This window comes from Magnetovibrio sp., assembly GCF_036568125.1.
Classification (GTDB): Bacteria; Pseudomonadota; Alphaproteobacteria; order Rhodospirillales; family Magnetovibrionaceae; genus Magnetovibrio.
Map to the genome: position 1 here is coordinate 1 of NZ_DATCTF010000013.1, position 56,524 is coordinate 56,524.

53 protein-coding genes, 3 tRNA genes and 1 pseudogene (1 of these 57 cut by a window edge) are annotated in these 56,524 nt (G+C 57.7%); 36 read left to right on the top strand and 21 right to left on the bottom strand.

The window, feature by feature from the left end; genetic code table 11:
• Positions 1–136: 136 nt before the first annotated feature.
• A tRNA-Ser gene (locus tag VIN96_RS10610) sits at positions 137–226 on the top strand.
• A gap of 150 nt (positions 227–376) precedes the next feature.
• On the opposite strand, the gene VIN96_RS10615 is transcribed toward VIN96_RS10610, so the two are convergent.
• Together VIN96_RS10615 and VIN96_RS10620 are read right to left on the bottom strand one after the other, a co-directional pair.
• Positions 377–2,851, bottom strand: a complete 2,475-nt coding sequence (locus VIN96_RS10615; protein ID WP_331896068.1) for a PAS domain S-box protein — start codon at positions 2,849–2,851, stop codon at positions 377–379.
• 174 nt (positions 2,852–3,025) lie between these two features.
• Positions 3,026–4,213, bottom strand: coding sequence for an ABC transporter substrate-binding protein (locus VIN96_RS10620; protein WP_331896070.1), 1,188 nt, complete (start codon positions 4,211–4,213; stop codon positions 3,026–3,028).
• 231 nt (positions 4,214–4,444) lie between these two features.
• On the opposite strand from VIN96_RS10620, the gene VIN96_RS10625 reads away from it, so the two are divergent.
• From VIN96_RS10625 to phnE (VIN96_RS10645), 5 genes are all read left to right on the top strand, one after another.
• Positions 4,445–5,251 carry an HAD-IIB family hydrolase gene (locus VIN96_RS10625; RefSeq protein WP_331896072.1) on the top strand — a complete coding sequence of 269 codons (807 nt, stop codon included), beginning with the start codon at positions 4,445–4,447 and terminating at the stop codon, positions 5,249–5,251.
• 125 nt (positions 5,252–5,376) lie between these two features.
• Positions 5,377–6,387: a phosphate/phosphite/phosphonate ABC transporter substrate-binding protein gene (gene phnD / locus VIN96_RS10630; protein WP_331896074.1), complete on the top strand. Its 1,011-nt coding sequence runs from the start codon at positions 5,377–5,379 to the stop codon at positions 6,385–6,387.
• Positions 6,388–6,485: 98 nt separating this feature from the next.
• Positions 6,486–7,310 carry a phosphonate ABC transporter ATP-binding protein gene (gene phnC, locus VIN96_RS10635; RefSeq protein WP_331896076.1) on the top strand — a complete coding sequence of 275 codons (825 nt, stop codon included), beginning with the start codon at positions 6,486–6,488 and terminating at the stop codon, positions 7,308–7,310.
• Between the two features lie 32 nt (positions 7,311–7,342).
• Positions 7,343–8,173, top strand: a complete 831-nt coding sequence (gene phnE / locus VIN96_RS10640) for a phosphonate ABC transporter, permease protein PhnE (protein ID WP_331896077.1) — start codon at positions 7,343–7,345, stop codon at positions 8,171–8,173.
• Positions 8,170–8,982, top strand: coding sequence for a phosphonate ABC transporter, permease protein PhnE (gene phnE / locus VIN96_RS10645; protein WP_331896079.1), 813 nt, complete (start codon positions 8,170–8,172; stop codon positions 8,980–8,982). Before phnE (VIN96_RS10640) ends, phnE (VIN96_RS10645) begins: the two co-directional genes overlap by 4 nt.
• Here the strand turns inward: phnE (VIN96_RS10645) and VIN96_RS10650 are convergent.
• On the bottom strand, positions 8,979–9,614 hold the full coding sequence (locus tag VIN96_RS10650) for an HAD family hydrolase (RefSeq protein ID WP_331896081.1): 636 nt from the start codon (positions 9,612–9,614) through the stop codon (positions 8,979–8,981). The two genes, phnE (VIN96_RS10645) and VIN96_RS10650, sit on opposite strands and share 4 nt — an antisense overlap.
• Positions 9,615–9,835: 221 nt before the next feature.
• On the opposite strand from VIN96_RS10650, the gene VIN96_RS10655 reads away from it, so the two are divergent.
• A complete protein-coding gene (locus VIN96_RS10655) occupies positions 9,836–11,815 on the top strand; it encodes a DEAD/DEAH box helicase (RefSeq protein WP_331896083.1) in 1,980 nt (659 codons plus the stop codon).
• A 54-nt stretch (positions 11,816–11,869) separates the two neighbouring features.
• Here the strand turns inward: VIN96_RS10655 and VIN96_RS10660 are convergent, their stop codons facing one another.
• Positions 11,870–12,520: a TetR/AcrR family transcriptional regulator gene (locus VIN96_RS10660; protein WP_331896085.1), complete on the bottom strand. Its 651-nt coding sequence runs from the start codon at positions 12,518–12,520 to the stop codon at positions 11,870–11,872.
• A gap of 337 nt (positions 12,521–12,857) precedes the next feature.
• Between VIN96_RS10660 and VIN96_RS10665 the strand changes: the two genes are divergently transcribed.
• Both VIN96_RS10665 and VIN96_RS10670 read left to right on the top strand, forming a co-directional pair.
• Positions 12,858–14,264, top strand: coding sequence for a leucyl aminopeptidase family protein (locus VIN96_RS10665; protein WP_331896087.1), 1,407 nt, complete (start codon positions 12,858–12,860; stop codon positions 14,262–14,264).
• Positions 14,265–14,371: 107 nt separating this feature from the next.
• The gene (locus VIN96_RS10670) at positions 14,372–14,728 is read left to right on the top strand and encodes a MarR family transcriptional regulator (RefSeq protein ID WP_331896089.1); all 357 of its coding nucleotides are present in this window, start codon (positions 14,372–14,374) and stop codon (positions 14,726–14,728) included.
• Positions 14,729–14,737: 9 nt separating this feature from the next.
• Here the strand turns inward: VIN96_RS10670 and VIN96_RS10675 are convergent, their stop codons facing one another.
• The 3 genes from VIN96_RS10675 to VIN96_RS10685 are packed head-to-tail and all read right to left on the bottom strand — an operon-like array spanning position 14,738 to position 16,689.
• On the bottom strand, positions 14,738–14,974 hold the full coding sequence (locus VIN96_RS10675; RefSeq protein ID WP_331896090.1) for a GDCCVxC domain-containing (seleno)protein: 237 nt from the start codon (positions 14,972–14,974) through the stop codon (positions 14,738–14,740).
• Positions 14,974–16,005, bottom strand: a complete 1,032-nt coding sequence (locus VIN96_RS10680) for a complex I NDUFA9 subunit family protein (protein WP_331896092.1) — start codon at positions 16,003–16,005, stop codon at positions 14,974–14,976. Before VIN96_RS10680 ends, VIN96_RS10675 begins: the two co-directional genes overlap by 1 nt.
• A 60-nt stretch (positions 16,006–16,065) precedes the next feature.
• Entirely contained in the window at positions 16,066–16,689 is a 624-nt protein-coding gene (locus VIN96_RS10685; protein ID WP_331896094.1) for a class I SAM-dependent methyltransferase, read from the bottom strand.
• Between the two features lie 150 nt (positions 16,690–16,839).
• Here VIN96_RS10685 and VIN96_RS10690 point away from each other — a divergent pair.
• The 9 genes from VIN96_RS10690 (at position 16,840) to ptsN (ending at position 24,323) form a co-directional block, all read left to right on the top strand.
• A tRNA-Leu gene (locus tag VIN96_RS10690) sits at positions 16,840–16,926 on the top strand.
• A gap of 102 nt (positions 16,927–17,028) precedes the next feature.
• Entirely contained in the window at positions 17,029–17,652 is a 624-nt protein-coding gene (locus VIN96_RS10695; RefSeq protein ID WP_331896095.1) for a ribonuclease D, read from the top strand.
• A 139-nt stretch (positions 17,653–17,791) separates the two neighbouring features.
• Positions 17,792–18,790 (top strand): KpsF/GutQ family sugar-phosphate isomerase, encoded by a 999-nt coding sequence (locus tag VIN96_RS10700; RefSeq protein ID WP_414675607.1) that lies wholly within the window; start codon positions 17,792–17,794, stop codon positions 18,788–18,790.
• The gene (gene lptC, locus VIN96_RS10705) at positions 18,790–19,626 is read left to right on the top strand and encodes an LPS export ABC transporter periplasmic protein LptC (RefSeq protein ID WP_331896096.1); all 837 of its coding nucleotides are present in this window, start codon (positions 18,790–18,792) and stop codon (positions 19,624–19,626) included. Before VIN96_RS10700 ends, lptC begins: the two co-directional genes overlap by 1 nt.
• Positions 19,623–20,495: an LptA/OstA family protein gene (locus VIN96_RS10710; protein ID WP_331896098.1), complete on the top strand. Its 873-nt coding sequence runs from the start codon at positions 19,623–19,625 to the stop codon at positions 20,493–20,495. Before lptC ends, VIN96_RS10710 begins: the two co-directional genes overlap by 4 nt.
• Before the next feature lie 45 nt (positions 20,496–20,540).
• Positions 20,541–21,344, top strand: a complete 804-nt coding sequence (gene lptB / locus VIN96_RS10715) for an LPS export ABC transporter ATP-binding protein (RefSeq protein WP_331896100.1) — start codon at positions 20,541–20,543, stop codon at positions 21,342–21,344.
• Positions 21,345–21,401: 57 nt separating this feature from the next.
• Positions 21,402–22,964: an RNA polymerase factor sigma-54 gene (rpoN, locus tag VIN96_RS10720; protein ID WP_331896102.1), complete on the top strand. Its 1,563-nt coding sequence runs from the start codon at positions 21,402–21,404 to the stop codon at positions 22,962–22,964.
• 273 nt (positions 22,965–23,237) lie between these two features.
• Positions 23,238–23,819 carry a ribosome hibernation-promoting factor, HPF/YfiA family gene (hpf, locus tag VIN96_RS10725; protein ID WP_331896104.1) on the top strand — a complete coding sequence of 194 codons (582 nt, stop codon included), beginning with the start codon at positions 23,238–23,240 and terminating at the stop codon, positions 23,817–23,819.
• A 39-nt stretch (positions 23,820–23,858) separates the two neighbouring features.
• Positions 23,859–24,323 (top strand): PTS IIA-like nitrogen regulatory protein PtsN, encoded by a 465-nt coding sequence (ptsN, locus tag VIN96_RS10730; RefSeq protein ID WP_331896105.1) that lies wholly within the window; start codon positions 23,859–23,861, stop codon positions 24,321–24,323.
• A 120-nt stretch (positions 24,324–24,443) separates the two neighbouring features.
• Here ptsN and VIN96_RS10735 read toward each other — a convergent pair whose 3' ends face one another.
• From VIN96_RS10735 to VIN96_RS10750, 4 genes are all read right to left on the bottom strand, one after another.
• The gene (locus VIN96_RS10735; RefSeq protein WP_331896107.1) at positions 24,444–24,788 is read right to left on the bottom strand and encodes a carboxymuconolactone decarboxylase family protein; all 345 of its coding nucleotides are present in this window, start codon (positions 24,786–24,788) and stop codon (positions 24,444–24,446) included.
• A gap of 84 nt (positions 24,789–24,872) precedes the next feature.
• Positions 24,873–25,121 carry a DUF1150 family protein gene (locus VIN96_RS10740; protein WP_331896108.1) on the bottom strand — a complete coding sequence of 83 codons (249 nt, stop codon included), beginning with the start codon at positions 25,119–25,121 and terminating at the stop codon, positions 24,873–24,875.
• 85 nt (positions 25,122–25,206) lie between these two features.
• Positions 25,207–25,668, bottom strand: coding sequence for an Hsp20 family protein (locus tag VIN96_RS10745; RefSeq protein WP_331896109.1), 462 nt, complete (start codon positions 25,666–25,668; stop codon positions 25,207–25,209).
• 130 nt (positions 25,669–25,798) lie between these two features.
• Complete coding sequence (locus VIN96_RS10750) at positions 25,799–28,327, bottom strand: PAS domain S-box protein (protein ID WP_331896110.1); 2,529 nt, start codon at positions 28,325–28,327, stop codon at positions 25,799–25,801.
• A gap of 210 nt (positions 28,328–28,537) precedes the next feature.
• Here VIN96_RS10750 and VIN96_RS10755 point away from each other — a divergent pair, with 210 nt between their 5' ends.
• Together VIN96_RS10755 and VIN96_RS10760 are read left to right on the top strand one after the other, a co-directional pair.
• The gene (locus tag VIN96_RS10755) at positions 28,538–29,326 is read left to right on the top strand and encodes a transporter substrate-binding domain-containing protein (protein ID WP_331896112.1); all 789 of its coding nucleotides are present in this window, start codon (positions 28,538–28,540) and stop codon (positions 29,324–29,326) included.
• A gap of 15 nt (positions 29,327–29,341) precedes the next feature.
• On the top strand, positions 29,342–31,741 hold the full coding sequence (locus VIN96_RS10760; protein ID WP_331896114.1) for a PAS domain S-box protein: 2,400 nt from the start codon (positions 29,342–29,344) through the stop codon (positions 31,739–31,741).
• Positions 31,742–31,860: 119 nt separating this feature from the next.
• On the opposite strand, the gene VIN96_RS10765 is transcribed toward VIN96_RS10760, so the two are convergent.
• A complete protein-coding gene (locus VIN96_RS10765; protein ID WP_331896116.1) occupies positions 31,861–32,349 on the bottom strand; it encodes a sulfurtransferase TusA family protein in 489 nt (162 codons plus the stop codon).
• A 548-nt stretch (positions 32,350–32,897) separates the two neighbouring features.
• On the opposite strand from VIN96_RS10765, the gene VIN96_RS10770 reads away from it, so the two are divergent.
• From VIN96_RS10770 to VIN96_RS10805, 8 genes are all read left to right on the top strand, one after another.
• Entirely contained in the window at positions 32,898–33,317 is a 420-nt protein-coding gene (locus VIN96_RS10770; RefSeq protein WP_331896118.1) for a DUF2946 domain-containing protein, read from the top strand.
• Between the two features lie 122 nt (positions 33,318–33,439).
• Positions 33,440–35,557 carry a TonB-dependent receptor gene (locus VIN96_RS10775; protein ID WP_331896119.1) on the top strand — a complete coding sequence of 706 codons (2,118 nt, stop codon included), beginning with the start codon at positions 33,440–33,442 and terminating at the stop codon, positions 35,555–35,557.
• A gap of 13 nt (positions 35,558–35,570) precedes the next feature.
• Positions 35,571–36,434 carry a hypothetical protein gene (locus tag VIN96_RS10780; protein ID WP_331896121.1) on the top strand — a complete coding sequence of 288 codons (864 nt, stop codon included), beginning with the start codon at positions 35,571–35,573 and terminating at the stop codon, positions 36,432–36,434.
• Positions 36,435–36,438: 4 nt separating this feature from the next.
• Entirely contained in the window at positions 36,439–37,482 is a 1,044-nt protein-coding gene (locus VIN96_RS10785; protein ID WP_331896123.1) for a 4Fe-4S binding protein, read from the top strand.
• Between the two features lie 5 nt (positions 37,483–37,487).
• Positions 37,488–38,150: a sulfite exporter TauE/SafE family protein gene (locus tag VIN96_RS10790; RefSeq protein WP_331896125.1), complete on the top strand. Its 663-nt coding sequence runs from the start codon at positions 37,488–37,490 to the stop codon at positions 38,148–38,150.
• A 10-nt stretch (positions 38,151–38,160) separates the two neighbouring features.
• Complete coding sequence (locus VIN96_RS10795; RefSeq protein WP_331896127.1) at positions 38,161–38,931, top strand: energy transducer TonB; 771 nt, start codon at positions 38,161–38,163, stop codon at positions 38,929–38,931.
• A gap of 13 nt (positions 38,932–38,944) precedes the next feature.
• Positions 38,945–39,535 carry a MotA/TolQ/ExbB proton channel family protein gene (locus tag VIN96_RS10800; RefSeq protein WP_331896129.1) on the top strand — a complete coding sequence of 197 codons (591 nt, stop codon included), beginning with the start codon at positions 38,945–38,947 and terminating at the stop codon, positions 39,533–39,535.
• A 1-nt stretch (position 39,536) separates the two neighbouring features.
• The gene (locus VIN96_RS10805) at positions 39,537–39,947 is read left to right on the top strand and encodes a biopolymer transporter ExbD (RefSeq protein WP_331896130.1); all 411 of its coding nucleotides are present in this window, start codon (positions 39,537–39,539) and stop codon (positions 39,945–39,947) included.
• Here VIN96_RS10805 and VIN96_RS10810 read toward each other — a convergent pair.
• The gene (locus VIN96_RS10810; protein WP_331896131.1) at positions 39,944–41,344 is read right to left on the bottom strand and encodes a radical SAM protein; all 1,401 of its coding nucleotides are present in this window, start codon (positions 41,342–41,344) and stop codon (positions 39,944–39,946) included. The two genes, VIN96_RS10805 and VIN96_RS10810, sit on opposite strands and share 4 nt — an antisense overlap.
• Between VIN96_RS10810 and VIN96_RS10815 the strand changes: the two genes are divergently transcribed.
• From VIN96_RS10815 to VIN96_RS10825, 3 genes are all read left to right on the top strand, one after another.
• A complete protein-coding gene (locus VIN96_RS10815; RefSeq protein ID WP_331896132.1) occupies positions 41,332–42,549 on the top strand; it encodes a glycosyltransferase family 9 protein in 1,218 nt (405 codons plus the stop codon). The two genes, VIN96_RS10810 and VIN96_RS10815, sit on opposite strands and share 13 nt — an antisense overlap.
• 162 nt (positions 42,550–42,711) lie before the next feature.
• A complete protein-coding gene (locus tag VIN96_RS10820; RefSeq protein WP_331896133.1) occupies positions 42,712–43,821 on the top strand; it encodes a peptidase C39 family protein in 1,110 nt (369 codons plus the stop codon).
• Positions 43,822–45,300, top strand: a complete 1,479-nt coding sequence (locus tag VIN96_RS10825) for a RimK family protein (RefSeq protein ID WP_331896134.1) — start codon at positions 43,822–43,824, stop codon at positions 45,298–45,300.
• A gap of 110 nt (positions 45,301–45,410) precedes the next feature.
• On the opposite strand, the gene VIN96_RS10830 is transcribed toward VIN96_RS10825, so the two are convergent.
• From VIN96_RS10830 to VIN96_RS10850, 5 genes are all read right to left on the bottom strand, one after another.
• Positions 45,411–45,920 (bottom strand): hypothetical protein, encoded by a 510-nt coding sequence (locus tag VIN96_RS10830; protein ID WP_331896135.1) that lies wholly within the window; start codon positions 45,918–45,920, stop codon positions 45,411–45,413.
• Between the two features lie 20 nt (positions 45,921–45,940).
• On the bottom strand, positions 45,941–46,294 hold the full coding sequence (locus tag VIN96_RS10835; protein WP_331896136.1) for a hypothetical protein: 354 nt from the start codon (positions 46,292–46,294) through the stop codon (positions 45,941–45,943).
• Positions 46,295–46,421: 127 nt separating this feature from the next.
• Positions 46,422–48,305 (bottom strand): adenylyl-sulfate reductase subunit alpha, encoded by a 1,884-nt coding sequence (aprA, locus tag VIN96_RS10840; protein WP_331896137.1) that lies wholly within the window; start codon positions 48,303–48,305, stop codon positions 46,422–46,424.
• Positions 48,305–48,787, bottom strand: a complete 483-nt coding sequence (gene aprB / locus VIN96_RS10845; protein WP_331896139.1) for an adenylyl-sulfate reductase subunit beta — start codon at positions 48,785–48,787, stop codon at positions 48,305–48,307. Before aprB ends, aprA begins: the two co-directional genes overlap by 1 nt.
• 42 nt (positions 48,788–48,829) lie before the next feature.
• Positions 48,830–49,675, bottom strand: a complete 846-nt coding sequence (locus VIN96_RS10850; RefSeq protein WP_331896141.1) for a hypothetical protein — start codon at positions 49,673–49,675, stop codon at positions 48,830–48,832.
• Positions 49,676–50,298: 623 nt separating this feature from the next.
• Between VIN96_RS10850 and VIN96_RS10855 the strand changes: the two genes are divergently transcribed.
• Positions 50,299–50,457: a hypothetical protein gene (locus tag VIN96_RS10855; RefSeq protein WP_331896142.1), complete on the top strand. Its 159-nt coding sequence runs from the start codon at positions 50,299–50,301 to the stop codon at positions 50,455–50,457.
• A 142-nt stretch (positions 50,458–50,599) separates the two neighbouring features.
• On the opposite strand, the gene VIN96_RS10860 is transcribed toward VIN96_RS10855, so the two are convergent.
• The 3 genes from VIN96_RS10860 to VIN96_RS10870 form a co-directional block, all read right to left on the bottom strand.
• Positions 50,600–51,154, bottom strand: coding sequence for a hypothetical protein (locus VIN96_RS10860; protein ID WP_331896144.1), 555 nt, complete (start codon positions 51,152–51,154; stop codon positions 50,600–50,602).
• A 366-nt stretch (positions 51,155–51,520) separates the two neighbouring features.
• Positions 51,521–51,596, bottom strand: a tRNA-Ala gene (locus VIN96_RS10865).
• A 164-nt stretch (positions 51,597–51,760) separates the two neighbouring features.
• A complete protein-coding gene (locus tag VIN96_RS10870; RefSeq protein WP_331896146.1) occupies positions 51,761–52,117 on the bottom strand; it encodes an FYDLN acid domain-containing protein in 357 nt (118 codons plus the stop codon).
• Between the two features lie 138 nt (positions 52,118–52,255).
• Here VIN96_RS10870 and aroA point away from each other — a divergent pair, with 138 nt between their 5' ends.
• From aroA to sppA, 4 genes and pseudogenes are all read left to right on the top strand, one after another.
• Positions 52,256–53,596: a 3-phosphoshikimate 1-carboxyvinyltransferase gene (gene aroA / locus VIN96_RS10875; RefSeq protein WP_331896148.1), complete on the top strand. Its 1,341-nt coding sequence runs from the start codon at positions 52,256–52,258 to the stop codon at positions 53,594–53,596.
• Between the two features lie 2 nt (positions 53,597–53,598).
• On the top strand, positions 53,599–54,258 hold the full coding sequence (gene cmk, locus VIN96_RS10880; protein WP_331896150.1) for a (d)CMP kinase: 660 nt from the start codon (positions 53,599–53,601) through the stop codon (positions 54,256–54,258).
• Positions 54,259–54,342: 84 nt separating this feature from the next.
• Positions 54,343–56,070 (top strand): annotated as a pseudogene (gene rpsA, locus VIN96_RS10885) (30S ribosomal protein S1); the annotation flags it as partial.
• A 126-nt stretch (positions 56,071–56,196) separates the two neighbouring features.
• Positions 56,197–56,524, top strand: the beginning of a protein-coding gene (sppA, locus tag VIN96_RS10890; protein WP_331896152.1) for a signal peptide peptidase SppA. The gene runs 620 nt beyond the window's last position; the window shows 328 of its 948 coding nt (coding positions 1–328); its start codon is at positions 56,197–56,199; its stop codon lies off the right edge, out of view.

Below are 56,524 nucleotides of genomic sequence, written 5' to 3' on the forward strand. Positions count from 1 at the left end.
GGCCAACCCTTGGTCGCAAGCGGGACCAAATCGCCGTAAGTGATCGCGAGAGATTAAGGGGTCTTACACAATTCGTTACACGATTTGGGTTTGCCGGCTCAGCAACTAGCCTGTAAACTACTGATTCTAAAGACACGGAGAGATGTCCGAGTGGTTGAAGGAGCACGCTTGGAAAGCGTGTATGCGGGCAACCGTATCGAGGGTTCGAATCCCTCTCTCTCCGCCATAATGCTGAAAGGCCCCGGGTGGCTGGGGCTTTTCTTTATCTAAAAACGGGCTGCACCTTACCAGGGGTGCAGCCCGTTTTTGTTAGAATGTCCCGCTTTGGCGTAGGTCTGACCTAAAATGTTGGTCATCTCACCAGGGATGCATGGTGTTACACGGCTGACCGCAACGCGGCGGTGAGCGCCTTGAGAACATCGGGGATGTTGAGTGGTTTGGTTAGATAGTTGTCGAATCCGGCATCCAACGCGAATTGAATATCTTTTTCCATGGCGTTGGCGCTGATGGCGATGATGGGAATCTGCTTCGTCAAGGGATTGCGGCGCAAGGACCGCATGGCGTCGATGCCGTTCATGCCGGGAAGGTGAATATCCATCAAGATGACATCCGGGTGGTCTGATTCCGCCAGCGCGATCCCAAGTTCCGCAGTGTGTGCCGAGATCAATTCATAGCGATCATAATTGTCGAGGATCATTTCCATGAGCTGAAGATTGGCGGGATTGTCTTCCACGTAGAGAATCTTCCGGCTCGGCTCGCCGTCGTCTTGTTCTCCTGGCGCCACACCGATGTCGTATGCTTGTTTGAGGCGCTGAAGGTTTTCCTCGGTAGAGGCCAGGGGAAGTTCGAACCAGAACAACGAGCCCTTTCCCACGGTCGAGGTGAAGCCGATTGTGCCGCCCATCAAGTGGACAAGCTCTTGGGTAATGGTCAGGCCGATGCCGGTGCCTTCGATATCGCTGCTTTCTGCCCCCAGACGGTTGAAAGGCGCGAACACCTCGTCGTGAAGGTCTTCGTCGATGCCCAGGCCGGTGTCTTCGACTTCAAATCGACAAAGCTCTCCTACGGCGTGGCAACGCAGATATATGGCCCCGCTTTCTCGATTGTATTTGGCGGCGTTGGATAGCAGGTTGAGAAGAATCTGCTGCAGCCGGGTATGATCGGCATAGACGAACATGGTTTGCGGGTCGGGAATGTCATACTCAAGGTGAATGTTGCGTTTATCGGCCATCGACTGGGCCATGGTCAGCGCGTCTATGAGTTGCCCGGCGACATCGATGGCTTCGATCGATACCGTCAAGTTGCCGCTTTCGATTTTGGCCAAGTTGAGAACCTGATCGATCAGCTCCAACAGGTGGTATCCGCCTTTGAGGATCTGTCCTACGGCGTTTTGCTGGGCCTGGGTGAGCGGGTTGGCCGTTTCCATCTCCAGCAGTTGTCCAAAACCGAGAATGGCGTTGAGTGGTGTGCGCAGTTCATGGCTCATGGATGACAGGAACTGCGATTTAGCCAAATTCGCTTGTTCGGCCTCGATGCGGGCTGCGTTCAGGCGGTCCTCGAAGTGCTTGCGTTCCGAAATGTCGCGCATGATGCCGATGAATTTATGCTCGCCATCCAGTTCCATAGGCGAGACGTTCAGTTCCAACGGGAAGGTCCTGCCGCTCTTGCGAAGTCCAAGTAGGTCGCGGGAACGATTGATGATGCGCGGCGCATGCAGATCGGAATGTTTGAGATAACTGTCGTGTGCTGCTCGTTCGTTCTCGGGCATGAGAATTGAGATGTTGTGACCAATGGCCTCGGCGGCGGTATAGCCGAAAATCTGTTCGGCGGACGGGTTGAAGGTTTCAATAATGCCTTTGTTCGACAGAGTGATGATGCCTTCGGCGCTGTTGTTGATGATGCTTTGAAAACGCCGCTCGCGTTGTTCGATTTCACGTTGGGATTCGTCAGCCAATTGGCGATACGCTTGTTGCAGTTCGTCAACCAGCGTGGTGAAGGCTTCGGCTAGGTCGTCCACCTCATCTTGTCCATCCGAAGTGAAGGAAACGTCGAACATTTTGAGTTGCGAAATTTTCACGGCCTCTTCGCGAAGTCGGGAAAGCTTGCGGGTTTGCCAGCGCGACATCAAAAAACTACCAAGCAAGGCGACGATGAAAACGGCCGCGCTTGTGCCAGCAACGTTGGTCAACAGCTCATCCAAGGGGGTTTGAACAAAAGCCTGCTTTGCGACAAGTTTGATGCTTAAAGAGACGCCATCGACGTTTTGGGGCATGGATAGCGTCAGTTGTGCGCTTGGGCCGTCGGCTGCGATCGTTTTGACCGGAGTGGCAGCAACTTCCTCGGTCTTTAAGCTCAGGGCGGATAACCACGGTTCTTCGTCAAAGGTGCGATGGATGAATTCAAAGTTCAGCCAGTCTTGCAAGTTGACTTGAAAAACCAACGCACCTTCGGCCATGCCCGTGTTGCGATAGATGATCGGCTGGGCAAGCAGCAGGTAGGGAACCTCGTCGATCAGTTCGACGCGACCTTTTCCCTGGGCGGTGTCGACGACGCCCGCGATCCAGGACGAAGGGAGCAGCAACTTGGAAGCTGGGCGATTGGATGCCAGGGGCTCGCCTTGGAAGTTGGTCATGACCACGGTGACCTTGAAACCTTCCAAAGAGGAAATGCCCCCGAGGAAATCGCGCAGGTAGACCGTTCGCCCAATGTCATCTGCGAGCGCGTTGGCGATCAGTGCATTGGACGACATTTCGCGCAAATTCGCCGCCAGGGACGAAATACGCGCTTCGAAGTCATGGCGCAATGTGCGGGCTTGGCCATCCAACGCTTGGTGGGCCACTTTCAGAGACATATCGCGCAGAGCATTGTAGGAAAAAAACGACGTGATCAGAATGACCGCTAGCGACAGGGCTGCCGTCGAAAGCATAATGCTTGCGGCGAAGCCATGCCGCCAGCTTCGCCGGACGGTGCGCTCTACGCTATTCGCCCCCATAGGCTCAGTCATTCGCGTCATATCTCATTCCTGTTAACGCGTAGCGGGAACGAGCGTGCCGTCTTCGAGGTATTTGGCGAAAAAAACCAAATCAGGGCTTAAGGCGTCGTGGTTGGTGTCGCTGAAGGGGCGTTCGTAGTTGCGCACCAATCCATCATGTGCGCCAAGGTTTTCCAATGCATGGCGAATGGCTGCACGGTCGGTGGTGCCGGCCGCATCGACGGCTTTTGCCAAGATGTGCATCATATCGTAAGCGTGTCCGACGCCGACGGGTGATTCGAGTTTTTCGACGTCCTTCACACCGGCCATGTCGGCGACGGTTTTCTCAAACACTTTGCGCGCGTTGGGCATCGCGGTGGCGAAGCTGAAGGTTTGCACGATGGTGAAATCAAGATCCAGCAAGGCGGGACCGCTGGTTTCAACCATGTTGCCGCCGGTGACCCCCCAGTGTGAAATGATCGGCACGCGGGCGACGTTCGGCTGTGCGCCAAGCTGACGCACCAGCACGGATCCTTCGAGGTCGTTGGCAACCAGCAAAATGGCCTGTGCGCCGCTATCGATCAGGGCTTGGTAATGCTGAAGCATGTCCTGTTCGCCCCAGTTGTACCAAACGGTGCCGACCAAGGTGGTTTCAGGGTGGACCTCCAACTCTTTGCCAAGGGCCTTTTGGTTGCTGCGTCCCCAGCCGGTATTGGGCAGCAACAGACCGATTTTGTCGCCACCCTTCGCGTGGGCCTGAACCCGCATCGCAGGCATGGCCCATGAATCTTTGAGCGACAAACGAAACGAATAATTGGGGGTATAGGTGTGATTGGTGATGCCATCAGCAGCCGCCCAGACATCGAGCAATGGAAGCTTCAATTCATGTGTCCGCTCCAATTGCTGCAAGAGAACGGGACTGAAACGACCACCGAACATGGCAATCAGATCTTGCGTTGCGGCAAAATCCTCAAGATTGGCGATGCCGCGTGCGGGCACGGAACGGTTATCTTTAACCAACAATTCGATCGGGCGTCCGTTTAAGACACCGCCTGCAGCGTTGATTTCGTGGATGGCAGCCTTCAGACCCAATTCGATGGCTTGTGCGGAGGTCGAATTTTTGACCCCATAGGCCCCGTCAAAACCAACGTAAACCGGGCGGGTGTCCTGCGCGTGGGCCGACAGGACAGAAAAGAAAGCGGAGACTATGGCGATAAAAAATGTTTGCAGCGAATATTTCATAAAAAAACCTCGGTCAAATGGACGCGATTGCAGCAAATAGCGGGGTCACGCGAGAAGGTATCATAAATGATAATATGATCTGAACCGCTATTAAATGATACGTACTGACTACAGTTGTGTTCAATTATTCGTTGGTTCATTGTGCCCCGATCACACAGAATCCCGTTTGCCTTTGATAGTTGGAACGCAATTGCGTAGGCTGTCAGCAGTGTGGCTGTCGAGGAGGGTGGAGTGAAATCTCTTGATCAATTTTCCATCGTGGATCGGCAGCGCGTCCGTTGCGTACTCACCGATATCGATGACACTCTGACCACCGACGGACGGCTCACCGCCGAAGCATATGGCGCGCTGGAAGCTCTGCAAAAGCAAGGGCTGTTGGTGATCGCCGTGACGGGTCGGCCGGCGGGATGGTGCGATCACATTGCGCGCATGTGGCCGGTCGATGCGGTGGTGGGTGAGAACGGCGCGTTCTATTTTCGGTACGATGCGAAACAGCACAAACTGGTGAAACGGTTTCTGCTCTCCGGTGAAGAACGTGCGGCTAACCGTCGGCGTTTGGAATTGCTCCAAACGCAGATCCTTTCCGAGGTTCCGGGGGCGGCGCTGGCGTCCGACCAACTGTACCGCGAAGCCGATCTCGCCATTGATTTTTGCGAGGACGTGGCGCCGTTGCCGTGGTCCGAGGTCGAGCGGATCGTCGGCCTGTTCACCGCCGCCGGGGCCACGGCCAAAATCAGTTCGATTCATGTTAACGGCTGGTTTGGAACCTACGACAAGCTGACCATGACGCGGATCATGATGGACGAATGTTTCGGCCTTGATTTGGATCGCGACAAAGCGTCGTTCGTGTTCGTCGGGGACTCGCCCAACGATGCGCCGATGTTTGCGTTCTTTCCCCATGCGGTGGGCGTGGCTAACCTTGTCCAGTTTGAAGATCGGCTCGAGGCTCACCCCACCTATGTGACCGATGCACCATGCGGTGCGGGTTTCGCCGCGTTAGCCAACGCCTTGATCGCGGCCCATATCATAGGCACATAAGTACGATTATTATTCGCCGGTTCAACAACTTGCGCATGCATGTTACAATGGTAACCTGATACAGGGGGACGGGCTAACGGATATCAAAAAATCCGCGTAGCCCCAAGCATAGGGAGCTATTCACTATGACCACTATCTTGTTACGCAGGACCTTTTTGTCGGCAATGACGGTGCTTTGCGCGGGCGCGTTTTTGGCCGGGCTGAGCAGCCCCGTCGCCGCCGCGGAATGCAAAAACCGTGGCGATCTGGACATCCGTTATTGCGACGAAAACGGCGATCTGGTCGCCGACACGCCAACCGATCCGGCCGAATGGCTCGATCCCAGCACGTTGGTGTTCTCTTACACTCCGGTGGAAGATCCATCGGTGTATGAAAATGTATTTACCGAATTCATGGATTACCTTGCCAAAAAAACCGGCAAGCGCGTTTCCTGGTACGGCGCGGAATCCTATGCCGCCCAGGTTGAGGCCATGCGTTCGGGACGCTTGCACGTCGCCGGTATTTCAACCGGGCCAACGGTATATGGCGTGAACCTGGCGGGATATGTGCCGTTCACCATCATGGGTGAAAAGGGCAACGTGTTCGGCTACAAACTGCAACTGATCACCAAGGCCGATTCCGACATCAAGACCGTCGCGGATATGAAAGGGCGCAAGATCGCCCACGTGACGCCGACGTCGAATTCCGGCAACCAAGCGCCACGCGCTTTCTTCAAGGAAATGGGTGTGACGCCTGACGTGGACTATGAGGTGATCTATTCGGGCAAACACGACAACTCGGTTATGGGCGTGGTCAACGGTGATTACGACGCTGCGCCGATCGCGTCGAGCGTGATGGACCGGATGATCATGAAGGGCATGCTCAAACGCGAAGACATTCGGGTGATTTGGGAATCGCAATACTTTCCGACCACCTCGTATGGGTATGTCTATAACTTGAAACCGGATCTGGCGGCCAAAATTGTCGATGCGTTCCTGTCCTTCGATTGGGCGGGTACCGCACTGGCGAATGAATTCAAGCCGCGTGACCGGTTCATTCCCATCACCTTCAAAGAACATTGGGCGCCGATCCGTCTGATTCAAAAAGACAACGGCGTCGTCTACTCGCAAGAAGCCTTGGAGGCTTTGAAGAAATAACCAATACCATACCAAACTCTTGTGAGGTTAACTGAATACCCGCCGCTCCGTACTGTACTTCCCCCAGGAGCGGCGGTTCATTCCCGTAGGATCTCTCCATGCTGACCATCACCAATCTGACCAAGACCTACCCCACCGGCACCGCCGCATTGAAAAGTGTGAACTTCACAATTTCAGAACCGCAAGTGGTGGCGATCATCGGCCCGTCCGGTTCGGGCAAAAGTACGTTGATTCGTTGTATCAACCGTTTGATCGAGCCGAGTTCCGGCGCGGTCGTACTCGAAGATGAAAACATCACGGTTCTGGGACGCCGCGATCTGCGCAAGGCGCGTCGTCGCATGGGCATGATCTTTCAAGAATACAATTTGGTCGAACGTTTAACGGTGATGGAGAACGTGCTTTCGGGGCGACTGGGTTATGTCAGTTTTTGGCAGGCGTTTCGCCGCAAATTTCCGCCCGAAGACGTCGCCAAGGCGTTTCAATTGCTCGACCGTGTCGGCCTGGAAGGTTACCACAACACCCGCGCGGATGCGCTTTCTGGCGGTGAGCGTCAGCGCGTCGGCATTGCGCGTGCGTTGATGCAAAACCCGGCCTTGTTGTTGGTCGACGAACCGACCGCGAGTCTCGATCCCAAGACCTCGCGCCAGGTTATGCGTCTGCTGGTGGAACTGTCGAAAGAATTCGGCACGTTGACGCTGGTGAACATCCACGATGTGGCGCTGGCGCAAATGTTTGCCGACCGCATCATCGGTCTGCGCCAAGGCGAGGTGGTGTTCGACGGCACCGCCGATCAAGTGACGGAACAAACATTGACCGACATTTACGGTGAAGAAGATTGGAGCGCCACCATCCGCAAAGTCCCCGAAGGCGAAGATGACGACGAGGGCGACGATGATGTCGGCAAGGCCAAGGCGGCCAGTTGAGGCGTCGTTTCTAAAAGACGAGGTGAGCAACGATGAGTGTCAGCAATTTAGCTTCCAATCCGCAAAACGGTGCGCCTGCACCGCGTGAATGGCAGACCATCAAGCTGATCGAAAATCCGCTGTATCGTTACGGCCTGATCGTCGCCGCGATCGCCTATTTGATTTTTGCGGTCACCACGCTGGAGGTGGATTGGAGCCGTATTTACACGGGCCTTCCTCGCGCCGGCGACATATTCGTGCGCATGGTGCCGCCCGATTTCTCACGCTGGAACCTGTTGGTGCGCGGCGTTTTGGAAAGTGTGCAAATCGCGCTTGCGGCGAGCTTTTTCGGTATGATCTTTGCGGTGCCTTTGGGGCTGTGCGGTGCGCGCAATTTGGTGCCCCAGCCGGTTTATCTGGTGGCGCGCACATTGATCGTTTTGACGCGTTCTTTCCACGAAATCATCATTGCGATCTTTTTTGTCAAAATTTTCGGCTTCGGTCCGTTGGCCGGCGTTTTGACACTGATCGTGGCGTCGACAAACTTCATTGCAAAGATGCTCGCCGAAGATATTGAGAACATGCCCGCGGGGCAGCTCGAAGCCGTACGCGCGACCGGGGCCAGTTTTCCGAAGCTGTTGATATACTGCATCTCGCCGCAAGCGTTGCCACGGTATCTTGGTGTTTCCATCTACCGTCTCGATGCCAATATCCGTCACTCCACCGTGGTCGGCATCGTCGGCGCGGGGGGCATCGGACAGGTTCTCGCGGCCACCTTTACCCGCTACGACTATGATTTTAGTCTCGCCATTTTGATATGTATCGTGGCGTTGGTGTTCATCGGTGAGTTTTTCTCCAACTGGGTACGGGGGCGGTTGAGATGACCGACGTCAAACACGCCAAGAAATACCCCGAGATCTGGCGACGGTTCTCGCCGCGCGAAACGCTCATCCGTTACGTCTGGTACGTGTCCATCGTCGGCATCGCTGTGTGGTCCGTATCGGATCTCAACATTCCGTGGTTTTATTTTCTCGACGCCCACGTTCAAGCAGGCGATCTGCTGACACGCATGTGGCCGCCGGCTTGGGGGTATTTCGATCAGTTGCTCGGCGCGTTGCTGGAAACGGTGCATATCGCGACGCTGGGTACGGTGGTCACGGTGGTGATTTCTTTCCCCATCGCTTTTTTAGCCGCACGCAACACCACCCTAAACGCCGTCACGTGGTTGATCGGGCGCTTGATCTTGGTGACGTCACGTTCCGTGAACACGGTGATCTGGGGCTTGCTGTTCGTCGCCATTTTTGGTCCAGGGGCGCTGGCGGGCATTTGGGCCATTGCAATGCGTTCCATCGGTTTTACCGGAAAACTGATCGCCGAAGCCATCGAGGAAATCGACCAAGGCCCCGTTGAAGCGATCGAATCCACCGGTGCGTCGCGCCTCCAGGTTCTGTGGTTCGGAATCTTGCCCCAGGTTTTGCCGGTCATTTACGGAACGGTGGTGTATCGCTGGGACATCAACATCCGCGAGTCCACCGTGCTTGGTTTTGTCGGTGCGGGCGGCATCGGGATTTTGCTCTATTCGTCTGTCAATCAGTTCCTGTGGCGGGAAGTGTCGGTGATCTTGATTTCGGTGTTCATCGTGGTGGTGATCAGCGAATTCATTTCCGCATCCGTGCGGGAACGCATCACCTAAACGAACGTCAAGCCGCGTAAGTCTGGAACCGTGTGCGTGCCTTGGGGGAAGGGACTGGGGCGGTTAGTGGCGACGCGACCGATAAATGCGATCCCCGTTTCGTGGGCAGCGGTCCAGTCGGCCATGGCGTCGCCGATAAACACACAGTCATTTGGGTTCAATCCATGCGTCGCGGCGAGCGCGCGTACGATGTCGGTTTTGGATGTCGGCGAACCGTGCACACTGGTGAGCCAACCCATCATGGCGCGGCGTTGAGCGATGCGTTTGATTTCGTCGTCAGGCGTGCCGGACACCACGAACAGCTTGCAGATTTTATGATGAGATTGCAGCAGCTCCAGCGCGCCGAGCACCCACGGCGCGTCCACCACCGCGTCCTCGACCAGTTGGGCATAGCGGAGCGTTAAGGCGTCGAGCTCATCTTGGTTTAACCGTTTACCGAGAAAGTGCTCATGGCAATGGCGTAACTTGACGACCCGCGAGATGCCGTCGTGCGCGCCGTGGTAGGCCATGATATGCGCCAGCACATCGGCAGGCTGATCGGCGTAAATCGCTTTGAACGCCTTGGATTTGATCTCGACCGATTCAACCAAGACGCCATCGAAATCGAGAAAAAGGGCCTGTACGTGTTTCACGGTTGTGGCTTTCGTTGTGCTTTGGAGGGTGTATTTTGATACACTGACGCGCAGTTATAAAGGTTGGGGGTGAGAAATATCGGTTTACGCCAGCCCTTGGGCTCTATAGAACACAGCCAAGTTGAATTGTTCCGCCGCGCACGAGGTCGCGGCGACGTGCCGCCGCCTCAGCGAAAGAGACGCAATACGGCGCACGAAACCCGCGTTCCGAAAGAAAAAAAATGATAGATTTCGAAGGCGTCATTCCGGCGCTTGGCCAGGCGTTGAATAAGCGCGGCTACACCGAATTGACCCAAGTGCAAAAGGCGGTTCTGGCTCCCGAACTGAAAGACGCCGACGCATTGGTGTCGGCGCAGACCGGCTCGGGTAAGACCGTGGCGTTCGGTTTGGCGATGGCCCCAACGCTGCTGGGCGACGAAGAACGCTTCGACCGCGCCGACAAGCCGTTGGCTTTGGCAGTGGCGCCGACACGCGAATTGGCGCTGCAGGTGATGCGCGAACTGGAATGGCTGTACGCCGAAACCGGTGCCAAGGTGGTTTCGTGCGTCGGTGGCATGGACATGCGCACCGAGCGGCGCAACCTGCAAAACGGCGCGCACATCGTGGTCGGCACGCCCGGGCGCTTGCGCGATCATATCGAACGCGGCTCGTTCGACACTTCCAACCTCAAGGGCGTGGTGCTGGACGAAGCGGACGAAATGCTCGATCTCGGCTTTCGCGATGATTTGGAATACATCCTCGATGCCGCACCGGCGGATCGGCGCACGTTGTTGTTTTCGGCCACCGTGTCGCGTCCCATCGCCACATTGGCCAAGCGCTTTCAGCGCGATGCGGTGCGTGTCACCACCACGGCGGAACGCGAACAGCACCTCGACATCGAATACCGCGCCTTGACGATTGCGCCCAACGATCGGGAAAACGCCATCATCAACGTGTTGCGCTATTACGAAGCCAAAAGCGCCATCGTTTTCTGCGCCACCCGCGCCACCGTCAACCACATGACCAGCCGCTTCAACAACCGCGGCTTTTCGGTGGTCGCATTGTCGGGCGAACTGAGCCAAAACGAACGTACCCATGCCTTGCAGGCCATGCGCGACGGCCGCGCACGGGTGTGCATCGCCACCGACGTGGCAGCGCGCGGCATCGATTTGCCGAACCTGGAACTGGTCATTCACGCCGATATCCCCAAAAGCCGCGAACCGCTGTTGCACCGTAGCGGACGCACCGGCCGCGCCGGGCGCAAGGGCACCAGCGTGTTGATCGTGCCGCACAACTGGCGCAAGCGCACCGAACGTTTGTTGAGCAGCGCCAACATCGAGGCCGAATGGGCCGCACCGCCATCGTTGGATGAAATCGCCCAGCGCGACCATCAGCGCATTCTCGACGCCCCGGCGCTGTCGGAGCCTTTGAGCGACGACGAAAAGGCCTTCGCCCAAGAACTGCTCTCCAAGCACGGCGCGGAGCAAATCGCGGCGGCGTATTTGCGTCTGCATCGTTCCGACCAACCGGCGCCTGAGGAACTGATCGACGCCGGACCGCAAGAACGCGAAAAGCCGCAGCGCGATGACTTCAAGAACGGCGTATGGTTCTCGTTGTCGGTGGGCCGCAAGCACAATGCCGAACCGCGCTGGTTGTTACCGATGCTGTGTCGTGCCGGTCACATCACCAAGCGCGACATCGGGGCGATTAAAATTCATCAAAACGAAACCCATATCGAGCTCGCGCCCGAAAGCGTCGACAAATTTCTCGAAGCCATCGGCCCCAGCCGTAAGGTGGAAAAAACCATCACCGTGGATCGCCTCAAAGGCGTGCCGGATGCGCCGAAGGATGAGCCCAAAGGCAACTTTAAAGACGGCCCGCCCGCCAATCCCTATGCAAAAAAGCGCCCGTTCAAGGGCAAGTCTCATGGTGCGAAAAAACCTTACGGCGATAAGCCGAGTTTTGAGCAGGACCGCGCCCCGGCGAAACGCAAGACCTTGACCATCGATGCGAAACCGGACGGGAAAGCCGATTCCAAGCCGTGGGAAAAGGCGGCAAAAAAGCCGAAAAAAACCTACAAACCGAAATTTGCCAAGGGCGATGACAAGTCGGGCTCGAAAACGGGGTCCAAGTCCGATGCAAAGCCGCGCACAAGCGGGTTCGGCGCTCACAAGGCCGGCTCCAGCCCTTTGAAGCGCAAAAAGACCTACAGAAAGGACTAAGCGCCTCAAAGGCGGTAAGTTCGTTCATTTTGAGGGCCCGTGCCGCTTGTTTCGTCAGGCGTGCGGGCCTTCGATGCATTCGCCGAGCAGATGCAGCAACGCGTCGCTGGTCATTTTCATGATGTGATCGTGCACCGGACCTTTGTAGGCGATTTCCTGATTGGCCAGAGCCATATCCCATTCCAGTAGGATGGACGCCATCGCGGTGGCCCGTTCAGACGGGCAGGACGGTGCGAAGTGGAGAATGTATCCCGCAATCTTGGCGGTGGCCCAGTTGAGATAGTCCTGATCCAACTTGCGCAGGTCCGCGAACACGCCCATGGCCTGCATCAGCCTGGATTCCAGCTTGGCGGAATAACCGACGTCCTCAAGTGCGACGAGAAAATTCATGAAAAAATCCCGCCAGTCGGTGGTGCCGTCCAGGGCTTGGTCCGCCTCGGAAAAAACCACCTTGGCCGCCGCGATCCAGCTTTCGTACAAGCTGTAGACGATGGCATGCTTGTTGGGAAAAAACTGATACAGGGTCGAGATGTTAACCCCGGCCCGCTTGGCAATATGCCGGGTGGTGAGCTTTTCGATGCCATGTTCGGACAGCAAATCTGCAGCCGACTGCAAAATTCGTTCAAGCGCGTCGCGAGAACGGTCTTGATGCGGGGCGCGGCGTTGTTGCAGATGCTCTGGCGGAATGGGCTGGGCCCTGGACATGTCGCCAATCCTGTTCGTTGCGGTTGAACTCTATTGCTACCTTATTCTGCGATGATGAAGCAAATGGTCCGAGGTGCAATCGTCAGCTTGCAAAACATAAACTTTTGTTTTATTTTTTGTCGCATGTGAACTCACATATGACTTTAATTGGGTGACGACTGTGCAAGCCGTTTCGGCGGTTTGGCCTTCTACCCTCGCAGGCGTTACCCGAATTCAACCGGATCCCGTTCTCGGGGTCCGGTTTTTTCTGCCATAGGCCGGGACAAGCCCCTGGCGATGCGAACGGGCACGGAGTAAATTCAGGGTCACTCGCGTTACCTTGGTCAGGAATATTGTTATGCCCAATTGTCTCATCGATCCGATCGACTCAGCTGTGCCCGTCGAAACCATCCGCGAAGAGGCGTATGATGGTTGGCTTGCGGGTCAATCCGATGCCGTGCGCCGTTGGCTGACGGCTTGCGGGTTTAAGGGGCAGGGCGGTCAAGTGGCATTGCTGCCGGGCGAGCAAGGTCCGCGCGGGGCGATATACGTGATCGGCGGCAACGAAGATCGCGGTGGGCTGTGGTCTTGGTCCGGTCTTTGGGATGGCTTGAAGAGCGGTGTGTACCGCATCGTTACTGAACTCAGCGCTGCGGACGCTTTTGACGCGGCGATGGGTTTTGCGTTGGCTGCGTATAGCTTTGATCGCTACAGAAAAGTCGAAAACACCGAACAGGACGACGCGGACACGCTGTTACTGGTGTGGCCGGAAGGCTGCGATCAAGCCGCCGTGCGTGGGGCATATGGCGCGACCGTTTTGGTGCGCGATTTAATCAACACCCCGGCGTCCGACCTCGGCCCGACGGAGCTGTCGGCGGCGGCCAAGGAACTGGCGGATGCTTCTGGTGCGTCGTTTCGCGAAATCGTCGGCGTGGATTTGATCCGCGAAGATTTCCCCGCCGTTTACGCGGTCGGACGTGGCGCGGAAGAAAGCCGTGCGCCGCGCTTGCTTGAATTCACCTGGGGCCGCGCCGACGCCCCAACCGTGACGTTGGTTGGCAAAGGCGTGACCTTCGACACCGGCGGTTTGGACATCAAGTCGACAACCGGCATGAAGCTGATGAAAAAAGACATGGGCGGCGCTGCGCATGCGTTGGGCTTGGCGTCGATGATCATGGCGGCGAAGCTGGATGTGCGGCTGCGGGTCATCATCGCGGCGGTGGAAAACAGCGTGTCCGGCACCGCCATGCGCCCCTTGGACGTCATCGGCACACGCAAGGGCCTCAGCGTCGAAATCGGCAACACCGATGCCGAAGGGCGGGTGATCCTGGCCGATGCCTTGGCGTTGGCCAGCGAAGACCGCCCCGATATCGTGTTCGATTTCGCGACCTTGACGGGCGCGGCGCGGGTCGCGTTGGGGACGGAACTTCCGGCGCTGTTTTGCAATGACGATACTCTGGCCGCAGAAATACTCGATGCGGGCACACAAACCGCCGACCCGCTGTGGCGCCTACCGCTGCATGGGCCTTACAAAAAACAGACCAAAAGCAAGATCGCGGATTTGCGCAACGATACGGACAGCTCGTATGGCGGCGCGATCATGGCGGCATTATTCTTGGAACATTTCGTCGGCGAAGGCGTATCGTGGGCACATGTGGATTTGATGGGATGGAACGTATCGGCGCAATCGGGCAAGCCCGAAGGCGGTGAAGCCATGTCGATGCGTGCCCTGTTCGAGGTGTTGGCCCGCCGATACGGCAGTTGAACGAGCATTGTGACTTGCCCCGATCATCGGCGTCGGCTACAAATAGACCGCTATCGTAACGAATCGATTCGCACACTCGTTTCGCGCAAAAGGGGAAACACGCCATCATGTCCATCGAACTTTCCGAACTGGATGCTTTGGATTTGTGGCGTCGCGCCATCGTCAGCAGCGTACGTTTGGATGCACCGGACCTGACGGCGCGTCAAATGGCCTTGTTGTTGACCGTTTACCTGACCCCGCCGCCGCACACCGTGCGTGGCTTGGCCGATACGCTCAAGGTTTCAAAACCTGCCATCACTCGCGCCATCGACCGCCTCGGCGATATGGAGTTGGTGCGCCGCAAGGTCGATGAAGAGGACCGTCGGTCTGTGTTGATCCAGCGCACCGTGCGCGGTTCGGTGTTTTTGCGCGAATACGGCGAACTGATTGTCGCTGCGGCGCGCGGCATCGCCAACAAAGCGTAAAGCGACGCTTTATTTATCTCCACAACAAGAGGCATTGGCCTGTATGGGCGGGCACGGCGTGTCCGCGTACGAGCAAAAGACGCAGCAATCGCCCGGTTTGGGCTTCAGCACCGCGCCGCAACCCTTGCAGTCGTAAAAATACTGACACGCGTCCGTGGGCATGGTTTCGGTTTCGACGTGGCCGCAGTGTGGGCACGTGATGGTCGATGTGAGCTTGATGTTCCTGGCGTCACGCGGATCAGCCATCACACCTCACGCATGCGCACGCGCCGACCCGACGGCGGCTGGTAGCTGCTCAGATACGTGGGCAGAACCGATTCGATGCCCTGCGGCGTGATTCCCAAATCCTTGATGGTGGGATTTTCGCCACTGAGCACGTTGTCGGTCTTGAGCAACCGCACCTGATCGCGGGTCAGCGGTTTGCCGGGCACGAATTCCATGAAAAACGCGGTGATGTACGCCAGCGGAATCGGATAGGGCACGATCAAGCGTTTGCGCCCGGTGACTTTGAGCATCAGTTCCATCAAGCGGCGGAAGGTGTAGACCCGCGGCCCGGTCAGCTCGTAGACCTTGCCGTGGGCGTCGGCGCTATCGAGGCTCTTGATCACGGCGTCGGCGACGTCGCCGACATAGATGGGCTGAAAACGGGTGCCGCCGAAATCGCAGAATTCGAACGTGGGAAAGCGCCACTGGGTGTCTTGACCGGCTTCCATTTTGAATTTAGGCATGATCGGACAGCCGATGATCGGCACCACCGGGCTCCACCGCGCGATCGCGGCGAACATGTTCATGAAACCGTCTTCGGGCCCGAGGATGATCGACGGGCGCAAGATCACCGCTTCTGGAAAAGCGCTTAAAACGGCGCTTTCGCCTGCGGCCTTGGTCTGGGCGTAGGTGGAATTGGAATCCGCATCCGCGCCCAACGCTGAGATCTGCACCAAGGATTTGACGCCTGCGGCCTTTGCGGCCTTTGCGACATTGCCCGCGCCCTCGACATGGGCACGTTGAAAGGTGTTGCGGCCGATCGACGCCAGCAGGCCGACGCAGTTGACCACCGCGTCCGCCCCCTCGACGGCGCGCGCGACTTCGGCGGCGTTGGCGATGTTGGCTTTGACGGCGACGATCTGGCCTGGATTGCCCAAGGGTTTGAGGAAAATTGCCGATTCGGGATCGCGGCAAGCGACGCGCACACGATCGCCACGGTTCGCCAGGCGTTGCACGATGTGTCTGCCGACAAAACCGTTTCCGCCGAATACGGTGACCAGACGAGTAGCCATAAATCCCTCCTCAAAACAAATGATGCGTTTGTTGCGTCCCTGGCGACGATATTCGACTCTCTAGCCGCGCCGGGCAAGTCCCTTGTAGTGATACGTCAGCAGTTTCGGCCCATCTAGATAACCTTGTTCAAGCCGTTCAAGCGCGAATCCGGCGGCTGCGATGAGTTGGTCGGGGCGACGATTGAGATGGCAGCCCCCCGCGCAGCAAGACCACGCCGGTGTCAGGCGGTCCTGCCACCGCGCCAAACGGTCCTCGGGTGCGCGGCCGTGTTCGACGAACAAAAGCCGTCCGCCGGGTTTGAGAACCCTATACATAGCTTGCAATGCTTTTATTGGATCAGGAATGGTGCACAGCGTCCAGGTTGTGACCACGGTGTCGATGCTGGAGGGCTCAAGCGGGATATCTTCGCCTTTGAGGGCCAGGAACTCGACCTCAAATGAAGTGTTGGCGGCTTTCGGCTGCGCCTTACGGCGCAGCTTTTCGCTGGGCTCTAAGGCAAAAAGTTTACACACCTCGGGGCCGTAAAAAGGCATGTTGAGACCCGAGCCCGCGCCAATTTCCAACACAACGCCGGAGGCTTGGGGGATCAGTTGCTGACGCTCGCGACTGGCCATCGGCGCGCGCATGGCGACGTCGATCAGATGCGGCAAAACGTGGCGGTCATAGTGGTCTCGAAGGGACATGCCCGTACCATACGCCAGCAGCGTTTTTCGATCCAGAGAACTTGAATCGCAAGAAAAACAGGGTAGCCACCGTTATCTGGTTGACATCTATCGCACAGAGCTTTAGTTGATGCGCCGGACGGCAAAGGCCGCAAGGTCGGTAACTCGTCAGCCCAGGTGGCGGAATTGGTAGACGCGCAGGTTTCAGGTACCTGTGGCCGCAAGGTCGTGGAAGTTCGAGTCTTCTCCTGGGCACCATCCTCTCAATGCTTTAAAGTCGTCTGACGAGTAAAGCACGATGGGGGGCCGGTTCGTGTGACGAGTGCGCGGCTCACCGTAAACGGACGGAAAGAGCACGCGATGACGGATCCCAAAATTCATCTCTATAAAAACGACTTGCCCGATGGGTTGGTCTTCAAGGACGCCATTGCGGTCGATAGCGAGGCCATGGGCCTCAATCCGCTGCGTGACCGTCTGTGCGTGGTGCAGCTGTCGGGCGGTGACGGGGTGTGTCATCTGGTGCAGATCGCCCAAGGTCAGAGCGAAGCGCCGAACCTCAAGCGGTTGATGGAAGATGAGAGCATCGTCAAGATTTTCCATTTCGCGCGTTTTGACGTGATGATCCTCAAGCACGCGTTGGGCATCCGCACCAATCCGGTTTTTTGCACCAAGATCGCGTCCAAGCTGGCGCGCACCTATACCGACCGTCACGGCTACAAGGAAGTGTGCCGCGAATTGGCCGGGGTGGAAATTTCCAAAGAGCAGCAATCGTCCGATTGGGGCCAAGATACCTTGAGCGATGACCAGTTGCTCTACGCCGCGACGGACGTGTTGTATCTGCATACCGTGCGCGAAAAGCTGATGACTATGCTGGCCCGCGAAGGCCGCACCGAACTGGCGCAAAGCTGTTTCGATTTCTTGCACACCCGCACCGACCTGGATCTCGCGGGCTGGTCTGAAAACGATATTTTCGCTCATAAGTGAGGGCTGAACGGCGCGCCTTGATCCGATCCGGCGCGCGGCCCATATTTTCGTTGAATTTAAGGGGCTCGAAAGACTTTTAGCGTATGCTTTGGATCGGTCCTCAACGGCCTTTGATCTAAGCGATGGAGCACCGCCGGAGATGGCGCAAAGCAACACTCAGACCATGAACCAGAACCAGACCATGACGCATTCAGATTTGGACTCCGCGCGCCGCGTGCTCAACACCGAAGCCACCGCGCTCGAGGAACTGGCGCTCAGCCTCGACGGACCCTTTGTCGAAGCCCTGGACCTCATCGACAAGGCCAGCGGTCGCGTGGTCGTCACCGGCATGGGCAAAAGCGGTCATGTCGCCAACAAAATCGTCGCGACTCTGGCTTCGACCGGTCAACCGGCATTTTTCGTCCATCCCGGCGAAGCCAGTCACGGCGATCTGGGCATGGTACAGCGCGATGACGTGGTGATCGCCCTGTCCAATTCCGGCGAAACTTCGGAACTGTCCGACATCATTGCCTTTACCCGCCGTTACCGTATCGGCTTGATCGCCATGACCCGTGGCGCGAATTCCACCTTGGCCGATGCCGCCGACGTGGCGCTGGTGCTGCCCGACAGCCCCGAGGCTTGTCCGATGGGGCTCGCGCCGACCACTTCGACCACCATGATGTTGGCGTTGGGCGACGCCTTGGCGGTGTGCCTGTTGGAACGCAAGGGCTTTTCGGCCCAAGACTTCCGGAATTTTCATCCTGGCGGCAAATTGGGCCAGCGTCTGCTAAAGGTCGCCGACTTGATGCACAGCGGCGAGCAACTGCCGCTGGTCGGCCAGGATACGCCAATGTCGGATGCTCTGATCGTGATGTCGCAAAAAAGTTTCGGCGTGGTCGGCGTGGTCGATCAGGACGGTGTGCTTGGCGGGGTCATCACCGACGGCGATTTGCGTCGCCATATGAGCAAGGATCTCATCGACCAGCGCGCCGGCGACGTCATGACCAAAGGCTGCATTTCGGTCAAACCGTCGCAGATCGCCAGCGAAGCCTTGGCGATCATGAACGAGCGTAAAATCACCTCGCTGTTTTGTGTCGATGGCACCAAGCCGGTCGGTATTCTACACATTCACGATTGCCTCCGGGCCGGCGTGGCGTGATGAGCGGCGGGTTCGGCCCCACTCACCCGGAGTCCGGCGAGATCACCGACGCCGAGCTCAACGCCAGCCCGCTCGCAGCTAATCTGGTCGGCGGCGACGAAGGTCGTGGCCTGGAGGGCTATCGCCGTCCGCGCGTCCGTTCGGGCGGCGGCTATTCGCGGTTTGTGTCGTGGATGAAGGTATTGCTGCCGTTTTTGGCGTTGGGCTTGATCGCGCTGATCGTCATCTGGCCGCGGTTGAAAACCGAAGACACCTTTCGCATCGGCTTTTCTTCAGTGCGTCTGTCGGGAAGCGCCCTGCCCGGGGTCGACAACGCGCGCTACATGGGCACCGACGAAAACCGCCAGCCCTACAGCATCACCGCCGATTTGGCGCGCATCAGCGCCAAGGTCGAGGGTCTTATCAGTCTCGAAATGCCCAAGGCAGATTTGACCTTGGAAGACGGAACGTGGTTGGTTCTCACCGCCGATAACGGCGAATTTCTTCAGGGCGAACAGCAGCTCGACCTGGAAGGCAACGTCAACTTGTTTCACGATACCGGCTATGAAATATCCACCGGCCAGTTGGTGGTGGATTTGAGAAGCAACGTTGCCGAAAGCAAAATGCCGGTCGCGGGCCATGGTCCGTTTGGCGAATTGACGTCGGCGGGGCTGAAGCTGATCGACAAGGGCCGGATCATCTATTTTACCGGCCCGGCGACCTTGGTTCTGTACCCGTCGCCAGGCGATCAGGACCGGCCACCGGCCACGGGCCAAGCTACGAGCCAAGCTACGGGCCAAGCTACGGGCCAAACCACCGGCCATACGAACGGGAACAACACCGGAGCACCGCAATGATGCGCACTGCAAATTTGGTTTCTTTGCTTTTGGCTGTGGTGTGCGCCGCCGCCGTTTCCGCTGCGAGCGGGGCGTGGGCGCAAGGCCTGGATTTGCGCGGCGGCGAAGACGGCCTGCCGATTGCCATCAACGCCAGTGGCGGCATCGAGTGGAACCAAGAGGAAAAGGTTTTCATCGCGTCCGGCCCGGCTAAGGCCACCCAGGGTGATATGGTGCTCGATGCCGACGAATTGCGGGCTTACTATCGTGACGGCGCCACCGGGGGCAGCGAGATTTTTCGTCTCGATGCCATCGGCAACGTGCGCATCACCTCGCCGGGACGCGTGGCAACGGGCGGACGGGCCGTTTATGACGTCGACAAATCCGTGGTGGTGCTGAAAGAAGGCAATCCGGTGAAGTTGATTTCCGGGGCCGACATCATCATCGCAAAAGGTCAGTTGGAGTTTTGGGACAAGCGTTCGTTGGCGGTGGCGCGCGGCGGCGCGCAGGCGGCGCGGGTCGACAAGCGCATCCGCGCCGATGTCTTGACCGCGCATTTTTCCAAAGGCGAGGGCGGAAAAACGCAGGTTGAACTGATCGAAGCGTTCGACAACGTCCGTATTGACACGGCCAACGAACAGGTCTTTTCTGATCGTGCTGCATATAATGTGCCAACTGGGCTTGCCCGGCTCACAGGTTCGGTTAAGATTGAACGCGGCGGCAATCAATTGAATGGTTGCAGCGCGGACATCGACCTCAACACCGGCATCAGCCGCTTGAACAGCTGTGAAGGTGCGGGGGTCAGTGGCACCACGGCGGGCGCGCAAACGCCCAGCGCCTCGACACCGGGCCGCGTACATGGCGTTTTGACGCCGAAGGACCGAAAATAACCGCCGCGTCAACGGAACGCGGACGAAAGGACGACAGAGCAAACCATGGACGAGACCGGCAACTCCAGCGCCAACCGCCCCACACAGCCCGCCTTCAAGGTGGTGGCGGACGCCGATACGGCGCCGGCACGCGGTCTGGTGGCGCAGACGTTGGGCAAACGCTACAAGAAACGCCCCGTGGTTTCCGATGTTTCCATGACCATTCAACGCGGCGAAGCGGTCGGACTGCTGGGCCCCAATGGCGCGGGCAAGACAACCTGCTTTTACATGATCACCGGCTTGGTACAGCCCGATTACGGCCGTATCGTCTTGGACGGTGACGATATCACCGGTCTGCCCATGTACCGCCGCGCACGCCTCGGCATTGGCTATTTGCCCCAGGAAGCGTCGATTTTTCGCGGTTTGAGCGTCGAAGAAAACATTCGCGCGGTGTTGGAGGTGGTCGAACCCGACCGCCATATCCGCGAGGCCTCGCTCGACGCCTTGTTGGCTGAATTTTCGATCACCCACCTGCGCCGCACGCCGTCTCTGGCGCTGTCGGGCGGTGAGCGGCGCCGAGTCGAAATCGCCCGCTGTCTGGCGTCCAACCCGCACTTCATCTTGCTCGACGAGCCGTTTGCAGGCATTGACCCCATCGCCGTCGGCGATATCCGCGATCTCGTCCGCCACCTCAAAGATCGCGGCATTGGCGTTTTGATCACCGACCACAATGTGCGCGAAACGCTCGATGTGATCGATCGGGCATACATCATCCACAACGGTATGATGTTGATGGAGGGCACGCCATCGGACATCGTCGGCAACGAAGATGTGCGGCGTGTGTATCTCGGTGACCGCTTCAGCCTGTAAAGAGCGCATGGGGAGACGTTCACAAGCGCCGTTGCGGCGCGCGTCGGAGCATGACCCATGGTTCTGACCCCCAGGCTCGATCTTAGACAATCCCAATCCCTGGTGATGACGCCGCAATTGCAGCAGGCGATCAAACTGTTGCAGTTGACCAACATCGAGCTCAGCGCGTTCGTCGAGCAGGAATTGGAGCAAAACCCGCTGCTGGAAAGAATCGACCCGGGCGCGCCCGACGCCGGCGAGGTGCGTGGCGAGGGGGTCGACGAAATCGCCAGCGACGCGCTGCCGCAAACCGAATTGGAGACCGCACAAAGCGCGGATACGGCGGACATTCTCTCGCGCAGTGCCGAAACCGGCGAGAATATCGACGGCGGCCAATCCATGGACGTCGAGGTCGATAACGATTGGTCCAGCGACACACCGGGCCCCGAAACGGTGACGGATCGCGGCTTAGATCAGGGCGGCCTCTCTGGCACATCGTCTGGCGCGTCTACGTACGGCGACGACCTGCCGGGTATTGAGCAGACCCTCGCCCAAGAAGAATCCATGCGCGAGCATCTGCTCGCCGAATTGGGCATGTTGGTTGAAAATCCGATGGAACGCCTGATCGGCGCGCATCTGATCGACATGCTCGATGAAGCGGGCTACGTCCAAGGCAGCCTGGAAAAGCTGGCCGAACAGTTGGGATGTGATGAGGCCGATATCGAAGCCGTGCTGTTCAAATTGCAAGGTGTCGAGCCTGCGGGCTTGTTCGCACGCGACTTGGCGGAATGTCTGGCCTTGCAGTTGAAGGAAAAAGGCCGTCTCGATCCGGCCATCCAGGCGTTGCTCGACAATCTCGAACTGCTGGCAAAGCGCGACCTCAAAGGGCTGATGAAGGTCTGCGGCGTAGATGAGGAAGACATTCAGGACATGGTTGCGGAAATTCGCGCCCTCGATCCGCGTCCCGGCCGCGCCTTCAATCACGACGTCGCCCAGACGGTGGTGCCTGATGTTTTGATGCATGCCGGCCCGGATGGCGGCTGGCTGGTGGAGCTGAATTCCGAAACCTTGCCGCGCGTTCTGGTCAACAACACCTATTACGCCGAGATCAATCAGAGCGCCAAAAGCGACCAGGACAAGCGCTATATCCACGATTGTCTGCAAACCGCCAATTGGCTTGTCAAATCGTTGCACCAGCGCGCCACTACGATCTTGAAAGTCGCTAGCGAAATTGTGCGCCAGCAAGACGGTTTTTTCCGTCACGGGGTGTCGGCGCTAAAACCCTTGGTGTTGCGCGATATCGCCGATGTGATCGAAATGCATGAAAGCACGGTGTCGCGGGTGACATCGAACAAGTACATCGCGACGCCCCGGGGCATCTTTGAGTTGAAGTACTTCTTTACATCATCGGTAGGTGGAAACAGCGGTGGGGACGGTCATTCGTCGGAATCCGTGCGTCAGAGAATTAAGGATTTGGTCGACGCCGAAGACCCCAAAAAGGTCCTTTCCGACGACAAGATCGTCACCATCTTGAAAGCCGAAGGCATTGAAGTCGCACGCAGAACCGTTGCCAAGTACCGTGACTCTCTGGGTATCTCGTCGTCGGTGCAGCGGCGTCGGGAAAAGACCTCGCGCCTATGAGGCGAAAAGACCCAATTTTATGGGGATGACGGGGATTGACTTCGCCCCTTGACTTCCCCCGGCGAGAGAACTAATTTCCGCACCTCTTCGGGTGCTCAGCGATTTGGTGCACCCAGGCTGATATCGGCCGTGCCCTCGGGTTGCAATATGAAGAGACCACACGTGTGGTTCCGGGGGAAGCAAAGGATAAACCGACTTAATTGGTTGCGGGTGCGCGGGTTTCATAGCGCGGGCCGGCACCCCTGAAAAGAACGCTTAAGGATCTGCTTTTCAATGGACATCACCGTCAAGGGGAAACAGATGGACGTGGGCGATGCGCTCCGTACCCATACTGAAGACACCCTTTCTTCCGCCGTTAGCAAATATTTCGACCGCGCGCTTGACGCGACCGTGGTTTTTTCCAAGGTGCAAAACGGCTTTCATGCCGACATCATCGTGCACGCGGGTCGTGGCATCACGGTACAGGGCCAAGGCGAAGCGGTTGACGCTTACCCGGCACTGGACACCGCGCTGGAACGCATTGCCAAGCAACTGCGCCGTTACCACCGCAAGCTGGTGAATCACCACGCCAACGCCAATGCGGAAGTGACCCAGGCGCAATACTCCATTCTCGGCCAGACCGAGGAAGAGGAGGTTCATGAAGAGCATCACCCGGCCATCGTCGCAGAAATGCCGCACGAAATTGCCACGATGAGCGTGAGCGAAGCCGTGATGCGTCTCGACCTCGGCAACTTGCCGGTGGTGATGTTCAAAAATGGCGGCCATGGCGGTCTGAACGTTGTTTACCGTCGCCAAGACGGCAACGTGGGTTGGATCGATCCGCAAACCACCGCATCGAGCGACAGCGCAAGCTAACAGCAGATACGGACGCAAGAGAGCTTTAAGGAAACGACCATGGAAATCAGTGACTTGATTACGGTCGAAGGTGTGGTGGCAAATCTTCGCGTCACCAGCAAAAAGCAGGCGTTGCAAGAACTGTCCAAGCGCGCCGCGACCGTTACCGGTCAGCACGAACGAGCCATCTTCGACGTATTGATGGAACGTGAACGCCTGGGTACCACTGGGGTCGGAAATGGCATCGCCATTCCCCATGGTAAATTGGCGCCTTTGGATCAGCTTTACGGGTTGTTTGCGCGGTTGGAAACACCGATCGATTTCCATTCCATCGACGAACAGCCGGTGGACTTGGTGTTCTTGCTGCTGGCCCCGGAAACGGCCGGTGCGGATCATCTCAAAGCTCTGGCGCGGGTGTCGCGTCTGCTGCGTGACAGCGCGGTATGCGAAAAATTGCGCGGTACGGACGACGCGGAAGCGTTGTACGTATTGCTGACGGAATCGAGCGCTTCACAAGCGGCATAAGCTAGGACGACTTGATTTCAAGATTTTCGGGGGAGGTTTCCGCTTCGGCGGAAACTCCAAGAAAACTCAGGCATGTGCTTTTGCACATGCCTTTTTTTCACATCTGAGCGACGGGTGACGTTAGACGTCGGGGAACACGTCTGCCATAACGTCGAGGGCGAAGCGCGCGTGCGCGGTGGCGGGGCCTCCGCCCATTTCGATGCCGACTTCGATGGCTTCCAAGACCTGTTGCTCGGTCGCGCCGGCCTTGGCAGCTTGTTCGATGTGCCATTGCATGCACGATTCGCAATCAATCACCACCGATATGCCGATGGCGATCAGTTCCTTGCTCATTTTTGACAGCGCCCCGTCGCTGAACGCGGCGGATTCCATGTCGAGAAAGGCTTTGTAGACCTTGGAGTTAAGCGCCAGCATCTTGGCGTGGGCTTGTTTACGTTTGGCGCTCATGTCGCGAAGTATGGACATCGTGGCAATTCCCAAATCCATGTTGATGTGGATGCGGGCTCAGAGTGCGCGCAAAACGGCGCGTGGAGTGTCAGCGGTGCGCCGTCAGTGGACGCTCAGCGCTTCCAGTTCGTTCTGGCGGATGGTGACGAACGCTTCATCGCGGTTATCGACCGTGGTGAGTTCCGTTCCGTCGGCCGCGAAAATGCCATAGACGGCATCGCCGTCCACTTCGACGGGTTTGACATACGCCACATCTTCCATCCCCCAAGCGGCGAGATCGAATTGGGTCACCCAGTTTTGCTCAGGTTCGATGCCGATGGCGGCGTAGGCGTGGGTCGGATAGCGGTTCATTGGTCCATGCTCCGTGTTGCCCTTATGCATCAAGTAGACGCTGTTTTCCCTAACACTCGGTTAAGAGCATGTGGGAAGCGGCGATTTATTGTGAATCGACGTTGATGGTCTTGGCCGTGTCGCCGGGTTGGTTCGCGCTGGCGTTGATTTTGATCGTGCGCACTTCGGGTTCGTGGACGGGGCGTTCGAGATCGACGTGCAACAGCCCGTTGTCGAGGTTGGCGCCGAGGATCTCGATGCCTTCGGCGAGCACAAAGGTGCGTTGGAATTGCCGTTTGCCGATGCCACGGTGGAGGTAAACGCGATCCTTGTCGTCTTCGCTCGGACGACCGCGTACCACCAACTGGGTGTCTTCGACGGTGACGCTCAGATCGTCCATGGAAAAGCCGGCGACAGCGAGGCTGATGCGCAGCTTGTATTCACCGGTTTGTTCGATGTTGTAGGGCGGATAGCCTTCGTTCGAGGCCTTGGCGGCGCGGTCGAGCATTTGCTCGAGATGGTCGAAGCCCAACAAAAACGGGCTGTTGAAGGCGATGTTGCGGGACATGACGGCGTCCTCCTCTGTGAGCGAGTCCGAAGCTTGATGGCACGTGTAGGCCCCCCTGAGGGGCACCCCGTCTTCGGCCCAAATGGCGCCGTCGACGTTAACGATAATGTGGGCGCATGGAACCGACCTGTCAACGGCTCGAATTGTGAACGCTTTTGCCGCTCAAGGGACGGGATAAGGTGCGTTCCGGGGGGAAGATACAGGTGACCGCAGTACCATTTTCAAGTGCGCTTTCCAGCTCCAACCGCCCGCCGTGAAGCTCCATCAACGAGCGTGAGAGATTTAGTCCTAAGCCGCTGCCTTCATGAGGCCGGGTGGTGATGTCGCTGATTTGGCCAAACGGTTCAAGGGCCTGGGGCATGGCGCGGTGATCCATGCCGATACCGGTGTCGGAAACGATGAAAACCAGACCGCCCGCGCCGTTGACCAGTCCCTCAATTTTGATCGCGCCGTTTTCGACGTTGAATTTGATGGCGTTGGACAACAGGTTGATGACGATTTGCTTGAGCCGCAACGGATCGGCGTCGAGCAGTGGCAGATCAGCGGGCAGGTCTTCTTCGATGGTGATGTTTTTGGACAATGCCTGGGTGTCCATCAAGGTGCGGCAGGCGGCGACGATGTCATGGAGATCAACCGCTTCGGTGACCAAGTCGAGATGTCCGGCCTCGATTTTCGACACATCCAATATGTCGGTGATGATGTCCAACAGGTGCTTGCCGGACGTCCCGATGTCATCGATGTAGCTTGCGTACTTGTCATTCTTGATGGGGCCGAAGGCCTCGATCTTGATCATATCGGCAAAACCGATGATGGCGTTGAGCGGCGTGCGCAGTTCGTGGCTCATATTGGCAAGGAATTGGGACTTGGCATAGTTGGCGTACTCGGCTTCTTCTTTGGCGTGAACCAGCTCGCGCTCGATCTGAATGCGTTGGGTGATGTCGCGGATCACACCGATGAAGCCCAAAATCTCACCCTGTTTGTCGTGGACCGGAGTGCCGAGCGTTTCGCCGGAAAATACGGTCCCATCCTTACGTCGATAGTTGACCACATAAGGCTTGTTTTCGTTTTGCGCGCCTTGATGAAAGCGCAACCGGCCCTGGCGAATGAATTCTTCTTCGCTGGCGTAAAGAACGTTTGTTTTTTTGCCGACCAGTTCGTTTTCACGATAGCCGAATATTTCGTGAAGACCGGGATTGGTGGCGACGATTTGGCGGTTCACATTGGTGTAGACCACGGCGTCCGGGATACCACGGAAAATGGCTTCGAACATGGAGCGCTGGCGCTCGACCTCACGTTCGGACTGGCGTCGTTCGGTGATGTCGTTGGCCGTCCACAACACCAAGGTTTTGGGGCCCATGACGATTGGTTCGCTGGAAATGATGCATTCGACAATGGTGCCGTCTTTGGCTTTCAGGCGGGCTTCAAAATTATGAATCCGGCCATGAACGTTCAACTCATCAAGAATGTGTTCGCGGTCGTGAAGATCGGCCCAAATATCCAGTTCGAACGCGGTGTGACCAATCACTTCGTCACGTTTGAATTTCAAGGCTGTTAGCCAGGCATTGTTGACGTCTACGTGCTCACCGGTGTCGGGGTGCGACAGTGCAATTAGGTTAGGGCTGGACTGAAACGCCTTGGTGAACAGTTCGCGCGATTGGTTGAGACGCTCTTCTTGGCGCTTGCGTTCGGTGATGTCTTCCTTAACGGCGACGAAGTTGCAAATTTCGCCGTTTTCATCGCGAATGGGCGAAATCGAGGCTCGCTCCCAATAGGTGCCGCCGTCTTTGTGGGTGTTGAGGAATTCGCCGTGCCAGTCCTCGCCGGATGAAATGGTGCGCCACAGGGTGCGGTACTCTTCTTGCGAAGTATGTCCCGACTTCAGTATGCGCGGGTTTTGACCGACAACTTCGTCTAAGCGATAGCCGGTGACACTGAGAAATTTTGGATTAACGTACTCGATGATGCCGCTCGTATCAGTGATCATGATCGATGCAGGACTTTGATCAATGCCGCGGGCCAATTTGTTGAGGCTCAGTTGTGCCGCGCTACGTTGGATGTCTAAGCGATGAAGGATCAGCAAGGCAAACCCGCCGACGACGACAAAACCTACGTTCATGACGATCGAGATCGTGCGCAAAAAGCGGTTGTTCGATTGGGTAAGGGCGTGCAGATCGTCTTTGATGGCGGCGGCAACCTCAAAGGCCTGGCTGATGATCGTTTCAAAGGCCGCATCCAGGGTGTTGATGGTGGCGGAGTCGTTTCGGGCCATTTGGCGGGCCTCGCCGATGGTTCTGAGCTGCAGCAAAATCGCTTCGAGCCGATCAAGATTGTTCGTCACCGACGGCTGGGGTCCGTAACGCGAAAGACCGGAAGGCTGAGCGGCAATCCGCATTCTGGCAATACTGTGCTGGGCGTCGTGATAATGACCCCATACATCGTCCAGCGTGACATTCGGATCACCCCGCACGTATTCCTCGAACCACAAATGAAAGCGGGTCAATTGAAGCGTGATGCTGACGCTGGCGTCCATCAACGGCAATAAGGTGTTGAGGGTTTTTTGACCGATATGCGAAAGCGTGACATTGGTCGCGACCGCCAAGGCAACGCTCGCGATGATGAAACCGTACCTAATCCCCGAACGGCGCCAACGCGCAATCATAACGGCCTTTCAAATCTTTAAATGCACCGAGTCCATACGGCGGCACCGGGCGTTTGCTTATAATATAAATGGTAACGCATTGATCGCACAAAGAGGAGTTGAAACGCCTCTCAAGCGCAGATTGTTTGCCATTTGTTATAATCATACCAGAGTGCGATACTGTCTGGGCATTCGAAGATTTGGGCGCGGTACAATCTTGGGGAAGGAAGTATGTTCGCAAAATTGATGGACGCGCGCACCACATGGCTGCTGTTTGCCTTTTTCGGGCTTGCCATTGCGCCGAACGTCGCGCGCGCCGCTAGCCAAAACGATGGCGTCGAGCCGGACGTCTATATCCTAAACACCAGCACCGGCGCCCCTTATGCAACGGCTGATCACATGGGGTTTCAAGACCTGATCGTCGACGAGGCGTTTCGTCGCATCGGCCTTAAGGGCCGGGTGGAAAGTTATGAAGCATCCGCGCGCGCGCTGATCAATGCTAATGAGGGCATCGATCACGGCGTCGCCATGCGCATCCAGGGGTTGGAGAAAAAGTACCCCAACTTGGTCCGCGTGCCGGAGCGTCTGGTTGAAAACGATTTCGTCGCCTATTCGTCTGGCCTGGAGTTGAGCACGGACAGTTGGGACAGCCTCAAACCTTATGTGGTCGCCTACATCAATGGTTGGGTGGTGTTTGAACGCAACTTGGCTGAGGATCAAAACAAAACCGCAGTCAGAGACCCGCGTCAAATGTTTGAAATGCTCGCCAAGGGCCGCGTCGACCTGGTGCTGTATGAGCGCTGGCAGGGCTTGCAGCGGGCCCAAGAAACGGCCCTTGCGGTGAAGGTCCACGAGCCGCCTTTGGCGTCTGCGGATATGTTCATTTACGTCCACAAGAAATACGCCCATCTGGTTCCGAAATTGGCCCAGGCACTCCGCGATATGAAAGCGGATGGGACCTATCAAAAGATTTTTGCAAAGACGCTGTCGTCGTTGTTGCCGCAAGCGCCGAACCCATAAGGAAGCGTGATTGGTATGGATGGCCTATGGCACCCCAATAGGATTGCATGGAAGCTGATCAAGGCGCTGATCTTGTTCAGTTCCATGATCACGTTGGTGTCGACCGGGGTGCAGTTGTGGTCCGAATACGGGCGCGATATGGACGCGATTCAGTCGCGCTTCGTTCAGGTGGAGCGTAGCTATCTCGACAGCATTTCTGAAAATGTGTGGGAATCGGACACGGGGCGTCTGAACCTGTTGGTCAACGGCATCATTGAATTTCCGGATTTCAAATATGCTGCGGTGCGTGAAAAAAACGGCGATATCCTCGCCAGCGTCGGCGACCTTGGCGACGAAAAAGTGATCCGCAACGTCTATCCACTTCATTATGCGTTTCGCGGCGCAAACTTGAAGATCGGCGAGTTGGAAATCGTCGCCAGTCTGACGGCCGTGTACGATCGTATCGCCGACCGGGTGTGGTTGATCTTGATTTCCAATGCCATCAAGACCTTCTTGGTAGCGCTGTTTATGTTTGGCATGGTGTATTGGCTGCTGACACGTCATTTGGACGTGATGGCGGCATTTGCCCGCCGTCTTGATTTTTCGTTGCCGGAAGACCCATTGAAGCTGGAGCGCGGAATCTTCGGCGGCAAACGCGACGAATTGGACCAGTTGGCGGAATCCCTCAACGACATGCAGGCCAAGCTGTTCAATTCCTACGAAGAATTGCGCGCCTTATACAACGATCTCGAAGACCGCGTGGTGGAGCGCACCCGGGCCCTGTCAAATGAGGTCGAGCAACACAAACGCACCGAGAAAAAGCTCGCCGACAGCGAAGCCCGGGTTCTGGATATGGTGGAGTCCGCATCCGACTGGTTGTGGGAAATGGGACCGGACTTGCGCTTCACGGATGTCTCTTCCGGTGCAATGCGCACCGCGAACGTCGATCCAAGGCGGGCGATTGGCTACACCCGTCACGAGTTGGCGACCGAATCGGGAAACGTGGAAAAATGGCGCGATCATTTGGCGGACCTAGAAGCACACAGGCCGTTTCGCGATTTCGTTTATGAAACACAAAGCGATGACGGTACGCCGGTATTTCTGAAAATCAGCGGCAAACCCGTGTTTGCGGACGATGGGTCGTTTCGGGGTTATCGCGGCGTTGGTTCGAACGTAACCCGGCAGGTCGAAGCGGAACGCAAAGCCTCCAAGGTGGAGGAACAACTGCGTGTGCTGTCGGAAGCTGTCGAGCAAAACCCCTCGATGGTTTTCATCACCGACGATGACGGCGCTATCCAGTATGTGAATGCAAAGTTTAGCGAGATTAGCGGCTACAGCCGCGAGGAAGTATTGGGGTGCAATCCGCGCTTGTTGAAATCCGAAGACACCTCACCCGAAGTGTACGAAGAGCTGTGGGGAGATCTCAAATCCGGTCGCGAGTGGCGTGGTGAGATCAAGGACAAACGTAAGGATGGGAGCTATTTTTGGGCGTACGCTGTGATTGCCCCGGTGAAAGACGAGACAGGTGCTATCACTCATTTCGTCGCGACCCATGAAGACATTACCTTACGAAAGGCCGCCGAGGCGCAGTTGCATGAAGCGACCGAACGGGCCCAATTGGCAAGTCGCACCAAATCCGAGTTGATGGCCAACATGTCGCATGAATTGCGCACGCCGCTGAACGCGATCATCGGCTTCTCGGATTCAATGAGATCAGGCGTTTTCGGGCCATTGCAGAACGAGCGCTATCAAGACTACATCAATGACATTCACAACAGCGGTCAGCATCTGCTGGAGTTGATCAACGACATTCTCGACGTATCGGCGGTCGAGGCGGGCAAGATGGAATTGCAATCTGCGCCCATTGACGTCTGCGACGCGGTGCTGACGTGCCTGAAATTGGTTCACCATCGCGCGCAGAGCGCAGGGGTCCACCTGTCCCATCATATCGAAAAGGACATACCGAATTTGCTGTGTGACGAGCGGCGCCTGAAACAGGTTCTGCTGAATTTGCTGTCGAACGCGGTAAAGTTCACCCCCGAACGCGGTCGGGTGTCGCTCAACGTTTCCTTGGCATCGGACGGCGGTCTGCGCTTCGAGGTCGAAGACACCGGAATCGGCATGGATGAAAAGGGAATTGAAATTGCGCTGACCCCGTTCGGTCAAGTCGACAGTAACTTATCGCGGCGTTACGACGGAACGGGCCTAGGCTTGCCACTTTCAATAAATTTAGTCGAACTGCACAACGGTGTTCTGGATCTTCGTTCGCGCCTGGGGCACGGCACCACCGTGGTGGTTCACTTTCCACCAGAACGCACCATCATACGCGGCGGTCGAAGCGAGAATGCGCAATCACCGGACCCGGGCGCCGAGGGGGAGGGGCGAACGTCCGGGCCCGATGATCACAATGACAAGAAAATCCCGACGGTCCATTGAAGTTCAAGATGAACTGTGCACCCAATGGACCGACGTCGCCGCATCTGCGATGAACGCGTATGCGATGGAGGATCGCCTTGCCTGAAGCCCCGATCGGGGGGCTCAACGTGAAGGTGAGGTTATTGGGCGGCTTCCATGCGCGAGGATGAGCCGGCTTTTTTGATAACGCTTTTGAGCAAGCGCAAATTGTTGATCAACACCGGCGGCAACGATGCCAGCGCGACCGCGAACACCACCGTCACGATGCCCGAGGGGCTGGAATGGATCACCTGCGGCGCGGTGTAAGCCAAGGTGGCGATCGCGGCGATGCCTAAGGTTACGGTGCGCATGTTCGAGCAGCGCTGGCATTCCACGGTGCGTTTTTTAACGTAATGGATGTCATAGCCGTCGAAGTTTTCAACGCCAAGATATTCGTTACCGGAACTTTTACAGTAATCGCGCACGTTCGGTTCAGCAAAGCTGTCGGTGGTCATCACGCCGAACACGCTATGATCGGCAGCTTTCTTCAACGCGCTTTTCAGTTTGAGGATCGGGATCGGGCATTCGGAGCCCTTGGCATCGATCAGAGTGCTGGTGCCGGAAACGGCATCGAGAGGTATGGAGTTCATGGGGGAGGTCCGCTTTCATCAACGCTGTAACACGCAACGGCAACAAATCCGCTGCACCGAAATCTTCACCAACTGCAAATATCGCCCTTGGTTGCGCAGACGTCGGCCCCTCGTTGAGCCTGGCGGGTGCGGTACGCCAAGAGGAAATAATCAAACATGCTGCATTGCGACAGTTGTTTTGTGCACCGCACCATATCCGCACACGGACACTAAGTCCACCCTTAAGTGTGGGATCGAGTTTTGATGCAATTTAATGTGCGTTTACAGCAGGTTGTGCTGTGCGGGGCGGGTAATATAAAGGAAAATTACAAGAATTTATGGATATTTGTTCACGGATTCGGGTAAGGGACAAAGTCGCATCAGCGGCTGACTGCGTCGAATATAATTGACGTTGATCAAGTCGCAAACGAATTACGCATGTCATGGTGTGGAACCTGGGCTTGCCATTAGGGGGCAGGCTCAGTAAAGTTCGCCGATCAGTTTGCATGTTGGTCTCTGTGAGGGGTGGAAGCCATCACCCGCTGCGGAGATCGGGGGAAACGACGCTGATGATTGTCACTGCGGCCAAATCACGCCTCAAACGCATCTTGTTCACCGCGCGCCGCCAAGGCACCGTGTGGCTGGCTGTGTTCGCGGTTCTGGCCCAAGTGCTGATGCCGTTCGGTCAAGCCTTGGCGCTCGGTGCCAACGCGGATTACGAATATCAGGTCATCTGTACCGCCACGGGGATCACGCAAGTGGCCGTCGGGGCGGACGGTCAGCCGATCGAACCCTTGGACGTGCCGAAATCGTGCCCGTTCTGTTTCTTGCACAGCTCTGTGGTATTGCTGCAGCCCGAGCAGGTTCCGACGCCGGGCATGCGTATGGTCGTCGTGCCGGTCGCGTTCGAGCATCCCGCGCATCAACGGACCGCCAGCATTTGGCGGGGCTCCCCTCAGCCCTCAAGGGCGCCTCCCGTCTCCATTTGATTTTCATTTCCGCGTGAGCGGCTGATCTGGCCATCTGGCCGGATATAAGAGCCTCTGCGCGTTCGCCAAAAATCAAATGAGACGACAAGGGGGTGCGCCCTGAACGCGGCGCGCGAAACCAAATGCAAAATAAAATCTGGATGCCGGGCAAAACCGGCATGGCCTTGAGCGCTTTCCTGCTTTCCACCACCGCGGCCGTCCCTTTGTGGGCTCAAGACGCGGTGAATACCCAGCTTGATGAAGTTTCGGTAACCGCCACCCGCTCAGAGCGCGGCACCAAAGAGGTTCCGGCCTCCATTACCGTGATCGGTGCCAAGCGCATCGACAACGAGAAAATGTTCAACATCAAAGACGCCATTCAGGGTACGCCCGGCGTACAGATCAACTCGGCCAACGGCGGGTTTGATTCGCGCTTGGTGATTCGCGGTGCGGGGCAAAAAGCCAACTACGGCGTGCGAGAAATCATGGTCATGCGTGATGGCGTGCCGATGACAGACCCCGATAGCTTTACGCGTTTCGATTTCATCGACACCCAGGATATCGAGCGTATCGAAGTAACCAAAGGTCCTGGCTCCATTTACGGCGCGGGCTCTGCCGGCGGCGTGATCCAAATTTTGTCAAAATCGGTTTTCGATCCGGGCAACAACACTGTTCGCTTAGGTGCGGGTACCGCCGGCACCACGAATGCGCATGCTCGCGTGGGGTCGATGATGGGCGACAACGATGCCATCGCAGTGACCTTTTCGCGCCGTGCCATCGACAACAGCTGGCGACCGCGCAACTCGTTCGAAAGCACCCAAGGCAGTATCAAGCATGGCCATATGTTTGAGAATGGCGGCACTTGGGAATCGGAAATCAGTTTTTCGAACGTCAATATGGAGATCCCCGGTTCCATGAGCGCGGCCCAGTACGAGGAGTTCCGCAGAACCGGCAAGCAGATCGGCAACAGCGATGCATTCGACTTTTCGGGACGCGATTCCAACAGCTATTTCATCAACTCGAAATACGAGCTTGAGGATGGGGACATCACCTACAAGCCACGCGTTTACGCCAACAAGTGGAGCCATTACCACCCGGTAACCGGTGCGATCAACGTCAGCGGCGACAACGTCACCGCCGGTGCGGACGGGGAAGTTCACTACAAACACCAATTGTGGGGTCCTTCTACCCTGGTCGCTGGCGTCAGCGCGCGGATCGACGATACCAACGACGCTCGTAAGTATCGTTACCGCGACTTGACCACAGGTTTCGGCGGTCGCATCACGGCGGTTCTGTCCGACCAGCCGGGCGCGTTGCTGGAAAGCGAGGATGCCCGAAATACCCTTGTCGGTGCGTTTGCCCAGGAAACCGTGCGCCCGAACGAGAAAACGCTGGTCGATGTTAGCTTGCGTTTGGACCGCTCCGTCTTTGACATCGCGACCAATGAAATTGCGAAATATGACTTCGCCACCGGAACCTATGTCGCCGGGGCCGGAAATACTCAAGTGGACAAAACCTTCGATTTGGTTTCGATGCGCATCGGTAGCAGCTATGCGTGGAATGAGCAGATGAACGTCTACGGCTCATTGGCGATGTCCGATCAGGTACCCTCAGCCGGCGAAATCGGCACCAACACGTCTTTGACCGCATCGACCGCATCGACCGTTGAAGTCGGCCTCAAAGGACGCCAAGCGGGTCTGAGTTACGACGCCGCAGTGTATTTCACCTCGGTCCAAGATGAGATCGTGTCAGTTTCGGAAAACGGTCAGACCACGTTTAGAAACGCGGGCGAAGTGGAAAAGAAAGGCCTAGAACTTTCCGCCACCTATGGCTTGTCGGAAGAATGGTCCATCGGCGGCAACTACGCTTTCAGCGACTTCACCTTCAAGAGCTTCAACGAGCCGGTCAACAATGTGAACGTCAGCCGCGCCGGAAACAATATGCCGTATGTTCCCCGCCATCAGTATTCCCTGTCGGTCAACTACGACAGCGGCTGGGGGCTCACGGGCGGGCTGCGTTCGGAAACGTGGAGCGCCTATTGGATGGACAACGCCAATAGCGAAAAGTACAGCAGTTACAAATATATAACGAGCGCCAACGTCAGCTATGACATATCCGAAAAGCAGTCCTTTTCGCTGAACGTCGAAAACATCCTCGACAAACACTACGCCGTCGAGGCGAAGAAAAGCACGCGCGGAGTGCAAACGTATTCCGCCGCGCAGCCGCGCACGTTTGTCCTGACTTACCGCCAAGATTTTTGATGGGGAAGCGAACATGAGGACGACATTGAAAATTGCCTGCGTCGCGTTGCTGTGCGGCACAAGCGTCGCCCAGGCCCAGCATGCGGGTCATGGCGACATGGCCAAAGGGCCGTCCGCACCCGATTGGACGGCTTACCCCGTCATCGCGGCGGGCGGTGGGTTTAGCCGCAGTGGCGCTAAATTTCAGGCCTACAACATGCATGCCATGGACGCTGCGTCTTACGCATCGTTCGATGGTCAGACGGTCGAAGACCTAAATAAAGCGACCCAGTCCCTGAAGGTCGATGAAAACGGCGCGTTGTCGGTGAAGTCCGGGGCCAAGGGCGGTTACTATCTGGTTCGTGTTTCGGGCCATGGACCGGGGGGGGAAGAGGCCTCCGCGACGACGCTTAAATACTTCTCCAACCCCGGACCCGCGCCGCGCGATCTGTTGAACATCGCCCGGCCCGGTTTCGAGATTATGCCCGCCGTGTTGCCGCGTGAACACGGCCATTATCGAGAATATGAAACCTGGCGCTTCAGCGTACGCATGGACGGCAAGCCGATGGCGGGCCTGCCTGTGGTGATGGAAACCTCCAACGGCAGCAAAGCCGAATACGTCACCCAAGCCGATGGAAGCGTGGACATCACGTTTCCGGGGGACTTCAAGGATATCCCCAAGGACCAGTGGCGACATGGCAGCCCGCCAGCGTCGAAATTCGTGGTGGCGGTGCGCAACGGCGGTTTGCTCGCGACCTATAACGACAGCTACGAGCTTGGTGCGTACGGCGACAAAAATCTTTGGGCCGGGATTGGCTTCACCATGTTGGGCATGATCGCCGCCGTGCCTTTGGTTCGCCGTCGCAAGCCTGCCAAGAATTCTCAGGGGGAGGCCTGACATCATGACGAATTTTTTGACGCTTTCGCGCATTCGCCTGTCTGTTCAGGTCATGATGTTGGTGTTTACCGTCTACGGCGGGGCCTTGGTCGGTCATTATTTGGCGGACAAGGTCACCGGCGCGTTGCCGGCACTGTCGTGCGCTTACGATCAAAAGAACTCGGCGTACTGCGTGCTGATTCCGATGCAGCATCAATTGCATCACCGGGTCGGCGAAAGCATCGTGCGCATGCAGCAGTTCAGTTTCGACTACATCATCCCGCTGGGTTTCACCATGTTGACCTTCTTGGCATTCTTCATGGTACTCAATAAGGCCTTCTGCGGGTGGATTTGCCCGTTGGGCACGGTGCAGGAACTGATCTACAAGGTCGGTCGGCGCATGCGTCTGCCGGTGCGCCGTTTCACCCAGGCAACGGTCGGGCGCATCCGCCCGGTCAAGTGGGCGGTGCTGATCTTGCTGGTTCTGGTGCTGCCGCTGATGGCGGGTCTGGGTTACACCAGCTATGTCACCGGCGACGCTTATTGCCAAGTGTGTCCGTCCCGCGTCGTGACCACCTTGCTGACCGCCAATACCGAACAGATCGCTGTCAATACGGCCGACCCCACTGCATTTGCGTTCAGTGCGGCGCGGAGCGCGATTGTCGGTTTCATACTGATCCTCGCGTTTGGCATGCGCCAGCCGTTTTGCCGGGTTTGCCCGATGCTGGCGTTGCATGCGGTATTTCGCCGCATCGTGCCGCTGCGACTGGCCAAGAAAGCAACAGGCGACAAGTGCGGGAAATGCAAAGCCTGCTATCAAGCATGTCCTATGGACATCCATGAGGTGGCGTTTGAGTTCGGATCCAAGGCATTCCACCAAGACTGCACCATGTGTGGGCGGTGCGTGGAGTTTTGTCCCGATGACGGCATGTTGGCATTGAAACTTGGTCCGATCCCGCTGTTTACGGCATCGGGGGCGTATATGAAGCGCCGCGCCAAGATCGACAAGCCGGACGGCACCTTGCCCAACACCAAAAAGCCGACGCCCAAAGCGGCACCGGCGGAGTAACGGCCATGGGACCGGAATTCTATGGACCGGATACTCCTGCCGCGGCGGTGGGCTTGCTGTCCATCTGGATTCTCGGTTTGTCCGTTGGACTGACCGCGTGTACCGCCACGTGCCTGCCGTTCATGGGTGCGCTGGTCGTGGGCGACGGTCAGTCCGCGGGTACGGCGTTTCGCCAAACGGGCTCGTTTGCGCTGGGCAAGATCTTGGCCTACGCCGTACTCGGCATGGCGGCGGGTTTGTTGGGTGAGGTGCTGCTCGACGTGGTCGAAAGCAATCTCGGCCACTGGCTGATCGGCGGGGTGAGCATTGCTACCGGGTTGTGGCTGGTGCTGGCGGGCAAGGTCGCTATGGGCTGCGCGACGTCGCGGGTGATGCGCGGTGCGCCGCCGTTCGCGTTGGGCTTCGTGCTCAGCTTCGTGCCGTGCGCGCCGTTGGCGGCATTGCTGGCGGCGGCGGCGTTGGGTGCCGATCCGATCCATGGGTTGGCTATGGGTGCGGTGTTCGGTTTGGGCGCGGCGTTGACGCCGCTGTTCATCGTGGTGCCGCTTCTGGGCCGCCTGGGGCGGGAAATGACCGCCGAGCGACCGGGTCTGCTTCTGATGATGCGCTGGTTGGGGGCGTTGATTTTGATCGCGCTCGGCCTGCGCCGTATTTTGTTGGCGTGGTGAGGAGACGTCCATGATGGCGCTGACCATGAACCGCATCGCTCCGCCGACCGCCGCCTTCGTGGTGGCGAGCGGCGTACATGTGGCGATCGCGTTGGCGTTGTTGTGGATGCCTAAGCCGGATATCACACCGCCCGTCGCGGTGGGTGGGTTCGAGGTGGTGGACCTCTCAGCGTTCGGTGTCGCGGCGCAGCCGGAACCCGAACCGGTCGAGGAAAAGCCCATCGAGGAAGCAAAAGTCGAGCCCGAACCGATCCCGGAGCCGCTTCCCGAACCGGAACCGATCCCCGAGCCTAAGGTCGAGGCTGCCCCCGAGCCTGCACCGGTTGAAATCCCAAAGCCGGTGGTCAAACCTCAGCCTAAACCTCAGCCGAAGCCGGTGGTAAAACCGAAACCCAAGCCTGTGCAAAAGGTCGAGGCGAAACCAACACCCGAACCGAAACCGCAAGCCAAACCGCAAAAAGCGCAGCCCAGCGCCCCTGGCAGTCTGAACGCGTTCGTGCCGCCGACCAGCACGGCGGCTTACCTGCGCAACCCCAAGCCGTCGTATCCGCCGCTGGCGCAACGACGCGGTATGGAAGGTGTGGTGCTTTTACTGGTCGAAGTCTCGGCCCAAGGACTGCCGACGTCGGTGACGGTGAAGAAAACCAGCGGTTTCATGCTGTTGGACAAAGCCGCATTGAAAGCCGTGCGTTCCTGGCGCTTTGCCCCGGCCAAACGCGGCAGCGTACCGGTCGCGGCGGCGGTCGAAGTGCCGATTCGATTTAAACTGAACGATGCATAAGAAGGACTAAAACGTGGAAAGCGGAAATCTTGAGCTGCTGTCGTGGTGGGGCGATGCCGACTGGATCGTACGCGGGGTGTTCATCATCTTGATCGCGCTGTCGGTGATCAGTTGGACCATCATGGTCTATAAATCGTGGCAGCTTTCATCAGTCTATCGACGGGAACGAGCCTATCGCGGTCAAGGCGCCCCCGCATACGGCCTGCCATCGGCCCACGTGGTCACGGGACTGACCGACATCACCGGCGACGAGCGCGAAACCATGGCGGGTGCTCTGGTGCGTGAAAGTCGCCTGGACATGGAAGCGGGCTTGACGTTGCTGGCGACCATCGGCAACACCGCACCGTTCATTGGTCTGTTCGGCACCGTGTGGGGCATCATGCACGCCCTGCAAAGTTTGGGCGGGGCCGAGGCTTTGAGCATGGACATGGTCGCGGGGCCGGTGGCCGAAGCCTTGGTAGCGACGGCGGCGGGGCTGTTCACTGCAATTCCGGCGGTGGTCGGCTATAACCTGCTTCTGCGCCAACTGCGCCGCCTGTTCGGCGTGGTCGAAGCCAACGCGGTGCGCATCCTCGCTGGCGCGAACAAGAACGGGAGCGCGTGACATGGCGGGCGGCATTTCCGGCGGCGATCCCGATCAGCCAATGAGCGAAATCAACGTCACGCCCCTGGTTGACGTGATGTTGGTGTTGTTGGTGATTTTCATCGTCGCCGCGCCATTGATGGCCGAGGCATTGCGCGTCGATCTGCCCAAGGCCAGCGCCGAGCCGATGACCGAGCCCGATGTCACCACGCTGGAGGTGATGGCCGATGGCACCTTGCGCTTGGATGGCGACGTGATCGGCGACGATTTGTTGCCGGCGCGCCTCAAGGCGATCGCCCACGAAGATTCCCAGCGCGTTCTGAAATTGGGCGGTGACGGCGCGGTGCCTTATCAGCGCATCGCCGAAGTATTGGCGATGGCCAAGCAAAGCGGCATCGGTCGGATCGCCTTCGCCACCCAATCGCCGCGTTAGGCGTTTTTAGACAGCAAGCTGAGCCCCTGGCGGACATGTTCGATCAAGCGGCGCGGGTTGATCAGGTTGCGCCACACGGTGCGCAGCAAAAAGCCCGGGCGGAGATAAAAACGCCGGTTGAAACGCTTGCGCAGACGCAAGATCTCCTGCGGGCTCAAGGTGTCGCTCGACAGCACCGAGGTTTCGCCGCTTTGGTCCATGTTGGCCAGTTCTTCGCTGACCAACCCTTGTTCGACCATCTGGCGGCGCAGCTTGGTTCCGGCGCGCGGGATCGCGGTGTGCACCGACAAATAATCGGGATCCAAATGGCAGACGAAATCCATGGTCGCTTCGATGTCGTCCGCCGTTTCGCCGGGCAGGCCGACGATCACCGTGGCGACCGTTTCCAGCCCCGCGTTGCGGCATGCGGTGAACGCAGCTTTCATTTCCGGGGTCGCGAAATCTTTCTGAATAGCCTGCAATGTTTCAGGCTTGGCGGTTTCCACGCCCATGATCACGGTGTGGCAGCCCTTTGCCGCCATGGCTTTTGCCAGCTCGGCATCGATGCAGTCGGGACGGGTGAAGCAGGTCCAGCCGAAACGATCTCGCCCGCCCGGCAACACGTCGAGAAACGCCGTTGCGCGCGGCCGACTGATGGCGAACGTTTGGTCCCACAGCGCAAATTCGCGAATGCCGAGGGCTCGAAGATGTTCAAACTCGGCGGCGACCTCCTCGATCGGACGGGCATGGTAGTGCAGTTGGGACATGACGCAAAACGAACAGCGGTAGGGGCAGCCATAATCCGTCAGCACGCTGGCGAACGGGGTGCGCGCGGCAAAGGGAAAGCGATAGGGCAACGGCTTGAACAATTCATGCGGCGGCAAGCCGACGCTGTAGTTTTTTGCGTTGCCGGTGTCGTCGGGGCCTTGTTCGATACCGTGAGCGGTTTTGTAGATCAGATCGACCAGGTCCTCGGTCTCGCCGCTGGCGAAGCGCACCGGCGATGCGGCGGAAAAGTCCAGCGCAACGGCGTCAAGCAATCCACTTTCGATCCATTGGCGGCCGTGTTCGCGCAACACGTCGCCGCTGCCGATCATAATCGCGCGGGGTAGCTCGACGCGCAGGGCATTGAGAAACTCGGCGTCTTCGTCCACGCTGACCGCGCCGACCAGGGTGAACACGGCGTCAGGGGCCGCAGCTTTGGCTGCCGTCAAGGTTTCTGCGATGCCGAGGTTTTGGACGATGGCGTCGATGGCCTGCACGGTCCATCCCGCGCGTTTGAACTGTGCGCCCGCATGCAGCAGGTCGACCGGCGGGAAGGTATAGCCGGTACGCGAAAGTTTGCTACAGTAATAATCCCGGATATAGGTTTCCCGACCGGGGGGATTGAGGAGCAACGCGCGGCGTGTCGAATTCATTGCATCACCCTGATCAGCGCAAAAGCGTCAGCTTGGCGTCGCTTCAGTACATCGAAAAAGTCTTTGGCAGTATAGTTTGCGGACTTTTGCACATACCAGCGAAAATGATCCCCAGACCTCGGGACATGAACCCTGAGCATGTGCGCAAGATGCTGGTGATCAAGTTTTTCGGCATCGGTAGTCTGGTTTTGGCGACGCCATTTTTTCGCGAAGTGCGCAAACGCTTCCCCAACGCACAAATCCACCTCTTGACGCTGTCGAGCAACCGCCAAGTGATGGAGATGATCGAAGATGTCGATCAAACCCACTTCGTTGATCTCGGCGGCAGCATCGGGGCCGCCGTTGTGGCGTATGCCGGCTGCTTGTGGTCGACCTTGCGCCGCCGCTATGACGTCGTCATCGACATGGAGTTCTACACCCGTGCGTCCGCCGTGGTGTCGTTGGCGTCCTGGGCGCCGGTGCGCATCGGCTATCACGCCCAAGGTATTTATCGCGGCGACATCCAAAGCCACCGGGTGCCGTTCAACAGCTATTGGCACGTGTCGCGCAATTTTTTGAGCCTGTTGGAGCCTTACGGCTACCGGGTCAATGAGACGGAGGCCGTTCCAGCCCTGAAGATCGCGGCGGGGCTGCGCAAGCCCGCCGAAGCGCTGGCAGAGAAACTGGGTGGCGGGCGTTACGTCGTGATCAACGTCAACGCCGGGGAATTGGCTTACGAGCGGCGCTGGTTCCCCGCTCGTTTCGCCGATTTGGCGGCGCGTTTGAGCCAAAGGTTCGATCTGACCTGCGTGTTCATCGGTGCGCCGTCCGAACGAACCTATGTGCAAGCGGTGGCATCGGATGCCGAAGCGCAGGGCGCACGGGTCGTCAATGCGGCCGGCAAACTGGACCTCATGTCCTTGGCGCAGATATGCCGAGACAGCGCATTGGTGATCAGCAACGATTCCGGCCCGTTGCACATTGCGGCGGCTACGGGCACGCCGGTGGTGGGTTTTTTCGGCCCCGAAACGCCGGTGCTCTATGGACCTGCGGGGGCGGGGCACTTGGTGTTTCACAAGAACCTCAGTTGTTCGCCGTGTATCAACATTGAACAGGGCAAGCGATTCAAATGCTGGCATGCGACCGCGATCTGCCAGCAAGCAACCACTGCCGCCGACGCGTTCGAGGCAATTTCGGCGCGCTATGACGACGTGCTCAAGGCATGATGAACGGGCTTCGATACGCTGGTCGCAATCGCCGTTTCGTGACATCATATCCCTAGGCTCACAGGTCTGATTTCATGGCTAAAAATTCCATTGCGGCGCGTGACGAACAGGCCTATATGAAGCGCCGCATTTGGGCCCATCGAGGGCCCTGGGAAGGCAGATATGATCAGGGATGCTGTCGTTGACGACGTGCCCGCTTTAGTCGATCTCGAAAACCGCTGTTTCGAGACCGATCGCCTATCCGCCCGCAGCTTCCGCCGCTTTCTTGCCAAGGGTAAGGCAATGGTGCTTGTCGATGAAGACGACGATCACCTCCTGAACGGATACGCGCTGGTGCTGTTTCATCCCAACACCGCCTTGGCGCGGTTGTATTCTCTGGCCGTCGATCCCGACTTGCGCGGTCGCGGCATCGCGCGTGCTTTGTTGACGCAAGCGGAAAGTCGCACGCTGGACCGCGACGCCACGCGCATGCGCTTGGAGGTTCACCAAGACAACGCCGCCGCGCAAAGCCTGTATCATCAATTGGGATATCGTGCCTTTGCCATACATCCCGATTACTATGAGGATCACGCCAGCGCGGTGCGCATGGAAAAGCGTCTCGCCCCGCATTTGGCGCAAGACCTCAATCGTGTGCCATATTACGCCCAAACGCTGAACTTCACCTGCGGCCCGGCCTGTCTGATCATGGCGATGAAAACCCTGCAGCCCGGCCTGACCGTCAACCGCCAGTTGGAACTGCAGCTGTGGCGCGAAGCCACCACCATTTTCATGACCGCCGGGCACGGCGGTTGCGGCGCGCTGGGGCTTGCGTTGGCGGCGTGGCGGCGCGGGTTCGGCGTCGACGTGGCGATGAGCGACGAAACCGAAATGTTCATTTCGTCGGTGCGCAGCGAAGACAAAAAAGACGTCATTCGCATGGTCGAGGAAGGCTTTCTCGAAGAAGCCGCCGAAACGGACATCGCCATGCGCGGCGAGCCGATGGATGCGAACGAACTGTGCGAGCACATCAGGCGCGGCCATATTCCCATCGTCTTGATCAGTGCGTATCGGCTGAGCGGCGACAAAGAGCCGCACTGGGTGGTGCTGAGCGCGTTCGACGAGCACTTCATTTATATCAACGACCCGTTTCCTGAACCGGAAAAGAATCGCTTCGACACGGATTGCATCGGTATCCCCATCACCCGCGCGGAACTGACGCGCATGATGCGGTTCGGAAGCCGCAAGCACTTTGCCTCGGTTGTCATTCATCCTTTGCGAAAGGGCAAACTCTGAATGCCACGTTACGCCATCATCGTCGACCGCCTGAGCGATTGGAAAGGTCCCGCGGAAGGCTTCAACCTCATCAGCGCCGACGCGTTTCTCACCAATAAGACCAAGCACAAGCGTCGGCCCGCGCGGGTCATCAATTTGTGCCGCCATTACGATTATCTGAGTGCCGGCTATTATTGCTCGTTGCTGGCCGAAGCCCGCGGCCAGATCCCGATGCCCACGGTGGCCGACGTGTTGAGCTTGCAACGCAAGAACCTCTACGCCTTTGCCCTGGCGGAACTGAACACCATCTTGAACCGCATCATCAAACGGCTGGCGGATGCACCGGAAAGCTCCTTTTCGCTGACCGTGTTTTTCGGCAAGCCCGACGATTCGCGCTTCAAGCGGTTGGCGGCGGAATGCTTCGACACCTTCCGTTATCCGATTTTGCAACTCGACATTAAGCCGGGCAAACGCTGGGAAATCTCCGCCATCCGCCCGCTGGGTCTGCACCAGGTGCCCGGCGATCTGGCGACGATGTTTTACGATGCGATGCGCACCTACACCCGCACCCGCAAGGAACTGAGCGGGGGGCGCCCGCCCGCTCAATACAACCTCGCGATTTTGTACGATCCGGACGAAGCGTTGCCGCCGTCCGACGCGGCGGCGTTCGAAAAGTTTAGGCGTGTCGGTCAAGGCCTGCGCATGGACGTGGAACTGATCACCAAGAAGGATTATCGCCGTCTGCCCGAATTCGATGCGCTGTTTATCCGCACCAACACGTCCATCGACCACTATACCTACCAGTTTGCCAAGAAGGCCGAGCAGGAAGGTCTGGTGGTGATCGACGATCCGACCTCGATCCTGCGCTGCACCAACAAGGTCTATCTGCACGAACTTCTGCAACGACACGGCTTGCCGACGCCCAAGTCGCGGGTTGTCAACCGTCTCGACTTCGGTCCCGAAACCGCTGCCGAACTGGAAGCGGAACTGGGCTATCCGATCATCTTGAAAATTCCCGACGGATCGTTTTCGCGCGGCATGCACAAGGCGGAAACACGCCAGCAAGTGCTCGATGGCGGCGCGGACCTGTTGAAAAGTTCACGCCTGATCTTGGCGCAGGAATTCGTCTACACGCCGTTTGATTGGCGCGTCGGCGTGCTGCGGGGCGAGCCGCTCTATGTCTGTCAATACCTGATGTCGCGCAATCACTGGCAAATCGTCAATCACGGCAAAGATGGCAGCTTTCGCCAAGGCGGCTGGAAAACCTTCGCGGTCGAGGATGCCCCTGCCGAAGTGGTCGAGGTCGCCCGCAAGGCCGCCCACTTGATCGGCGACGGTTTGTACGGCGTCGATCTGAAGCAGACCGACAAAGGCCTGATGATCATCGAAGTCAACGATAACCCATCGCTGGAAACCCAGGTCGAGGATAAGGTGCTCAAAGACGAACTGTATGAACGCATCCTCAAGGAATTCATCCGCCGTATTGACGGTGCGGCGTAGAGTGCGTTCGATCAAATTCGGCTAAAGCACCAAAAGAACGAAGGCTCCGAAGCCGGTGCTTCGGAGCCTTCGAGAAACGCGGTGGGCTCGCCGGTGGATGCGACGATCTCTTAGATCGGCACCTTGACGGCTCCGCCGACGTCCGGCTCATCGACGATCGCGCCGCCGAATTCGATTTCTTCCTCGGTGGCGTTCCGGACGTTCAGGACCTCGAGCTTGAAAATCACGTGACGGCCAGAAAGTGGATTGTTGCCGTCGACCGTGAGGGTCGTGTCGTCCATGCGGGTGACGATGAAGTTGCGGGGTTCGCCTTTGGCATTTTCCATGGTGATGGTGGTGCCGACTTCCCGGTATTCTTCGGGGACGTTTTCGATGCGGTCGGTAAAGACCAAGGATTCATCGCGCGGGCCATAGAGTATATTGCAATCGATGGGGACCTCGATGATGTCACCCTTTTTCTTGCCTTCTAATTCTTTGGTGACGCTTTCATCCAGAGCGCTCGCCATGCCGTGCACGTAGCCGATGGGGTATTCCACCGCGATCAGGCTTTCGCCCGACTTTTGGTCGATCACCTTGTAGCTGAGTTCGACAAACTTGTTATCTTGAATCGTTTCGCTCATATCAGGTCACAATCGGGGTCTTAGAAGACGGAGGCGCCAAAAATCTTGATCTCGTCTTGGTCATTGAAACCGAGAACCAAGCGGCCGAGCCATTCGCCTTCCTTCTTGGTGCTGCGCACACGGTACAAAACCGTGACATGGAGGCCACGACGGATCATGCCGAGATAGTCGTAGACCTCGGAAAGGCTCCGGGTCAGTTCGCTTTGCGCGAATTGCTTGCCGACTTCGATTTCGTTCAAGCCTTGGATCAGGCTGTAGTCAAAGTTGCGGATGAATTTTCCGTATTTACCTTCGTTGGAAGCCCTGACGAGCTCCGTCCACAACGGCTCGGCAACGGTCAAAATTTCATCGTCGGTGAGTTCGGTAATGTTCATTTGAGTCCTCAGTCACACTGAAAAGAAAATCTTGCTGGGGCATAAAAAAAGATCAACACGGGAATGCTGATCTTTTTTCATGCCCCGGCAGAAGATCGAAGCGACCTTCTGCCGGGGTGTATGAAGATTACTCGGCTGCTGCAGCTTTTTCTACATCAACCAAGTGATACAGGGGTGCCTTCTCCATGGTGTATTTGCCAGTCTTCGGATCACGGCGCGACACGGTCAGAACGTGCCAGTTTTCGTCATCCAGTTTCATGGCGTCACCACGGTAGTAGTAACCCGGCCAACGGGTTTCCTTGCGGAACAAGGTGTGCTGCATCACACACTCGGACGTACGATGACGGTGCTTGACTTCCCAGGCACGCAGCAATTCGTGAAGGTCCTTGGCAGCAATCTTCTCGAGATCTTCTTCCATGATCTTGAGCTTCTTGAGGCCAATGTTCAGCAGTTTGTCGTTGGTCATGTAGTTGACCGTCACGCCACCGCAGTATTCGTCCATCAGCTTTTGCAGACGGTCGAGAGACTGACGCGGGTTGTGGTAGTTCGGGTTGACCTCACCAGCCACGATCTCGTTGCGATGAACCTTGTAGTGTTCCATCGGCTTGTAGACTTCTTCACGCAGCTTGGCGATGGTCGCTTCGGAAACGCGAATGCCTTCGGCCTTGCCGTCGTCGATGTACTTACAAGCAGCTTTCGCAGCGATGCGGCCTTCGGTGAAGGAACCGGACGAGAACGCGTGCGGCGTACCGCCGACCGCGTCACCGGCGCCGAACAGACCTTCGACGGTCATCATGCGGTTGTAGCCCCACTGGTATTCGGGCGGGGACACGTCTTCCGGACCGGAGCACCAAGCGCCGCAACCGGTGGCATGGGAACCCATGACGTACGGCTCGGACGTGGTCAGTTCCGGGTTTTCGTTCTTCGGGTCAACGTCCGTGGCAGCCCACAGAACGGCCTGACCAACGGTCATACCCAAGAAGTTGTGCCAGCCGATTTCTTCCAGATGCGGGTCTTGGAACGAGTGCATGGTGACCATGTGGATCGGACCGCGACCGGCGTTCACCTCGTTGATGATCGCGTGGTTACGCAGGCAGGTCGGGATCGGACGGTGCGTCGCGTGGGAAAGTTCCGGATCCAGGTATTCCTTGCCGACCATCTGTTGCAGGGCCGGGAACCACTTGGATTCGTATTCTTCACCGTATGCGTTTTGCGTGTAGGTCTTCAGGTGCAGGAAGTAAGCACCGACCGGGCCGTAACCGTCCTTGAAGCGAGCCAGAACGATACGGTTTTCCATCTGGGTCATTTTCGCGCCGGCGTTGATCATCAACGCATAAGCGGAACCAGAGGACCACGGTGCGTACCAAACGCGACCGGCGCCTTCACCCACGGAACGCGGTTTGAAGATGTTGGATGCACCACCTGCGCCGCAAATCACGGTTTTGGATTTGAAGACGTGGTAGTTACCCGTGCGGACGTTGAAACCAACGGCACCGGCAACGCGGTTTTCTTTGGCTTCGTCCATCAGCAGGTGGGTGACGCAGACACGGTTGTAAACCTTGTCGGCCGACTTCTTCGCGGCTTCGGCCACGATCGGCTTATAGGATTCACCGTGGATCATGATCTGCCAGCGACCTTCACGCAGGTAGGAACCTTTTTCCTTGTTGCGCATGATCGGCAGGCCCCACTCTTCGAACTGGTGGACCGCGGAGTCGACGTGGCGGGCCATGTCGAACAGCAGATCTTCACGCACCATGCCCATCAAGTCGATGCGGGCATAACGCACGTGGTCTTCCGGGTTGTTTTCACCAAAACGGGTGCCCATGTAACAGTTGATCGCGTAGAGACCCTGGGCAACAGCGCCGGAACGGTCGATGTTGGCCTTTTCGGCAATCACGATCTTCTTGTTTTTACCCCAGTAGCGGGCTTCGAAAGCTGCGCCCGTACCGCCAAGGCCAGCACCGGCGACCAGGATGTCGATGTTATCTTCGACGATAGTTTTGTAAGCCATTAGTAGTAGACCCCCTTCTTCATCTGGAGTCCGTTGGATTCCAGGGTATGCAACCCGCCGTCATCCATACGGATGTACTTCGGCTCGTTATACAGCAACTGGCTGTCGCGCTGTTCCTGAGAAGGAGCAGAAGCGTTGGCGAGTTGAGGGATGGCCGTGCCCCAGGGCTTGGTGGTGATCGGAGCCAGCAGGTTCAGGTCTTTCTTGCCGTTGCGGAATTTGATGCGCCAAGCAATGACGCCCTTTTCCTCGTCACGGACAGCGCGGACGCTGTGGCCGAGCGGTGCAAAGTCGGCGTAGCCGCGCACGTCGATGGCGTTCTGCGGGCAAGCCTTCACACAGGAGTAGCACTCCCAGCACATGTTCGGTTCGATGTTGTAGGCACGACGGTAGGTCGTGTCGATGTGCATGATGTCGGACGGGCAGATATCAACGCAGTGTCCGCAGCCGTCACATCGTGTCATGTAGACAAAAGTAGGCATAATTCGTTTCCTTCCCTGTTAGAAAGAATCTTTCAGGTTTGATTAGTAGTGCTTAGGCTGCTCGCGCTTGATGCCAAGGCCCATGTAAGACGGGTTCGTGCCCATGTATTCCGGGATATCGGGGAACCGCTTTTGCAATGCGGGGTCCGTCAGATCTACCGGCTCCGGCAGGTTTTCACGGGAACCATCGGCTTTGATGACGCGCTTGTTGAAAGCAGCCGCCGGCTTGAAGAACATGTGAGCGAACTTCGACCACAAGACACCGGCAAACAGAACCGTAGCGGAGATGATGAACAACGCCAGGAACAGGGTCGTCCAAACGGCGACGCCTTTGGCTTGCAGGATGGCCCAGACCAGACCGAAGGTCGTGGTGCCCAGCAGGGACAGGATGAACATGTCAGCCTTCACGATGCGGTAGCAGGGAACACCTTCAGCAGCGACATCGACGCGGATGAAGAACCAGAACCAGTAACCGCCGAACATGACCATCGCGGCACCCAGGTGCCAGAGCTGAGAGACGATGCCCGGAGCTTCGTGGGTCGGGTAGGCGAACACCAAGGCAACGGTCGTCAAAATGAACAGAATGAAACCGTACATGGTGAACAGGTGCGAAATCCGGCGTTTGGGGTTGCAGAACTCCCCCGACGTCGCCACATCTACGACAACCGTGCTAACGGCGATGCCGATCTTGTCGCCGGCACCCAGTACTCGCGTACGTGCAGCTTCGGCGGATTTGGCTTTGGCAAAAAAGTATTTGGCGCTTTTCTTGTGGATCATGTCCACAACCGTTCCGCCAACGACCAAGATCGCCATTAAAATGACATAACCTTGGATAACGTTAAGCGGAATGGTCGTCGCAAGATCAGCGAATGGATTACTGGCGAACATCAATTCCTCCCGTGTCGTAGTCGTCAATTATTGAAAAATCTATGTGTTTAGAGTCTTTTCCATTAGCGAGGCATTATATAAAGGAATCTTGATTTGACAATCAGAATGATGGAAATGATCAAACGCGCGGCAATTTAATTTTTTGCTCAAGGACACACTGGAAATTTTAGTAGGTATATCCGTGTGTTTCAGCAAGATTTCAGCTTATCCATAATGAATCCAGATCGAAAATGGGCTGATTCTCGGCCCATCAAACGCCCCATCCGATCTGCGTTGGGGATGGTGCCGGTCATCCAATCCGCCATGGTGCGGCGCACAATTGTTCAACTCGATTCCACCGACCTTTGCCGCAGTTCCTGTCCTAGGTGCTGGTCGGAAATGCATCGTCATACCTAAGTCTGTCGACGAGATGGGGGCCGCTGCCGCGTTGCCGATTGCCGGTGTTTTTGATCTTGCTTTGTCGGCTCTGCAGTTATGGGGTGTAAAAAGCTGCTTCCCTCCGACAAAACCATCCTATATATTCCAACATTGAAATATGAAAAAATCTTCATGCCGGGGTGGGGTGTTCGCAGTTTTGCAGGGAACTGTCTCGGTTTGTAACTAGACAACAGGTGAGTTGAATTATGGGTAACGTAAACGCTAAAGACCCGGTCCCTGATGGCAAGACCGAGTACTACACCACGAAGCAGCAACCGGTGAACGAAAAAGGTTTCGTTGGCTACAAGACCGAATGGGTCGAGTGGCAAAAGGAAGTTCCCTACGAAACTCCGAAAAAGCCGTAAGCTTTGCTGACGGGCGTGCGAAGCCCGTTTAGGAATGCAGAAAGGGAGGCGCTGGACGCCTCCCTTTCTTTTTGTCTGCCCGCAACAACCTTGTGAGATCATCCGACGCGGGCCGCCGTGCCGAACCCCGGCTTCTCGCTTCTTAAACGGGGTCTATCTGTTTTTTGATGAATTCGGCGCGTTTGTCGGCATCCATGACCACATCTTCCGTTGCAGGCACGCCCAACAGGAACCATTCCTGCGTGCCGTCTTCATATTCGATGGCGGGTCCATCTTCGCGGTGCAGTTTGCCCTTGGCCCACCACTGCTGCATTTCTTGCGGCTCGATCACGGCGGGGCCGTCATCGCGGTGACGGGTGCCATGTGACCACCATTGCAAAGTTCCATCGTCTCTTTCAACAGCCGGACCGTCTTCGCGATGAAGCTTGCCGTTGAAATACCATTCCTTGGATCCATACGCCTCGATAAGGGCCGGGCCGTCTTCACGGTGCAATTTGCCGTTTACCCACCATTCCTTGGTGCCATCGGCAAGCTCAACGGCCGGGCCGTCCAGGCGATGTTGTTTGCCGTTCAAAAACCAACCCTGCGAACCATCGGGGCGAATGGCGGCCGGGCCGTCTTCACGGTGCAAGGTTCCATCAATCTGCCACTCGATCGTTCCGTCTTCTTGTTCGATTTTTTCGGGTGTTTGGGGCATCTATAAAAAATCCGTTCTCTTCAGTCTTTGCGTCATGCCAGAAAACAACAAGCTCTAAGCACGCTCAGCACATACACGGCGCTGGCGCCAGCGAGAATGTAACACAAGCACGATGGCGGACAATGGTATCGGTTGATCCGTGTCATGAGGTGGCTGGTGAATAGGTAAGCCGAACAAGCCGGGGTTCAAGCGCCACTCCCAGAGAGTCTGTACTTAGTTAATTATTAGGTTCCGAACCGAACTCGATTATCGCCATCGGTATATAAATATAAGGCGATACCGCATCTCACGGGTCACAAGTCGTTGGTCACGGATAGGCTATCGCCCAAAACGGACAAAACCCCTTGGTTTCCCAAGGGGTTTTGATGGTGGAGCCGGACGGGATCGAACCGACGACCTCTACAATGCCATTGTAGCGCTCTCCCAACTGAGCTACGGCCCCGAATGTTTGGCAGCGCCCCGGTTGGGTCGGCCAAATCTGGCCATGGGGCGTGTGCGGCGGGAACTTAAAGGCGTGTCCCTGTTTGCGCAAGGGGAAAAATGACACCCGGGTGACATTTTCGTCCCGACATGCGAACGCCGCGGCATTTTGCGCGCGGCGGTCGTTCAGTTGTCGAGGTTTTCTTTGTCGCCGGTGTCGATGACGCCGGAGATGCCGTCGTCATCGTCGTCGAGATCGGACGTATCTTCGATCAAATCGTCGTCGTCGTCGTCGTCGAGATCGACATCGTCATCGACCTCGATGTCCAGATCGATATCCAGATCGATATCATCGTCGTCATCGGTTGCGATTTTGGATTTCACCGGTGCTGCGATCGGCTCTGCTTTGGCTTTGGCCTTCGGCTTGCCCACCTCAACCACGGTTGAGCATTTGGGACAAGTCGGGGGCACTTTGCCAAGATCAAAAAAGCGCGTTTCGCAGTTCGGGCAATCGTGTTTTTCACCTAGGTTGGGCTTCGCCACGGGCCAGTCTCCGCAGTTCTTGGGACGTATAAAGATATGACAATCGCAATTGCCACGTTCCGCGGGTTCTGTCAAAAGGAAAAACGTGCTAGAGACCGCATAACTGACTTTCCCTTTTCTGCTTTGAGGCCAAAAACCTTGCCTTCTTTGACATCCCACCTTTCCGGCCCGCTACGCGGCGTTGTTCGCGTTCCCGGCGATAAGTCCATTTCGCATCGTGCTTTGATGTTGGGTGCGGTCGCGTTGGGGCAAACGCGAATCACCGGATTGCTGGAAGGCGAAGACGTGCTGTGCACCGCGGACGCGATGCGCGCGATGGGCGCCAAGGTCGAGCGGCTGGAGAGCGGCGAATGGGTGGTGAACGGCCTGGGCGTCGGTGGGTTGCTGACGCCTGATTGCGACCTCGATATGGGCAATTCCGGCACCGCGGCGCGGTTGCTGATGGGCCTTGTGGCGGGCCAGGGCTTGAAGGCCACGTTCACGGGCGATGCGTCTTTGTCGTCGCGCCCGATGAAGCGGGTGATCGATCCGTTGAGTCAGGTGGGCGCGGTGTTCGAGGCATCGGAGGGCGGACGCTTGCCGCTGACCATGACCGGCGCGCAAGACCCCATGCCGATCACCTACGAGCTTCCGGTGGCGTCGGCGCAGGTCAAGTCGGCGGTGATGCTGGCGGGCTTGGGTGCGCCCGGTGAAACCGTGGTGATCGAACCCAAGCCGACCCGCGACCACACCGAAAAAATGCTCACCCATTTCGGCGCGGACGTGCGGGTCGAGGAACTCGACGGCGGCGCGCGGCGCATCACGTTGAAGGGCCAGCCGGAACTCAAGGGGCGCGACGTCATCGTGCCCGCCGATATTTCGTCGGCCGCGTTTGCGCTGGTCGCGGGCTGTATCGTCGACGGCAGCGACATCACCGTCACCAACGTCGGTTTGAATCCGTTGCGCGCCGGGGTGGTGGAAACGCTCAAGGATTTCGGCGCCAACATCGAGATTTTGAACCAACGCATCGAGGCCGGCGAAATCGTCGGCGACGTGCGCGTGACGTCCGGGCTGCTCAAGGGCTGCACCGTTCCCGCCAGTCGCGCCCCGGCGCAGATCGACGAATATCCGGTGTTGTTCGCCGCCGCCGCGTGCGCCCAGGGCGAAAGCCGCTTTGAAGGCTTGGAAGAATTGCGGGTCAAGGAAAGCGACCGCTTGAGCGTGATGGCCGCGGGTCTCAAGGCGTGCGGCGTCGAGTTGCAAGAAGGTGACGACTGGTTGGCGATCAAAGGCGTCGGCGGCACGGGCAAACGGGTGCCGGGTGGGGCCACGGTGGCGTCCAGCCTCGACCACCGCATCGCCATGTCGTTCTTGGTGCTGGGATGTGCAAGCGCAAAGCCCATCAGCGTCGATGACGCCAGCCCCATTGACACCAGTTTTCCCGGTTTTCGCGACCTGATGGAAGGTCTCGGCGCACAATTCAGTGAAAGGGAGGCGTGAGCATGAGCGTTATTTTCGCCATCGACGGCCCTGCGGCGGCGGGCAAGGGCACCTTGGCCAAGCGGCTGGAGGCCCATTTTCAACTGGCCAAGCTCGATACCGGGCTGCTGTATCGCGCCACCGGCTACAAAGTGCTGGCGTCGGGCGGAGACCCGGAAGACCCCCAGGCGGCTGAGGATGCCGCGCGGGCCTTGAACCCGGCGGAGTTGGACAATCCCGAACTGCGCACCGACGAAGCCGCGCAAGCCGCATCCAAGGTTTCCGCGGTGCCCGGCGTGCGCGCCGCGTTGTTGGATTTTCAGCGCGATTTCGCCGAAAATCCGCCCGCCTTGGCCGACGGAAGCCCGGCCAAAGGGGCGATCCTCGACGGCCGCGACATCGGCACCACCGTGTGTCCGAACGCCCAAGTGAAGCTTTTTGTGACCGCAAGCACCGAAATCCGCGCCAAACGGCGCTTTAAAGAGTTGCAGGAACGCGGCCTTGAAGCTATATATGCGCGCGTTCTGGACGATATGAAGGAACGCGACGCCCGCGACAGTTCTCGCAGTGCGTCGCCGCTGGCCGCCGCAACTGACGCTTTGGTGCTCGATACCAGCGATATGGACGCCGATCAGGCTTTTGCCGCGGCGCTCGACTTCATCGTCGCCAAGAACCTCTTCTGATCATCGATTTTCAGAAGTGTTTAAGCCCCATATCCCGCAATAGGGATGTGGATTTTTGTTTGATCTAAAGACCGTCGGAACCAACCGACTGGCCAGGAATGTGAAAAAAAAGGAAGACCTAGTCTTATGACCACTGAAAATTTTGCGGACCTTCTCGAAGAGTCCTTTGCCCAGAATTCCATGCTCGAAGGCAGCGTCGTCACCGGCACCGTGCTGCGTGTGGACGGCGACGCCGTTCTGGTTGACGTCGGCATGAAGTCCGAAGGCCGTATTCCGTTGAAGGAATTCGGCGTCGGCGCTGACGCCCAGGCCGTTAAGCTCGGCGACCAGATCGACGTGTTTATCGAGCGTTACGAAGACCGCGACGGCATGATCCGTCTTTCGCGCGAAAAAGCCCGTCGCGAAGAAGCTTGGATCCAGCTCGAAAAGCTGTTCGAAGCGCAAGAACGCGTCAACGGCACCATCTTTGGCCGCGTCAAAGGCGGCTTCATCGTTGATCTTAACGGCGCTGTGGCGTTCCTGCCCGGTTCCCAGGTCGACATCCGCCCGGTGCGCGACGTCACCCCGCTGATGAACATGCCGCAGCCGTTCCAGATCTTGAAGATGGACCGCTCGCGCAACAACATCGTTGTGTCGCGCCGCGCCGTGCTGGAAGAAACCCGCGCCGAAGCCCGTTCCGAACTGATCGGCAAGCTGGCCGAAGGCGACGTGCTCGAAGGCGTGGTCAAGAACATCACCGATTACGGTGCGTTCGTGGACCTCGGCGGCGTCGATGGTCTGCTGCACGTGACCGACATCGCGTGGAAGCGCATCAACCACCCGTCCGAAGCTTTGCAGGTTGGCGAAACCGTTAAGGTTCAAGTCATCCGCTTCAACGCCGATACGCAGCGCATCTCGCTGGGCATGAAGCAGCTCGAGTCCGATCCGTGGGAAGGCGTTGGCGCCAAATACCCGGTCGGCGCGAAGCTCAAGGGCCGCGTCACCAACATCACCGACTACGGCGCGTTCGTCGAGTTGGAAGCCGGTGTCGAAGGTCTGGTGCACGTGTCCGAAATGTCTTGGACCAAGAAAAACGTCCACCCGGGCAAAATCGTTTCCACCAGCCAAGAAGTCGAAGTCATGGTGCTCGATGTCGATCCCGACAAGCGCCGCATCTCTCTCGGCCTCAAGCAGTGCGGCGAAAACCCGTGGGACAGCTTCCTCACCACCCACACGGTGGGCACCGAAGTCGAAGGCGAGATCAAGAACATCACCGAATTCGGTCTGTTCATCGGTCTCACCGAAGAAATCGACGGCATGGTTCACCTGTCCGATCTCAGCTGGGATCAGTCCGGCGAAGAAGCCATCAAGGATTTCAAGAAGGGCGACATCGTCAAAGCCAAGGTGCTGGACGTTGACGTGGCGAAAGAGCGTATCTCTCTCGGCATCAAACAGCTCTCCAAGGATCCGTTTGAAGAAGGCATGGCCGGTCTCAAGCGCGGCACCGTTGTGACTTGTGAAATCACGGGCATCACCGACGGTGGCATCGAAGTCACCGCCGGCGACGGCGTGCCGGGCTTCATCCGCAAGACCGAACTCAGCCGCGAGCGTTCCGAACAGCGTCCCGACCGCTTCGCTGTTGGCGAAAAGGTCGATGCCAAGATCACGCAGATCGACGCATCCAGCCGCAAGCTGACGCTTTCGATCAAAGCGCTCGAGTTCCAGGAAGAAAAGCAGGCGATGCAGGACTACGGTTCGTCCAACTCCGGCGCATCCCTGGGCGACATCCTCGGCGCCGCGTTGCAAGAAAAGAACGCGTCTTCCGACGACTAAGTCTTCTTTTCGAACGACAAAAACAACGCCCCCGGCCATCAGGTCGGGGGCGTTTTTTTGACCCTTGCACGATGTGTGGTTGTGTTAGACTGCGCGCCTATTCGTGTTTGAAAGATGAGCCCGCACATGTCCCTCGATACCGACAAGCTTATGGAACGCCGCCGTCAACGCCGTCAGGCGATGTTGTGGAAGGTGGTTGCGGCGATCAGCATCACCGCGTTGATCGCCGTCGTGCTGGCGCGCACGCTGGGTCAAGACAGCGCTTTCAGCGATGGGCTCAGCGCCGGCGAGCTGTTGGGCGGCGGGCGCATCGCGCGGGTCAACATAACGGGCATCATCGTCGAAGACCGCCATCGCGACAAATTGCTGCAAGAGCTGAAAGACGACGACCACATCAAGGCCGTTCTGGTTGAAATCAACAGTCCCGGCGGCACGGTGGTCGGTGGGGAAAACC

Excerpts from the sequence above, each read along its gene's own strand:
- VIN96_RS10615 (WP_331896068.1), bottom strand. The coding sequence starts at position 2,851 with ATGTCTCTGAAAGTGGCCCACCAAGCGTTGGATGGCCAAGCCCGCACA.
- VIN96_RS10620 (WP_331896070.1), bottom strand. The coding sequence starts at position 4,213 with ATGAAATATTCGCTGCAAACATTTTTTATCGCCATAGTCTCCGCTTTC.
- phnD (WP_331896074.1), top strand. The coding sequence starts at position 5,377 with ATGACCACTATCTTGTTACGCAGGACCTTTTTGTCGGCAATGACGGTG.
- phnC (WP_331896076.1), top strand. The coding sequence starts at position 6,486 with ATGCTGACCATCACCAATCTGACCAAGACCTACCCCACCGGCACCGCC.
- phnE (WP_331896077.1), top strand. The coding sequence starts at position 7,343 with ATGAGTGTCAGCAATTTAGCTTCCAATCCGCAAAACGGTGCGCCTGCA.
- phnE (WP_331896079.1), top strand. The coding sequence starts at position 8,170 with ATGACCGACGTCAAACACGCCAAGAAATACCCCGAGATCTGGCGACGG.
- VIN96_RS10655 (WP_331896083.1), top strand. The coding sequence starts at position 9,836 with ATGATAGATTTCGAAGGCGTCATTCCGGCGCTTGGCCAGGCGTTGAAT.
- VIN96_RS10660 (WP_331896085.1), bottom strand. The coding sequence starts at position 12,520 with ATGTCCAGGGCCCAGCCCATTCCGCCAGAGCATCTGCAACAACGCCGC.
- VIN96_RS10665 (WP_331896087.1), top strand. The coding sequence starts at position 12,858 with ATGCCCAATTGTCTCATCGATCCGATCGACTCAGCTGTGCCCGTCGAA.
- VIN96_RS10670 (WP_331896089.1), top strand. The coding sequence starts at position 14,372 with ATGTCCATCGAACTTTCCGAACTGGATGCTTTGGATTTGTGGCGTCGC.
- VIN96_RS10675 (WP_331896090.1), bottom strand. The coding sequence starts at position 14,974 with ATGGCTGATCCGCGTGACGCCAGGAACATCAAGCTCACATCGACCATC.
- VIN96_RS10680 (WP_331896092.1), bottom strand. The coding sequence starts at position 16,005 with ATGGCTACTCGTCTGGTCACCGTATTCGGCGGAAACGGTTTTGTCGGC.
- VIN96_RS10685 (WP_331896094.1), bottom strand. The coding sequence starts at position 16,689 with ATGTCCCTTCGAGACCACTATGACCGCCACGTTTTGCCGCATCTGATC.
- VIN96_RS10695 (WP_331896095.1), top strand. The coding sequence starts at position 17,029 with ATGACGGATCCCAAAATTCATCTCTATAAAAACGACTTGCCCGATGGG.
- VIN96_RS10700 (WP_414675607.1), top strand. The coding sequence starts at position 17,792 with ATGGCGCAAAGCAACACTCAGACCATGAACCAGAACCAGACCATGACG.
- lptC (WP_331896096.1), top strand. The coding sequence starts at position 18,790 with ATGAGCGGCGGGTTCGGCCCCACTCACCCGGAGTCCGGCGAGATCACC.
- VIN96_RS10710 (WP_331896098.1), top strand. The coding sequence starts at position 19,623 with ATGATGCGCACTGCAAATTTGGTTTCTTTGCTTTTGGCTGTGGTGTGC.
- lptB (WP_331896100.1), top strand. The coding sequence starts at position 20,541 with ATGGACGAGACCGGCAACTCCAGCGCCAACCGCCCCACACAGCCCGCC.
- rpoN (WP_331896102.1), top strand. The coding sequence starts at position 21,402 with ATGGTTCTGACCCCCAGGCTCGATCTTAGACAATCCCAATCCCTGGTG.
- hpf (WP_331896104.1), top strand. The coding sequence starts at position 23,238 with ATGGACATCACCGTCAAGGGGAAACAGATGGACGTGGGCGATGCGCTC.
- ptsN (WP_331896105.1), top strand. The coding sequence starts at position 23,859 with ATGGAAATCAGTGACTTGATTACGGTCGAAGGTGTGGTGGCAAATCTT.
- VIN96_RS10735 (WP_331896107.1), bottom strand. The coding sequence starts at position 24,788 with ATGTCCATACTTCGCGACATGAGCGCCAAACGTAAACAAGCCCACGCC.
- VIN96_RS10740 (WP_331896108.1), bottom strand. The coding sequence starts at position 25,121 with ATGAACCGCTATCCGACCCACGCCTACGCCGCCATCGGCATCGAACCT.
- VIN96_RS10745 (WP_331896109.1), bottom strand. The coding sequence starts at position 25,668 with ATGTCCCGCAACATCGCCTTCAACAGCCCGTTTTTGTTGGGCTTCGAC.
- VIN96_RS10750 (WP_331896110.1), bottom strand. The coding sequence starts at position 28,327 with ATGATTGCGCGTTGGCGCCGTTCGGGGATTAGGTACGGTTTCATCATC.
- VIN96_RS10755 (WP_331896112.1), top strand. The coding sequence starts at position 28,538 with ATGTTCGCAAAATTGATGGACGCGCGCACCACATGGCTGCTGTTTGCC.
- VIN96_RS10760 (WP_331896114.1), top strand. The coding sequence starts at position 29,342 with ATGGATGGCCTATGGCACCCCAATAGGATTGCATGGAAGCTGATCAAG.
- VIN96_RS10765 (WP_331896116.1), bottom strand. The coding sequence starts at position 32,349 with ATGAACTCCATACCTCTCGATGCCGTTTCCGGCACCAGCACTCTGATC.
- VIN96_RS10770 (WP_331896118.1), top strand. The coding sequence starts at position 32,898 with ATGATTGTCACTGCGGCCAAATCACGCCTCAAACGCATCTTGTTCACC.
- VIN96_RS10775 (WP_331896119.1), top strand. The coding sequence starts at position 33,440 with ATGCAAAATAAAATCTGGATGCCGGGCAAAACCGGCATGGCCTTGAGC.
- VIN96_RS10780 (WP_331896121.1), top strand. The coding sequence starts at position 35,571 with ATGAGGACGACATTGAAAATTGCCTGCGTCGCGTTGCTGTGCGGCACA.
- VIN96_RS10785 (WP_331896123.1), top strand. The coding sequence starts at position 36,439 with ATGACGAATTTTTTGACGCTTTCGCGCATTCGCCTGTCTGTTCAGGTC.
- VIN96_RS10790 (WP_331896125.1), top strand. The coding sequence starts at position 37,488 with ATGGGACCGGAATTCTATGGACCGGATACTCCTGCCGCGGCGGTGGGC.
- VIN96_RS10795 (WP_331896127.1), top strand. The coding sequence starts at position 38,161 with ATGATGGCGCTGACCATGAACCGCATCGCTCCGCCGACCGCCGCCTTC.
- VIN96_RS10805 (WP_331896130.1), top strand. The coding sequence starts at position 39,537 with ATGGCGGGCGGCATTTCCGGCGGCGATCCCGATCAGCCAATGAGCGAA.
- VIN96_RS10810 (WP_331896131.1), bottom strand. The coding sequence starts at position 41,344 with ATGAATTCGACACGCCGCGCGTTGCTCCTCAATCCCCCCGGTCGGGAA.
- VIN96_RS10820 (WP_331896133.1), top strand. The coding sequence starts at position 42,712 with ATGATCAGGGATGCTGTCGTTGACGACGTGCCCGCTTTAGTCGATCTC.
- VIN96_RS10825 (WP_331896134.1), top strand. The coding sequence starts at position 43,822 with ATGCCACGTTACGCCATCATCGTCGACCGCCTGAGCGATTGGAAAGGT.
- VIN96_RS10830 (WP_331896135.1), bottom strand. The coding sequence starts at position 45,920 with ATGAGCGAAACGATTCAAGATAACAAGTTTGTCGAACTCAGCTACAAG.
- VIN96_RS10835 (WP_331896136.1), bottom strand. The coding sequence starts at position 46,294 with ATGAACATTACCGAACTCACCGACGATGAAATTTTGACCGTTGCCGAG.
- aprA (WP_331896137.1), bottom strand. The coding sequence starts at position 48,305 with ATGGCTTACAAAACTATCGTCGAAGATAACATCGACATCCTGGTCGCC.
- aprB (WP_331896139.1), bottom strand. The coding sequence starts at position 48,787 with ATGCCTACTTTTGTCTACATGACACGATGTGACGGCTGCGGACACTGC.
- VIN96_RS10850 (WP_331896141.1), bottom strand. The coding sequence starts at position 49,675 with ATGTTCGCCAGTAATCCATTCGCTGATCTTGCGACGACCATTCCGCTT.
- VIN96_RS10855 (WP_331896142.1), top strand. The coding sequence starts at position 50,299 with ATGGGTAACGTAAACGCTAAAGACCCGGTCCCTGATGGCAAGACCGAG.
- VIN96_RS10860 (WP_331896144.1), bottom strand. The coding sequence starts at position 51,154 with ATGCCCCAAACACCCGAAAAAATCGAACAAGAAGACGGAACGATCGAG.
- cmk (WP_331896150.1), top strand. The coding sequence starts at position 53,599 with ATGAGCGTTATTTTCGCCATCGACGGCCCTGCGGCGGCGGGCAAGGGC.